The 57671-nt window shown below is 73.1% G+C and carries 50 protein-coding genes (2 of these 50 cut by a window edge); 22 read left to right on the top strand and 28 right to left on the bottom strand.

Annotation, left to right across the window (positions count from 1 at the left end; translation table 11 throughout):
- Together IF651_RS10060 and IF651_RS10065 are read left to right on the top strand one after the other, a co-directional pair.
- Positions 1-36, top strand: the end of a protein-coding gene (locus tag IF651_RS10060; RefSeq protein WP_194720103.1) for a mannonate dehydratase. The gene continues 1080 nt to the left of window position 1, outside the view; 36 of the gene's 1116 nt are visible here — the last part of the coding sequence; its start codon lies beyond the left edge, outside the window; it ends in the stop codon at positions 34-36.
- A 119-nt stretch (positions 37-155) separates the two neighbouring features.
- Positions 156-824, top strand: coding sequence for a ThuA domain-containing protein (locus IF651_RS10065; RefSeq protein ID WP_191828982.1), 669 nt, complete (start codon positions 156-158; stop codon positions 822-824).
- A gap of 9 nt (positions 825-833) precedes the next feature.
- On the opposite strand, the gene IF651_RS10070 is transcribed toward IF651_RS10065, so the two are convergent.
- Together IF651_RS10070 and IF651_RS18225 are read right to left on the bottom strand one after the other, a co-directional pair.
- Complete coding sequence (locus IF651_RS10070; RefSeq protein ID WP_191828983.1) at positions 834-1958, bottom strand: Gfo/Idh/MocA family protein; 1125 nt, start codon at positions 1956-1958, stop codon at positions 834-836.
- The gene (locus IF651_RS18225; RefSeq protein WP_191828984.1) at positions 1955-3940 is read right to left on the bottom strand and encodes a DUF6807 family protein; all 1986 of its coding nucleotides are present in this window, start codon (positions 3938-3940) and stop codon (positions 1955-1957) included. Before IF651_RS18225 ends, IF651_RS10070 begins: the two co-directional genes overlap by 4 nt.
- Before the next feature lie 222 nt (positions 3941-4162).
- Between IF651_RS18225 and IF651_RS10080 the strand changes: the two genes are divergently transcribed.
- The 5 genes from IF651_RS10080 (at position 4163) to IF651_RS10100 (ending at position 10477) form a co-directional block, all read left to right on the top strand.
- Positions 4163-5104, top strand: coding sequence for a carbohydrate ABC transporter permease (locus IF651_RS10080; protein ID WP_191828985.1), 942 nt, complete (start codon positions 4163-4165; stop codon positions 5102-5104).
- Positions 5097-6026 (top strand): carbohydrate ABC transporter permease, encoded by a 930-nt coding sequence (locus IF651_RS10085; protein ID WP_191828986.1) that lies wholly within the window; start codon positions 5097-5099, stop codon positions 6024-6026. The genes IF651_RS10080 and IF651_RS10085 overlap by 8 nt, the downstream gene beginning before the upstream one ends.
- A 76-nt stretch (positions 6027-6102) precedes the next feature.
- Positions 6103-7443, top strand: a complete 1341-nt coding sequence (locus tag IF651_RS10090; RefSeq protein WP_191828987.1) for an ABC transporter substrate-binding protein — start codon at positions 6103-6105, stop codon at positions 7441-7443.
- Positions 7444-7571: 128 nt separating this feature from the next.
- Positions 7572-8930 (top strand): Gfo/Idh/MocA family protein, encoded by a 1359-nt coding sequence (locus IF651_RS10095; protein ID WP_191828988.1) that lies wholly within the window; start codon positions 7572-7574, stop codon positions 8928-8930.
- Positions 8927-10477: a UxaA family hydrolase gene (locus IF651_RS10100; protein ID WP_191828989.1), complete on the top strand. Its 1551-nt coding sequence runs from the start codon at positions 8927-8929 to the stop codon at positions 10475-10477. The genes IF651_RS10095 and IF651_RS10100 overlap by 4 nt, the downstream gene beginning before the upstream one ends.
- A gap of 115 nt (positions 10478-10592) precedes the next feature.
- Here IF651_RS10100 and IF651_RS10105 read toward each other — a convergent pair whose 3' ends face one another.
- From IF651_RS10105 to IF651_RS10120, 4 genes are all read right to left on the bottom strand, one after another.
- Complete coding sequence (locus IF651_RS10105; protein WP_191828990.1) at positions 10593-11531, bottom strand: TIM barrel protein; 939 nt, start codon at positions 11529-11531, stop codon at positions 10593-10595.
- The gene (locus IF651_RS10110) at positions 11528-12724 is read right to left on the bottom strand and encodes a dihydrodipicolinate synthase family protein (RefSeq protein WP_338403900.1); all 1197 of its coding nucleotides are present in this window, start codon (positions 12722-12724) and stop codon (positions 11528-11530) included. The genes IF651_RS10105 and IF651_RS10110 overlap by 4 nt, the downstream gene beginning before the upstream one ends.
- Positions 12725-12828: 104 nt before the next feature.
- A complete protein-coding gene (locus tag IF651_RS10115) occupies positions 12829-13995 on the bottom strand; it encodes a Gfo/Idh/MocA family protein (RefSeq protein ID WP_191828991.1) in 1167 nt (388 codons plus the stop codon).
- A gap of 131 nt (positions 13996-14126) precedes the next feature.
- Entirely contained in the window at positions 14127-15149 is a 1023-nt protein-coding gene (locus tag IF651_RS10120; RefSeq protein ID WP_191828992.1) for a substrate-binding domain-containing protein, read from the bottom strand.
- Positions 15150-15310: 161 nt separating this feature from the next.
- Here IF651_RS10120 and IF651_RS10125 point away from each other — a divergent pair, with 161 nt between their 5' ends.
- Positions 15311-16336, top strand: a complete 1026-nt coding sequence (locus IF651_RS10125; RefSeq protein ID WP_191828993.1) for a beta-ketoacyl-ACP synthase III — start codon at positions 15311-15313, stop codon at positions 16334-16336.
- A gap of 299 nt (positions 16337-16635) precedes the next feature.
- On the opposite strand, the gene IF651_RS10130 is transcribed toward IF651_RS10125, so the two are convergent.
- The 3 genes from IF651_RS10130 to IF651_RS10140 all read right to left on the bottom strand — a co-directional run bounded on the left by IF651_RS10130 (position 16636) and on the right by IF651_RS10140 (position 23241).
- Positions 16636-19290 (bottom strand): discoidin domain-containing protein, encoded by a 2655-nt coding sequence (locus tag IF651_RS10130; RefSeq protein ID WP_191828994.1) that lies wholly within the window; start codon positions 19288-19290, stop codon positions 16636-16638.
- Between the two features lie 137 nt (positions 19291-19427).
- Positions 19428-20741 carry a DUF1996 domain-containing protein gene (locus IF651_RS10135; protein WP_338403893.1) on the bottom strand — a complete coding sequence of 438 codons (1314 nt, stop codon included), beginning with the start codon at positions 20739-20741 and terminating at the stop codon, positions 19428-19430.
- A 214-nt stretch (positions 20742-20955) separates the two neighbouring features.
- Positions 20956-23241 carry a discoidin domain-containing protein gene (locus tag IF651_RS10140; RefSeq protein ID WP_191828996.1) on the bottom strand — a complete coding sequence of 762 codons (2286 nt, stop codon included), beginning with the start codon at positions 23239-23241 and terminating at the stop codon, positions 20956-20958.
- A gap of 319 nt (positions 23242-23560) precedes the next feature.
- Between IF651_RS10140 and IF651_RS10145 the strand changes: the two genes are divergently transcribed.
- Positions 23561-24583, top strand: a complete 1023-nt coding sequence (locus IF651_RS10145; protein ID WP_338403894.1) for a LacI family DNA-binding transcriptional regulator — start codon at positions 23561-23563, stop codon at positions 24581-24583.
- Between the two features lie 28 nt (positions 24584-24611).
- Positions 24612-25661: an aldo/keto reductase gene (locus IF651_RS10150; RefSeq protein WP_191828998.1), complete on the top strand. Its 1050-nt coding sequence runs from the start codon at positions 24612-24614 to the stop codon at positions 25659-25661.
- On the opposite strand, the gene IF651_RS10155 is transcribed toward IF651_RS10150, so the two are convergent.
- The 8 genes from IF651_RS10155 to IF651_RS10190 form a co-directional block, all read right to left on the bottom strand.
- The gene (locus tag IF651_RS10155) at positions 25651-26235 is read right to left on the bottom strand and encodes a nucleoside deaminase (RefSeq protein ID WP_191828999.1); all 585 of its coding nucleotides are present in this window, start codon (positions 26233-26235) and stop codon (positions 25651-25653) included. The genes IF651_RS10150 and IF651_RS10155 overlap by 11 nt on opposite strands.
- Entirely contained in the window at positions 26232-27221 is a 990-nt protein-coding gene (locus IF651_RS10160) for an ornithine cyclodeaminase family protein (protein ID WP_191829000.1), read from the bottom strand. The genes IF651_RS10155 and IF651_RS10160 overlap by 4 nt, the downstream gene beginning before the upstream one ends.
- 41 nt (positions 27222-27262) lie before the next feature.
- A complete protein-coding gene (locus IF651_RS10165; protein ID WP_191829001.1) occupies positions 27263-28189 on the bottom strand; it encodes an ABC transporter permease in 927 nt (308 codons plus the stop codon).
- Positions 28186-29274, bottom strand: coding sequence for an ABC transporter permease (locus IF651_RS10170; protein ID WP_206715260.1), 1089 nt, complete (start codon positions 29272-29274; stop codon positions 28186-28188). Before IF651_RS10170 ends, IF651_RS10165 begins: the two co-directional genes overlap by 4 nt.
- Before the next feature lie 149 nt (positions 29275-29423).
- Complete coding sequence (locus tag IF651_RS10175) at positions 29424-31154, bottom strand: ABC transporter ATP-binding protein (RefSeq protein WP_191829003.1); 1731 nt, start codon at positions 31152-31154, stop codon at positions 29424-29426.
- Positions 31155-31198: 44 nt separating this feature from the next.
- Positions 31199-32272, bottom strand: a complete 1074-nt coding sequence (locus IF651_RS10180) for a BMP family protein (RefSeq protein WP_191829004.1) — start codon at positions 32270-32272, stop codon at positions 31199-31201.
- Positions 32273-32386: 114 nt separating this feature from the next.
- A complete protein-coding gene (locus IF651_RS10185) occupies positions 32387-33118 on the bottom strand; it encodes an FCD domain-containing protein (protein ID WP_206715262.1) in 732 nt (243 codons plus the stop codon).
- 64 nt (positions 33119-33182) lie between these two features.
- Entirely contained in the window at positions 33183-33971 is a 789-nt protein-coding gene (locus tag IF651_RS10190; protein WP_191829005.1) for an ABC transporter ATP-binding protein, read from the bottom strand.
- Between the two features lie 287 nt (positions 33972-34258).
- Between IF651_RS10190 and IF651_RS10195 the strand changes: the two genes are divergently transcribed.
- Positions 34259-36544, top strand: a complete 2286-nt coding sequence (locus IF651_RS10195; protein WP_338403895.1) for a SpoIIE family protein phosphatase — start codon at positions 34259-34261, stop codon at positions 36542-36544.
- 46 nt (positions 36545-36590) lie between these two features.
- On the opposite strand, the gene IF651_RS10200 is transcribed toward IF651_RS10195, so the two are convergent.
- From IF651_RS10200 to IF651_RS10210, 3 genes are all read right to left on the bottom strand, one after another.
- A complete protein-coding gene (locus tag IF651_RS10200) occupies positions 36591-37067 on the bottom strand; it encodes an ATP-binding protein (RefSeq protein WP_191829006.1) in 477 nt (158 codons plus the stop codon).
- Positions 37064-37369, bottom strand: a complete 306-nt coding sequence (locus IF651_RS10205) for an STAS domain-containing protein (protein WP_191829007.1) — start codon at positions 37367-37369, stop codon at positions 37064-37066. The genes IF651_RS10200 and IF651_RS10205 overlap by 4 nt, the downstream gene beginning before the upstream one ends.
- Positions 37370-37487: 118 nt before the next feature.
- Positions 37488-38732, bottom strand: a complete 1245-nt coding sequence (locus IF651_RS10210) for an ROK family protein (protein WP_191829008.1) — start codon at positions 38730-38732, stop codon at positions 37488-37490.
- 98 nt (positions 38733-38830) lie between these two features.
- On the opposite strand from IF651_RS10210, the gene xylA reads away from it, so the two are divergent.
- The 6 genes from xylA to IF651_RS10240 all read left to right on the top strand — a co-directional run bounded on the left by xylA (position 38831) and on the right by IF651_RS10240 (position 45249).
- Positions 38831-40021, top strand: coding sequence for a xylose isomerase (gene xylA / locus IF651_RS10215; protein ID WP_191829009.1), 1191 nt, complete (start codon positions 38831-38833; stop codon positions 40019-40021).
- Between the two features lie 10 nt (positions 40022-40031).
- Complete coding sequence (locus IF651_RS10220; RefSeq protein ID WP_191829010.1) at positions 40032-41546, top strand: xylulokinase; 1515 nt, start codon at positions 40032-40034, stop codon at positions 41544-41546.
- Between the two features lie 193 nt (positions 41547-41739).
- Positions 41740-42798 (top strand): ABC transporter permease, encoded by a 1059-nt coding sequence (locus IF651_RS10225; protein ID WP_191829011.1) that lies wholly within the window; start codon positions 41740-41742, stop codon positions 42796-42798.
- Positions 42798-43682, top strand: coding sequence for an ABC transporter ATP-binding protein (locus IF651_RS10230; protein WP_191829012.1), 885 nt, complete (start codon positions 42798-42800; stop codon positions 43680-43682). The genes IF651_RS10225 and IF651_RS10230 overlap by 1 nt, the downstream gene beginning before the upstream one ends.
- Entirely contained in the window at positions 43679-44584 is a 906-nt protein-coding gene (locus tag IF651_RS10235; RefSeq protein WP_191829013.1) for an ABC transporter ATP-binding protein, read from the top strand. The genes IF651_RS10230 and IF651_RS10235 overlap by 4 nt, the downstream gene beginning before the upstream one ends.
- Complete coding sequence (locus IF651_RS10240) at positions 44581-45249, top strand: TetR/AcrR family transcriptional regulator (protein WP_191829014.1); 669 nt, start codon at positions 44581-44583, stop codon at positions 45247-45249. Before IF651_RS10235 ends, IF651_RS10240 begins: the two co-directional genes overlap by 4 nt.
- Here IF651_RS10240 and IF651_RS10245 read toward each other — a convergent pair.
- The 3 genes from IF651_RS10245 to IF651_RS10255 form a co-directional block, all read right to left on the bottom strand.
- Positions 45173-45625, bottom strand: coding sequence for a tRNA (cytidine(34)-2'-O)-methyltransferase (locus IF651_RS10245; RefSeq protein ID WP_338403901.1), 453 nt, complete (start codon positions 45623-45625; stop codon positions 45173-45175). The two genes, IF651_RS10240 and IF651_RS10245, sit on opposite strands and share 77 nt — an antisense overlap.
- Positions 45626-45760: 135 nt before the next feature.
- Positions 45761-47068, bottom strand: coding sequence for a DUF6596 domain-containing protein (locus tag IF651_RS10250; protein ID WP_191829016.1), 1308 nt, complete (start codon positions 47066-47068; stop codon positions 45761-45763).
- A complete protein-coding gene (locus IF651_RS10255) occupies positions 47065-47484 on the bottom strand; it encodes a YciI family protein (RefSeq protein ID WP_191829017.1) in 420 nt (139 codons plus the stop codon). Before IF651_RS10255 ends, IF651_RS10250 begins: the two co-directional genes overlap by 4 nt.
- 197 nt (positions 47485-47681) lie before the next feature.
- On the opposite strand from IF651_RS10255, the gene IF651_RS10260 reads away from it, so the two are divergent.
- From IF651_RS10260 to IF651_RS10270, 3 genes are all read left to right on the top strand, one after another.
- Positions 47682-48056: an AtzH-like domain-containing protein gene (locus IF651_RS10260; RefSeq protein ID WP_191829018.1), complete on the top strand. Its 375-nt coding sequence runs from the start codon at positions 47682-47684 to the stop codon at positions 48054-48056.
- Positions 48057-48133: 77 nt separating this feature from the next.
- Positions 48134-49243, top strand: coding sequence for an alcohol dehydrogenase family protein (locus IF651_RS10265; RefSeq protein WP_191829019.1), 1110 nt, complete (start codon positions 48134-48136; stop codon positions 49241-49243).
- Positions 49233-50294, top strand: coding sequence for a proline racemase family protein (locus IF651_RS10270; RefSeq protein WP_191829020.1), 1062 nt, complete (start codon positions 49233-49235; stop codon positions 50292-50294). The genes IF651_RS10265 and IF651_RS10270 overlap by 11 nt, the downstream gene beginning before the upstream one ends.
- 57 nt (positions 50295-50351) lie before the next feature.
- Here IF651_RS10270 and IF651_RS10275 read toward each other — a convergent pair whose 3' ends face one another.
- Positions 50352-52280, bottom strand: coding sequence for a phosphoenolpyruvate carboxykinase (GTP) (locus IF651_RS10275; protein ID WP_191829021.1), 1929 nt, complete (start codon positions 52278-52280; stop codon positions 50352-50354).
- A 119-nt stretch (positions 52281-52399) separates the two neighbouring features.
- Between IF651_RS10275 and IF651_RS10280 the strand changes: the two genes are divergently transcribed.
- A complete protein-coding gene (locus tag IF651_RS10280; protein ID WP_191829022.1) occupies positions 52400-53854 on the top strand; it encodes an XRE family transcriptional regulator in 1455 nt (484 codons plus the stop codon).
- 93 nt (positions 53855-53947) lie between these two features.
- On the opposite strand, the gene IF651_RS10285 is transcribed toward IF651_RS10280, so the two are convergent.
- The gene (locus IF651_RS10285) at positions 53948-54178 is read right to left on the bottom strand and encodes a hypothetical protein (RefSeq protein WP_191829023.1); all 231 of its coding nucleotides are present in this window, start codon (positions 54176-54178) and stop codon (positions 53948-53950) included.
- Between the two features lie 228 nt (positions 54179-54406).
- Here IF651_RS10285 and IF651_RS10290 point away from each other — a divergent pair, with 228 nt between their 5' ends.
- A complete protein-coding gene (locus tag IF651_RS10290) occupies positions 54407-55372 on the top strand; it encodes a formylglycine-generating enzyme family protein (RefSeq protein ID WP_191829024.1) in 966 nt (321 codons plus the stop codon).
- A gap of 28 nt (positions 55373-55400) precedes the next feature.
- On the opposite strand, the gene IF651_RS10295 is transcribed toward IF651_RS10290, so the two are convergent.
- From IF651_RS10295 to glpK, 3 genes are all read right to left on the bottom strand, one after another.
- The gene (locus IF651_RS10295) at positions 55401-55910 is read right to left on the bottom strand and encodes a pyridoxamine 5'-phosphate oxidase family protein (RefSeq protein ID WP_191829025.1); all 510 of its coding nucleotides are present in this window, start codon (positions 55908-55910) and stop codon (positions 55401-55403) included.
- 109 nt (positions 55911-56019) lie between these two features.
- Positions 56020-56979: a zinc-binding dehydrogenase gene (locus IF651_RS10300; protein WP_191829026.1), complete on the bottom strand. Its 960-nt coding sequence runs from the start codon at positions 56977-56979 to the stop codon at positions 56020-56022.
- Between the two features lie 186 nt (positions 56980-57165).
- Positions 57166-57671 carry the final stretch of a glycerol kinase GlpK gene (gene glpK, locus IF651_RS10305; RefSeq protein WP_191829027.1) on the bottom strand. It continues 1012 nt past the right edge of the window, so the window shows 506 of its 1518 coding nt (coding positions 1013-1518); its start codon lies off the right edge, out of view; it ends in the stop codon at positions 57166-57168.

Genomic DNA, 57671 nt, shown 5'->3' on the forward strand with positions numbered 1-57671 from the left:
CTCGGGGCGTGGGACGCCTTCCGCTACGACGCGTGAGCCGCTCGCCGCGACGCACGCCGGTGGCTCCCAGCAGGTCCGCCGCGCCGTGCGCCGTCGTGCGCCGGTCGACGACGTCCGTGCGCCACGAGCCCTGATCGCGCTGCGACGATGGGAGCATGACCTCCGCATCCCGGGCACTCGTCCTCGCCGGTCGCGGCCGGTACGAGGACCCCTGGCACGACCACGCGGCGACGTCCCACGTCGTGGCCCTCCTGCTCGCCGAGGAGGCTCTGGACGTCCAGGTGCGCGGGACGGTCCCGGGCGCGTTCGCCGACCTGCGCGCGTTCGACCTCGTGGTCGTCAACGCCGGTCGCGGCCGGCCGGACCCGGCGTTCGACGGCGACGACGCCGCGTGGGCACCCGCGCACGCGGCAGTCCGCGCCTACGCCGCGGACGGCGGAGCGCTGCTCGGGCTGCACCAGGCGGCCAACACGTTCGCGGACGACCCGCACTGGCCGGATCTCCTCGGGGGCCGCTGGGTCCCGGGGACCTCGTGGCACCCGCCGCAGGACGTCGCGACGTTCACCGCCGCCGGCGACCACCCCGTGACGGACGGGCTCGGACCCGTCGTGGCCGACGACGAGCGGTACCTCGACCTCGTCGTCGACCCGGGTTCGCGCGTGCTGCTCACCGCGCACCACGACGGCTCCGACCACCCCGTCGCCTGGGTCAGCGGCGGAGCGCGCGCGGTCTACGACGGGTTGGGCCACGGTGTCGAGTCGTACGGCTCGGCGTCGCGCCGCGAGCTCCTGCGCCGCGAGGTCGACTGGTTGCTCGCTCGCTGACCGGGCGGGTCAGCGAGCCCAGGGCGCCTCGAGCTCGGTGAACGTCCGCGCCGTGCGCGCCGCCTCCTCGCACCAGCGCTCGACGTCGTCGACCACCGGTCGGCGGTCGTCGCCCTCACCGAGCCAGGTGACGGCGTCCTCGGCGACGGGGTGCGGGTCGGGGGCCGTGCGGACGGCCTCGAGGACGCGCATGAACGCGCCGGTCTCCCGCACGTCGCACGCGAGCGCGCGGCCGGGATCGGCCCGCGCGGCGAGCAGGTCCTCGAGCAGCCCGGTGCGACCGTAGGACTTCTCGACCTGCATGCGCGGCGTGCGCAGCGTGACGCGGTCGTGCTCGTACTCGAGCGTGATCTCGCCCTCGGTGCCGAGGGCGAGCACCCGGGCGGCCGTCCGCTCGGGCGCGCACAGCGAGAGCCCCACGCCGTAGGGGAGCCCGTCCCGGCCGACGATGCGGAGCGAGGACGTGTCGTCGGCCTCGATCGGGTTGGCGCGGTGCAGGTCCGTCACCACGTGCGCGACGTCCTGCGCGGTGCGCGCACCGCCGACACGCAGGGCCGTGGCGACCGCGTGGGCGAGCGGGTTCGTCACCACCCCGTCGACGACGTCGCGACCGTCCAGTCGCCGTCGCCCGGCCCATGCCGCGCGCTGCCAGTACCCGCGCGTGCGGACCCATGTCCCCACCGCGCCGATGCCGACGAGCTCGCCGATCTCGCCGGCCGCGACGAGCTCGATGACGGCGTCGACGGCGTGCGAGCCGAAGGTCTGGAATCCGACCTGGCAGAGGCGCCCGGTCCGCTGCGCGGTCTCGACGATCGCCGTGTGCTCGGCGAGGGAGGCAGCGGTCGGCTTCTCCAGCAGCACGTCGAGCCCCGCCTCCATCGCGGCCCGGGCGAGCGGGAGGTGCGTGGGGATCGGGGTCGAGATCACGACGATCTCCGGTCGCACGTCGGGGTCCTTGTCGGCGAGGAGGTCGCCGAGGGTCGGGAACCAGGGTGCCGGAGGATCGTCGGGGCGCCGCGGGTCGACCACCGCGCTGAGGCGGACCCGCCCGTCGGCGGCGAGCTCCGCGATCCGGCGCAGGTGCGAGCCGCCGTGGCCGTGGACGCCGAGCAGCGCGACGGGAGTCGCGCTCATCGGACCTGCTCCGCGAGCACGGCGGCCTCGTCGAGCTCGAGCGCGCGGTCGACGAGCACGGCAGCAGCGCCGGTCTCGAACGACGAGTCCGCCGGGATCGTCCGCGGCTCGTCCCACGCCAGCGCGGGACCCGCACCCGGGTACTCGGACGCCCGCAGGAACCACGGCAGCGGCTCGCCGTGCTGCACGAGCAGGAGGGTCGTGGCGTGCGTGGGGTGCTGCTGGACGAACGCGACCCACGGTGAGGAACCACCGTGCGCGAGGGCCTCGCCGGTTCCGGTCGCGCTGAGCACCTCGACGGAGCCGGTGGTGGGAAGACGCCAGAAGTACCCGCCGTAGCCGGCGCCGGGGCGTCCGTTCGTCGCGGGGGAGCCGATGATCAGCGCGCCCCGGTCGGCGCGCAGCGTGGAGCGCCAGTCGAGCACCCAGGTGCTGTCGTCGATCACCCGGGCGTCGAGCCGACGCTCCTCCTCGAGCTGGGGCACGCCGTGCTCGTCGTGCCAGCGCACCGCGTCGTACAGCAGGTGGGTCTGGACGGGGTCGACGAGCAGCGAGCGGCTGATCTGCCGCCCGTGGTTGGGCAGGAGCGTCGGGCCGACGTCCGTGACGAACGTCCGCCCGCCCCAGTAGGAGGTCCCGTTGACGTCGGCGACCGCCATCGACGCACCGTAGTGGTGGCGGTGGTCCACGGGACCGGAGTCCGTGAGCGGGACACCGGCGAGGGTGTGGACCGGGTGGAGGTGCGAGCGCGGCGAGTGGACGGGCGGCAGCCGGTCTCCCTGCTGGTACGCCGCGAGCCGCAGGTCGCCGCAGCGCAGGACGACGGAGTCGCCCTCGGGCGACCAGCGGACCGCGTGGGTGGTGGGCAGCACCCCGGCGGGTTCGGCGACGACGGTCACCGGTGCGCTGGGGCGCGGTGCGGTTCTCGCGCTCGCGACCTGACGCGGCACCGGACCGGTGCTCGCCCGCACCTCGAGGCGTGGTTCGAACCGGGTGGCTCGTGAGGGGTGCCCCGTGGACTCGATCAATGCGGACAGCTCCTTCCAGGCGTGGCGACCGAGCTCGGCCTGCGGCACGGCGACGGTGGTGAGTGAGGGGGTGGCGTAGCGGGCGAGGTCGATGTCGTCGAAGCCCGCGACCGAGATGTCCTTGGGCACGGCGACCCCGGCCTCGTTGAGCCCGGCGAGCAGACCGAACGCGACGAGGTCGTTGTAGGCGACGACAGCCGTCGGCCGGGCGGCGAGCACCTCGTCGACGGCACCGTGCCCGGCGGCGATGTCCGGTCCCGCGGGGAGGTCGACGAGCTCGATGTCGTGGTGGCGGTCGAGCACCCGCCGCAGTCCCGTGCGCCGCAGGGCGTCCGACGCGCTGCCGGGAGGCCCGGCGAGATAGGCGATCCGGCGATGGCCCAGGGAGTGGAGGTGCTCGGCGACCTGCTCGGCGGCGAAGGCGTAGTCCACGACGAGGCAGGGCACGTCCTCGGTCCCCGGGATCTCGCGGTTGACGAGGACGACGGGAGCGACGTTCGGGATCAGCGCGGCGAGCTCGGCGTCCGGCATGCGCGGTGAGACGAGCACCAGGGCGTCGCACCGCAGGCGTGCCTCGAGCGCGATCGCGGCCTCGTCGGTCGGGTCCTCGGCGGTGTCCGCGAGCAGCACGCGGTAGCCCGCAGGGGCGGCGGCGTTCGTCACGCCGTGCAGGACCTGCTGGAAGAGCGGGTTGCCGAGATCCGGGACGACGAGCGCGACCGTGTTCGTCCGACCGAGCGACAGGCTGCGCGCGGTCGTGGACGGACGGTACTTCAGCGCCTGTGCGGCCTCCCGGACGCGCTCGCTGATCGTCACGTCGACGGTGGACCGGCCGTTCATCACCCGCGACACCGTCGCGCGGGAGACGCCGGCCGCGACGGCGACGTCGGCGATCGTCACCGCGCGGTGCGCCGCGCCGCGCTGCACCGCGCGCCGCTGCCTCGCCTCGGGCATGTCGTCTCCTGGGGTCTCGTGCAGCGTGGTCGCCGGTGACCACACCGTTTCACAGTGGTGACCGTACACCATTGGAAACCGGTTCCCCGTGTGCTAGGTTCCCCACCTGGAACCGGTTTCCCGCCGATGGGAGCCGGCACGGTCGACGCAGATCCGGAGGTGTCCCAATGGTGGGAACGCATCGGCACCGGCGCCACGGCGCCGTACACGAGGAGGTGTGGCATGGCGATCGTCGATGAGTTCCGACGGGTGAAGGGAACCGGCAAGGCCGGGCGGAGTCGTTCCGCGGCGCACCGCTTCGACGGCCGGGCTGCGGTGGTCTTCCTCGCGCCGTGGTTCCTCGGGCTGGCCTTCATCACCGTCGGCCCCATGGTGGCGTCCGCGTACCTGTCCTTCACCGACTACAGCCTGCTGGAGCCGCCGCAGTGGATCGGTCTGGACAACTACACGCGGATGTTCGAGGACCCGAGGCTCCTCAACGCGCTGCAGGTGACCTTCACCTACGTCCTCGTCTCGGTGCCGCTCCAGCTCGGCGCGGCGCTCGGCCTCGCGCTCCTGCTGGACAAGGGCCTGCGGGGACTGGCCTTCTACCGGTCGGTCTTCTACCTGCCGTCGCTGCTGGGCGGGAGCGTCGCCGTCGCCCTGCTGTGGCGCCAGGTGTTCGGTGCCGAGGGGCTCGTCAACCAGTTCCTCGCGCTCTTCGGCATCCAGGGCCAGGGCTGGGTCTCGCACCCGGACTACGCGCTGGGCACCCTGATGATCCTCAACGTGTGGACGTTCGGCGCCCCCATGGTCATCTTCCTCGCCGGGCTCCGGCAGATCCCCCAGATGTACTACGAGGCCGCGTCGATCGACGGTGCCGGCAGGATCCGGAAGTTCACCGCGATCACGTTCCCGATGCTGACGCCGATCATCTTCTTCAACCTCATCCTGCAGCTGATCAACGCCTTCCAGACCTTCACGCAGGCAGCCGTCATCAGCGGGGGGACGGGCGGACCGGCCGACTCCACGATGGTCTACACGCTGTACCTCTACCAGAAGGGCTTCACGGCCCTCGACATGGGCTACGCGTCCGCCATGGCGTGGCTCCTGCTGGCGATCGTCGCCGGGATGACCGCCATCAACTTCCTCGCCTCCAAGTACTGGGTCTTCTACAATGACTGAGGTCACCGTGCGCCACGACGCACCCACCGACAAGCCCACCCTCACCGAGGTGGCCGACCAGTACCCGGAGCCGGCGACCACGCCGAGCCGCTGGCGCGCAAACCTCCGATCGGTGCTGAAGCACACCGGGCTGATCCTGTTCGGCCTGACGATGCTCTACCCGCTGCTGTGGATGCTAGTCAGCTCGTTCAAGCCGAACGACCTGATCTTCCGCGAGCCGGGACTCATCCCCAGCGACGTGACGCTGAGCAACTACACGGACGGCTGGACGGCGCTGCTCCACCCGTTCGACCACTACCTGCTCAACAGCATGATCATCGTCGCCGGCTCGCTGATCGGGAACCTGATCTCCTGCTCGATGGCGGCGTACGCCTTCGCGCGCCTGCAGTTCCGGGGCAGGAACCTCTGGTTCGCCATCATGCTCATGTCGATCATGCTGCCGATCCACGTGATCATCGTCCCGCAGTACATCCTGTTCTCCGAGCTGAGCTGGATCAACACGTTCCTGCCGCTCATCGTGCCGAAGCTGCTCGCCACGGACGCGTTCTTCATCTTCCTCATGGTGCAGTTCTTCCGCGGGATCCCGTCCGAGCTCGACGAGGCCGCGCGGATCGACGGGTGCGGTCACGGCCGGATCTACCTGCGGATCATGCTCCCGCTGTCCGTCCCCGCGCTGGCCACGACGGCGATCTTCACCTTCATCTGGACCTGGAACGACTTCTTCAGCCAGCTCGTGTTCCTCACCCGTCCGGACATGTACACCGTGCCGGTGGCGCTGCGCACCTTCATCGACTCCACGGGCGAGAGCTCGTGGGGACCGCTCTTCGCGATGTCGATCGTGTCGCTGCTCCCGCTGTTCCTGGTGTTCCTGTTCGGCCAGAAGTACCTCGTCAAGGGCATCGCCACGACGGGGATCAAGTAGTGCCGGCCACCTCACGGCCTCTCGCGATGCACGGTCAGCCAAGAACGACGACGTTCGACCCGAAGGAGAATGCACGATGAACAGCTCGACCCGACCGACCCGTACCTGGTGGCGCATCGGTGCGCTGCTCGCCGTCGGTACCCTCGCCCTGAGCGGCTGCAACGGCGACAACGGTGCTGCCCCCGGTGACGGCGACGACGACGACACCACCGCCTCCGAGGACTCCGGACCCGTGGAGATCCGCTTCTCCTGGTGGGGCTCGGACGATCGCCACGAGACGACCCAGCAGGTCATCGACCTGTTCGAGGACAAGAACCCGGACATCACCGTCGTCCCGGACTTCACCGACTGGGGCGGCTACTGGGACAAGCTCGCGACGACGGTCGCCGGCGGCGACACGCCGGACGTCATCACGCAGGAGGAGCGCTACCTCAGCGACTACGCGTCTCGCGGCGTGCTGGCCGACCTGGACGAGATCGGCGTCGAGACGGATGCCATCGACCCGAGCATCCTCGATTCCGGCACCACCGACGGTGGGCTGTACGGCGTCGCCACGGGCGTGAACGCGTACGCGATCGTGGCCGACCCGGCGATCTTCGAGCAGGCAGGCGTCGACATGCCGGACGACACCACGTGGACGTGGGAGGACTTCGTCGACATCGCGAACGAGATCTCTGCGAACACCCCCGACGGGGTCTACGGCATGCAGGAGTTCGGCGGCAACGAGGCCGGTTTCACCATCTACGCGCGCCAGCACGGCCAGTCGCTGTACGGCCAGGACGGTGGGGTCGGCTACGACGACGAGCTGCTCACCGAGTGGAACCAGCTCACGATGGACATGATCGAGGGCGGCGGCCAGCCGGACCCGGCGAAGAGCGTGGAGATCGCCGACGGCGGGCCGGAGCAGTCGTTGCTCGGCACCGGCGCCGGCGCGATGGGCTTCTGGTGGTCCAACCAGCTCCCGGCCATCTCGAGCGCGGCCGGCCACGAGCTCACCCTGCTCCGCGTCCCGGGCGAGTCGGAGTTCGACCGCACGGGCATGTACTTCAAGCCCGCGATGTACTACTCGGTCTCCAAGGAGTCGGCACACCCGGAGGCCGCCGCGAAGTTCGTCAACTTCCTCCTCAACGACCCGGAGGCCGGCGCGCTGATCCTGGCCGACCGTGGTCTGCCGGCGAACCTCGACGTCCGTGAGGCCATCTCGGGCGACCTCGAGCCGGCCGACCAGCTGTCCGCCGAGTTCCTCGGTGGTCTGCAGACCGAGATCGTCGACGGCCCGCCCGTCCCGCCGACCGGTGCCGCCGAGGTCCCGGAGATCACGACCCGCCTCAACACCGAGCTCATCTTCGGACAGATGAGCCCGGCCGACGTCGCGTCGCAGTTCACCACCGAGGTGAGCTCGGCGATCGGCGGCTGACCGACCACGGTGGCCCCACCGGGTCACCCCCTCGTACCCGTGGCGTCCGTGCGCACCCGCGCGGACGCCACGGTGGTCCCGGTCGGACGGACCGGGTCCGCAGGACGAACACGTCGAAGGAGCAGGACATGGCCCCCGCAGGTGTCGAGCGCACCCGATACGCCGTCGTCGGAACCGGCCACCGTGCCCAGATGTACGTCGAGGCGCTGTGCGGCCCGCACGCCGACGTCGGGCGCATCGTGGCGTGGTGCGAGCCGAACCCGCAGCGTGTCGCCTACTACGACGCGTTCGTCGCCGAACACGCTCCGGTGTGGTGGACGGACCAGGGCCGCACGATCGCCGTCGTCGAGCCGGCGGCGCTGGAACGGATGATCGCCGACCACGCCATCGACCGCGTGATCGTCACCGCGCCGGACGCCGAGCACGCCGACCTCGTGGTGCGTGCCCTGCGTGCCGGTGCGGACGTGGTGCTGGAGAAGCCGATGACGACCTCGGTCGACGGCGCCCGCGCGATCTCCGCCGCGGTGGCCGAGACCGGGCGTGAGCTCGTCCTGACGTTCAACTACCGCTACTCGCCGCGCAACAGCGCGCTGCGCGCGGTGATCACGTCGGGCGAGATCGGCGACGTCACCGCCGTCCACCTCGAGTGGGTGCTCGACACGGTGCACGGTGCCGACTACTTCCGTCGCTGGCACCGCGACCGGGATCGCTCCGGCGGGCTGCTGGTGCACAAGGCCAGCCACCACTTCGACCTCGCGAACTGGTGGGTCGACGACGAGCCCGCGACGGTCAGCGCGCAGGCGCGCCGTCGCTTCTACGGCGCCGAGCACGCACCCACCGGCAGCTCGCACGACCCGTTCCTCATCGACCTCGCCGACGACCCTCGGCTGGCCGCCCTCTACCAGGGGGCCGAGCGCCACGACGGATACCGGCGCGACCAGGACCCGTTCGCGCCGGGCGTGACGATCGACGACACGATGGCCGTGCTCGTGGGATACCGCGGTGGAGCCATGCTCTCTTACTCGCTGACCGCGTACGGTCCCTGGGAGGGGTACCGCGTCTCGGTGACCGGGACCCGCGGCCGTGCGGAGCTCGAGGTCGTCGAACGCGCGGCCATCGTGCTGGGCGAGGGCGCGCGCCCCGTCGTCGACCCCTCGGCGGTCGAGGACGCCACCCCGGACGCGGTCCGGCACCGCGGCGACCGTCTTGTCGTGCAGACGCACTGGGGTGCGGCCCGCGAGGTCGAGATCCCGGCGGGCGAGGGTGCGCACGGGGGCGGGGACGCCGTGATGCTGCGCGACCTGTTCCGGGGTCCCGGGACCGACCCGCTGGGTCGGGCCGCAGGCCTGGGCGACGGTGTCGCCGCCACGGCCGTCGGCCTCGCCGCGAACGTCTCGGCCCGGAGCGGGGAGACGGTGCGCGTCGCCGACCTCGTCCTCACGGCCCGGTCCGACGACGCGACCCGCCCGTTCGAGGGCGCCCGATGACCCCGGTGGCGGCGGGGTCGCTGCCCGCGCTCCTCCTGCTGGCCGCCGGCGACGGCGTCGGCGTCGCCACGCGCGACCTCGTCCCGGGCGAGGCCGTCGCGGCGGACGGCGTCGAGCCGGTCGGGGTGCGCGACGCCGTCCCGCGCGGACACAAGGTCGCCCTGCACGACGTGGCGGCGGGCGAACCCGTCCGCAAGTACGGGCAGGTCATCGGCCTCGCGACGACGGCCGTGCGCGCGGGCGACCACGTGCACGTGCACAACCTCGGGTTCGACCCGGGGCACCGCGACCACGAGCTCGCCACGGTGCACACCGAGCTGACTGCTCCGGCGGGGCCGCGCCCGACCTTCCGCGGGTACCGGCGCGCGAACGGCCGCGTCGGGACGCGCAACTACGTCGCCATCGTCACGTCGGTGAACTGCTCCGCGACCACCGCGCGGATGATCGCGGACCGGTTCCGCGGGTTCGCGACCGACGCCTGGCCCGACGTCGACGGGGTCGTCGCGCTCACGCACGGCAGCGGGTGCGGCCTCGTGCCCACGTCGCCCGGGGCGCAGACGCTCCTGCGCACCCTGCGCGGGTACGCGTCGCACCCGAACGTCGCGGGCGTCGTCGTGCTCGGCCTCGGCTGCGAGATGCTCGCCGTCGACCAGGTCGTCGGCGGTGCGGACATCTCGCCAGACACGGTCGTGCGGACCCTGACCATCCAGGAGACCGGCGGCATCCGGGCCACCGTGCGCGCCGGCGTCGCCGCCGTGCGCGAGATGCTCGACGAGATCGACGGACGCTGGTCGCGCGAGGACGCCGACGTGTCCGAGCTCGTCCTCGGCCTCAACTGCGGGGGCTCGGACGGCTACTCGGGCATCACGGCGAACCCCGCGCTGGGCGTGGCCTCGGACCGGCTCGTCGCGTACGGCGGCACCTCGGCGCTCGCGGAGACCCCCGAGGTCTTCGGGGCCGAGCACCTGCTGACGCGCCGCGCCGTGCGGCCCGAGGTCGCCCAGCGGCTCCTCGACCGGCTCGACTGGTGGCAGGAGTACGCGACCGCCGGGGGCGGCACGCTCGACAACAACCCGTCGCCGGGCAACAAGGACGGTGGCCTGACGACGATCCTGGAGAAGTCCCTCGGCGCCGTCGCGAAGGGCGGGCGGGCGGACCTCGCCGCGGTGCACGAGTACGCCGAGCCGATGACGACGCCCGGCTTCGTCTTCATGGACACTCCCGGGTACGACCCGGTGTCCGTCACCGGCCTCATCGCGGGCGGCGCGACCGTCGTGTGCTTCACCACCGGTCGCGGGTCGGTGTTCGGGTCCAAGCCCGCGCCGACGATCAAGCTCGGCACCAACAGCGAGCTCTACCGTCGGCAGGGGGACGACGTCGACATCGACTGCGGCCGCATCGCGGACGGGATCGCCACGGTCGACGAGGTGGGGGACGAGATCTTCGCGCGGATCCTCGCGGTCGCGTCGGGGGAGCCGACGACGAGCGAGGACCTCGACGTCGGCGGCGAGGAGTTCGTGCCGTGGCAGCTCGGCACGGTGACCTGAGCCTGTCGCGTACCGCACCACCACGAAGGGCACCGCGCGAGAGGAGGAGGATCTCCCGCGCGAGGCCCTTCGTGGTGCCGGGGTGACGGTCCGTCGTCGGCACCCCGGCCGCCGGTCAGCCGTCGTCCCGGGTGTCCAGGGACGGGAGGACCAGACGTGCGTACCCCTCGCCCACGCGGGCGACGGTCTCGTCGAACGGGGCGTCCCAGATCGACTGGTTGAAGATCTCGGTCTCGACGTCGCCCCTGTACCCGGCGTCGGCGACCCAGCGGGTGATCGTCGGGAAGTCGACGTACCCGTCACCGACGTGGCCACGGGAGAGCAGCGCGTCGTCCGCGAGCGGCAGGGACCAGTCGCACACCTGGTACCCCGCGAGGCGACCCTCGGCGCCGGCGCGGGCGATGCCCTCGCGCAGGGCCGGGTCCCACCAGACGTGGTAGGTGTCGACGACGACGCCGACCGTGCCCGGGTGGAAGGGCGCGGCGAGGTCGAGCGCCTGGCCGAGCGTCGAGATCACCGCGCGGTCCGCCGCGAAGATCGGGTGCAGCGCCTCGAGCACGATGCGCACCCCGTGGTCGGCGGCGAAGGGCACGAGGTCGGCGATGCGATCGGCGACGCGGCCACGAGCCGCGACGAGGTCCCGGTCACCCGGGCCGGCGTCGGTCCGTGGGCCGGCACCCGGCACCCCGCTGGCGGGCAGCCCTCCGACGACGAACACGAGCTCGTGGGTCCCGAGGGTCGCGGACTCCTCGATCGCGCGGCGGTTGTCGTCCAGCGCCGAGGCGATCCCCGCGTCGTCAGCGGCCGTGAGGAACCCGCCGCGGCACAGGGACGACACGCGCAGACCGGCGTCGGCGACGATCGAGGCGGCACGCTGCACGCCTGTCTCCTGGACCCGGTCGCGCCACAGCCCGACGGCGCCGAAGCCGGCCCGCGCCGCGGCGTCGACCGCCTCGGGCAGGGTCGCACGCTTGACGGTCGCCGTGTTGAGCGAGCAGCGTGCGAGGTCGGCGCCCTCGCCCGGCCGGTTCGGGAGCGTGGTGCGCGCGCTCACGCGTCGGCCCCGTTCGCCGCGAGGAACGAGGCGAGGCGTCGGCCGGCGGTCTCCGGGTCGAGCAGGACCCCGGACCGGTCGGCGAGCCGCACGAGGTCGACCAGGTGGGTGAGCGAGCGGCCCGACTGCAAGCCCCCGACCATCTGGAACCCGGGCTGGTGGCCGTTGAGCCACGAGAGGAACGCGATGCCCGTCTTGTAGGACGACGTCGGTGCCCCGAAGACGTGCCGCCCCAGCGTCTCGGTCGACGCGAGGATGGCGTGGGCGCGGTCCGGGCGGCCGGCGTCGAGCGCCTGCAGCGCCGTCGACGCCGCCGGGTAGATCGCCGCGAAGATGCCGAGCAGCGCGTCCGAGTGGACGATGCCGTCGCCCACCACGAGCTCCGGGTAGCTGAGGTCGTCGCCCGTGTAGAGGCGGACCGGACCCGGCGCACCCGGACCGCTGCCCGGGTCGAGCGCCGCCAGCCGCGCGCGGAGCGCCTTCTCGTGCCCGGCGTCGAGCAGCGAGACCTTCACGCCGTCGACCCTGCCCTGGTGCGTGCTGACCAGGTCGACGAAGACCTCCGTCGCGGCGGCGACGTCGTCGCCGGTGCCCCAGTAGCCGGCGAGCGCCGGGTCGAACATCGTCCCGAGCCAGTGGATGATCACGGGCCGGTCCGCGTCGGCGAGGACGGCGTCGTAGACGCGCGCGTAGTCCTCGGACGAGCGGGCGGCACGGGCGAGAGCGCGCGACGCCATCAACACGACCTGGGCGCCGGCGTCCTGGACGACGTGCACCTGCTCGCGATACGCGTCGACGACCGTGGCGAGCGCCGCGGGGTCGCCCGGCTCCCAGCCGGCGACGACGGCCGGGTCGAGCTGGTCGGTACCCGCGCCGCACGCGATCCGGCCGCCGACGGAGCGCGCCTCGGCGGCGGAGCGCCGCACGAGCTCCTGCGTGGCCGCCCAGTCGAGGCCGATGCCGCGCTGGGCGGTGTCCATCGCGTCGGCGACGCCCAGCCCGTTCGCCCAGATCCGGTGCCGGGAGGCGAGCGTGCTGTCCCAGTCGAGGCTCGCGGGCTCGCCGGGTGTGTTGTCCGCGCCGACGTGCGGCACCACGTGCGCCGCGGCGAACGCGACGCGCGAGGTGGGCGGTGTCGACGGCACGGTCCAGGGGCCGGGCACGAGCAGCTCGCGGATCTCGGTACCGGTCACGCGTCCGTCCGCACCGAAGCGCGGGAGCCGGACGACGACGCCCGACCCGTCACGGTCGCGCAGCTCGCGGGTACCCGGGAAGGCGATCGCGGTCGTCGCAGTGCTCACAGCGAGATCTCCGGGACGTCGAGACGGCGCCCCTCGGCCGAGGAGCGCAGGCCGAGCTCGGCGAGCTGGACGCCGCGCGCGGCGGAGAGCAGGTCGAAGCGGTGCGGGTGGCCGGCGTGGACGTCGCGCAGGAACTCCTCCCACTGCAGCTTGAACCCGTTGTCGAGGTCGGCGTTCGCGGGCACCTCGAGCCACTGGTCGCGGAACGGCTCGGTGACGGGCAGGTCCGGGTTCCACACGGGCTTCGGGGTGTGCGCACGCTGCTGCGCGACGCACTTGCGCAGGCCTGCGACCGCGGAGCCGTGGGTGCCGTCGACCTGGAACTCGACCAGCTCGTCGCGGTACACGCGCACGGCCCAGGAGGAGTTGATCTGCGCGACGACGGGGTCGCCCCCGGGTGTCTCGATGCCGAAGATCCCGTAGGCGGCGTCGTCGGCGGTCGCGTCGTACGCGTCGCCGCTCTCGTCCCAGCGGGTCGGGATGTGCGTGGCGGTCTGGGCCGAGACGGTCTTGACGGTGCCGAGGATGCCCTCGAGCACGTAGTTCCAGTGGCAGAACATGTCGGTGGTCATGCCGCCGCCGTCCTGGGCGCGGTAGTTCCAGCTCGGGCGCTGCGCGGCCTGGTGCTCGCCCTCGAACACCCAGTAGCCGAACTCGCCGCGCAGGGACAGGATGCGGCCGAAGAAGCCCTCGTCGACGAGGCGGCGCAGCTTGACCAGGCCGGGCAGGTAGAGCTTGTCGTGCACGACGCCGGCCGTGACCCCGGTCTCGTCCCGCAGGCGCGCGAGCTCGATCGCCTCGGCGAGGGTCTCGGCCGTGGGCTTCTCGGTGTAGACGTGCTTGCCCGCCTGCATCGCCTTGGTCAGCGTCTTGGCGCGCAGGGAGGTCATCGAGGCGTCGAAGACCACGTCGGTGCTCGGGTCGGCGATCGCTCCGTCGAGGTCGGTGGTCCAGTGCTCGACGTCGTGCCGCGCGGCGAGCTCGCGGACCTTGGACTCGTTGCGTCCCACGAGGACCGGCTCGACCTGCAGGCGCGTGCCGTCGGGGAGCTCGACGCCGCCCTGGTCACGGATCGGCAGGATCGAGCGGACGAGGTGCTGGCGATAGCCCATGCGGCCGGTGACGCCGTTCATGGCGATCCGCAGGGTTCGAGTGGTGGTCATGTCGGCTCCGTTGCGTCGGTCCGGTCGTGCGCCGGGCTGGCGGGCTCCGCGGTTCGCCGCGGAATGCGCTTTCCCACACTCTACCCGGGGTCGCGGCCAGCGTCTAGCAGGGCAGCGGGTCGCGCACCCGGTCATGGACGGGGCGGTGTCGAGGCACGGACGACGACCTCGCCGCGCACGACCACCTGCTGGGCTGGGTCGTCGGCGAGCGCGAGCCGCGCCGCGGCCGCACCGATCTCCTGGAGGGGGAGGCGGACCGTCGTCAGCCCCGGGACGACGTCGCGCAGCGTCGCGATGTCGTCGAACCCGGCCACCGCGACCTCTGCCGGGACGTCGAGGCCGCCGTCGCGCAGCGCGGCCATGGCGCCGACGGCCATGACGTCGTTGACGGCGACCACGGCCGTGCCCGGTCGCCCACGGAGCACCGGCAGGACGCCGGTCGCCGCACCGTACCCGCCGTCACGCGTGAAGTCGCCTGTGACGACCCGCTCGCCCGGCACCTCGACGCCGTGCGCGGCGAAGCCCTCCAGCAGGCCCTGCGTCCGCTCGTCGGCGGTCTGGTGGCCCACCGGGCCACGCAGCACGACGACGTCCCGGTACCCGAGCCCGCACAGCGCCGCGGCGAGGTCCCGGGCGCCGTCACGGTTGGCGATGCGCACGCACGGCAGGTCGCCGAGCGGCTGCCCGACCGTCGCGACCCTCCCCCCGCCGTCGACGTACCGTGTCAGCGCGGCCGTCAGGACGGCGTCCGACCGCCCTCCGTCCAGCCGGCCGCCCGCGAGGACGATCGCCCGCGCGCGCTGTCGGGAGAGCAGCTCGACGACCTCGACCTCGCGCACGGGATCGGTGCGGGTCGAGGCGAGGGTGACGACCAGGCCCTCCGCCTCGGCGGCCTCGCCCAGACCCGCGGCCACCGACGAGAAGTACGGGTCCGCGATGTCGTGGACCACGAGGCCGAGCGCGCTCGACCGGCCGCGCGCCATCGCCTGCGCGTTCGCGTCCGGCGTGTAACCGAGCCGTGCCGCGGCGTCCCGGACACGGTCGCGCAGCTCGGGACGGACCGTGCGGGTGGCACTTCCGTTGAACGCGCGCGAGGCCGTGGCGAGCGAGACCCCGGCCTCGCGAGCGACGTCGCTCAGGGTGGGGGAGGGCACGAGGCCAGGGTAGAGCCACCACGCCGCGCGCGGCAGGTGCCGCGCGCACGCGCTCGGGTGCGCGGCGGGGCGGGTGACAGGGCCCGGGTGAACACCGGACCGGACGAGAGCCGGCACGGTGCCGCTTGGACGATCCGGCCCGACGGTGAATGATCGGACCCATGCTCACACCAGCCACCGGCGCGCCCGGATCGCGCATCGTCGGCCTCGGTCACCACCAGCCCGAGCAGACGCTGACCAACGACGACATCGCGCAGCGCGTCGAGACCAACGACGAGTGGATCCGGTCCCGCACAGGGATCGTGACCCGGCACGTCGCCGACGACGGGACGACCGTCGCGGACATGGCGGTCGGTGCCGCACGGCACGCCCTCGACGACGCGGGCGTCGCACCGGCCGACGTCGACCTCGTGATCGTCGCCACGACGACCGCGCAGGACCGCTCGCCCAACACCGCGGGACGGGTCGCCTACCACCTGCGCACCGGCGTCATGCCCGGTCAGTCCACGCCGGAGGAGGCCTCCGAGCTCGACCTGCGCGGCGTCGTCGGCCCCGCGGTGATCGACGTCAACACCGCGTGCTCCGGGTTCGCCCACTCCGTGGCGCTCGCCGACCAGGCGATCCGGGCCGGGTCGGCCCGTACCGCCGTGGTGGTCGGCGCGGAGAAGCTCACCGCGTTCACCGACTGGACCGACCGCAGCACGTGCATCCTGACCGCCGACGGCGCCGGTGCCGTCGTGCTCCAGGCGAGCGACGAGCCCGGGGTCGGGCCCGTGAGCTGGGGCTCCGAGCCCGACCTGACACCAGCCGTCCTCATCGAGGCGCCCGGGGAGAAGTTCGCCCAGGACGGGCGTGCGGTGTTCAAGTGGGCCATCACGCGTGCTGCCGAGCGGGCTCGGATCGTCGTCGAACGCTCCGGGATCGCGCTCGAGGACGTCGAGGTGCTCGTCGCGCACCAGGCGAACCTGCGCATCATCGAGCCGCTCGCGAAGGCGCTGGGCCTGGAGGACCGCGTGGTCGTGACGGACATCGTCGAGTCCGGGAACACGTCGGCCGCGTCCATCCCACTCGGGCTGTCCAAGTGGTGGCACGCGGGCAGGATCCCGGCGGGTGCCCCGGCGCTGCTGTTCGGGTTCGGCGGCGGGTTCGCGTGGGCGGGGCAGGTCGTGGAGACGCCTGCTCGCTGATGGGTGCCGGGTGCGGGGTGCCGGCGGCCGGGCGGCTGCGTTCGGCCGCCGGCGGAGCGAGGGTGGGGCGGGTCTACCATCCGCCCGCTCGGTCCTCGCGGGCTCCCGCCAGGCCCGCCACGACCCGCCCCACCCTCGCTCCGCCGTCGGCCTTCGTCGTCGCGTGACGTCGCGTCGCTCCCCGTCGTCGCGTGGCGGCGCTTGCGACGAGATGCGGGTCGTGCCCGTCGACCGGTGTCGGTGACGGCGACGACCCGCATCTCGTGACTGTCGTGGCGGCTCGGTGGGTTACCAGGGGATCACGGGTAGCTCACCACCTTGGCGGGGACGGTCTCGGTGCCGCTGGCCTGCGGGCCGGTGCCGTTGATGACGTGGGCGTAGGTACCCGCGCCGCCGAGGGAGACGGTGAGGAGGGAGTGCATCCTCACGCCCGGCACGTCCGGGACCTCGAAGCCGTTGTCGACGGTGATCGAGGCGTCCGTGGTGAAGACGCAGTAGGAGCCCAGGCCCCATGCCTCGTGCTGGGTGACGTCGTCGGTGACCTTGTAGGCGGCGTAGCCGCGGATGCCGTCGTGGGTCCAGTCCTCGACGCTGGGCGGGTCGTAGGGGAGCTCGTTCTGGTAGAAGATCGTGCGTCCGTTCTCACCGTTCCACAGGGTGTTGTACTTCTGGTAGTGCTCGACGAAGAGTCCGTAGGCGTCGACGTCGTCCCCGTTCACCACGAGGCCGTAGTCGGCGGTGTTGACGTTCCAGCCGATCCCGGCGCCGTGGTCTCCGCGCCACGACCAGATGTGGTCGATGATCGTGTCGTCGGCGTTGATGACGATCGCGCTGCCGACCTTGCCGGCGACCGCGCCGCCGACGCGCACGAACACGTCCTGGATGGAGATCGGGTCGTCGGCGTGGTCTGCCGTCGAGCCCTCGGTGCCGACGGTGAGCATCGTCGGGGACTTCGTCTCGCCAGCGTCGAACAGGATGCTGGCGACCTTGACGCCGTCGACGTCGCCGACCCGCATGGCGGTCTGGCCGGCGTCGGGGACGATGGTCGCGTAGCCGAGGCCGAGCACGACGGTGTCCGGGTTGTTCACCTCGATGGTCTCGTCGAGGTGGTAGATGCCCGGGGTGAGCAGCAGGTGCAGCCCCTGGTCGAGCGCGGCGTTGATGCGGTCGGCGCTGTCGCCGGGCTGGGCGACGTAGAACTCGTCGAGCGGGATCGAGGAGCCCGGCGTGGACCCGTTCTTCCACGTGGCGCCGCGGGTGCCGTCGCGCAGCTCGGGGACGAAGACGGCGTAGTCGTCGCCGTCGAGGTAGAGGTAGGGCTTCTCGCGGATGACCCCGGTGGTCGCGAGCGTGGTCACGGCGGGCTCGGGGAACGAGGTCGCCGGGGCGTTCTCGGTGCCGGAGAACACCATGTTCCACAGGGTGCCGTCCCAGCCACCGGTCAGCGTCGAGTCGCGGGTGTACCACTGCTGCTGGGTGTAGCCGCGGACCTGGCCGTCGACGACGGAGTCGGCGATGTATCCGCCCGACGCCCAGCCGTAGCGCGAGGAGTGCAGCATCATGTTGCCCTTGACGTGGACCCGGCGCATGGGAGCGGCCTGGGAGACCGCCCAGCGCATGTCGCCGCCGGTCGGGGTGACCGCGAGGTTCTCGACGGAGCGCCAGAAGTTCTGCGTCGCGTTGCCCTCGAACCACTCCGCGTCGGCCCAGATCCCGCCGGTGATGTTGACGTCGTCCGGGTTCTGGCCGAGGCCGTTGACCGAGGTGTTGAACCCGACGTTCGCGTGCACGGGGTAGGTGCCGGGCTCGAACAGGAACTGGTCGCGTCGCTGGCCGAACTGGTTCGTCTCCTGCTCGGCGTACGCCTCGTCCAGCGAGGCCTGGATCTGGTCGACCGGGGTGTCCGGCCCGAACACGTGCACGTTCGGACCCAGGTCACCACCGCCGTCGATCTCCGCACCGGGGTCGGTGGGATCGGTCGGGTCCCCCGGGTCGGTCGAACCGTTCGTGAGCACCCTCAGCTCCCAGAGCGAGTAGCCGTACCCGGTGCCGCGCTGCGAACCGACGAGCCGGACGTAGCGGCCCGAGCCGTCGACGTCGAGCGCCTGCTTCCCGCCGGCCCCGTCCGTGACCGTGCGCACGGTGCTCCAGGTGTCGCCGTCGTCGGACGCCTCGATCGTGAAGCCCTTGCCGTACGCGCCCTCCCAGTCGAGCTCGACACCGCAGAGGTCCTGCACGGACCCGAGGTCCACCTGGATCCACTGGGCGTCGGAGAACTCGCTGCCCCAGCGGGTGTCGGCCTTGCCGTCCACGGCCAGGGCGGCGGAGTACGCCCCCTCGGCCGACGAGGCCGTGGCCGTCGCGCCGAGCGCGGCGTTCGCGTCGCAGTCCTCGTCGGGCTGACCGCCGTCGTCGTCACCGCCGTCACCGGGTTCGTCGTCGGGCTCGCCGTCGGCGCCGACGGTGCCGAACACCTCGAGCTCCCAGAGCGAGTAGCCGTAGCCCGTCCCGCGCTCCGTGCCCAGGACACGGACGTACCGACCCGTCCCGTCGACCTCGATCGACTGCTCGCCGCCGGCACCGTCGGTGACGGTGCTCAGCGTGCGCCAGGTGGTGCCGTCGTCGGACGCCTCGATCCGGAAGCCCTTGCCGTACGCGGCCTCCCACGTCAGCGTGACCGAGGAGAGGGTCGAGACCTGGCCGAGGTCGACCTGCAACCACTGGCCGTCGGAGAACTCGCTGCTCCACCGCGTGTCGAGGTCGCCGTCCACGGCGCGCGCGGCGGCGTAGTCGCCCTGCACGCTCGACGCGGTGGCGGCCTTCCCCCGGGAGAGGTTGACGGGCTCGTCGTCCCCCGGTGCTGCGATGGCCACCATCGGCGTCGCCACGCACGCCGCGGTGAGCGCGGCGGCGAGCGAGACCAGACGGCGTCTCGGAATCGTGCTGAGATCCATTGTCCTGCCTTCTTCGTGTCGGGACGGTCGTGGGGATCGCCGTCCGGCCGGTTCCGGGCACACGCGTGCCCGCGGTGCGGCGCCGGGGCCTGGTCGTCAGGCGGCCCGGCGCCGTACCGGTGGAGGGTCGTGCTGGGTCAGTCGACGAGCTCGTAGTTCTCGTCGAGGACGGTGCCGCGGTGGGGCTTGTAGAGGTCGTACCCGCGGGGGTTGCACTGCAGACCGCCGTTGATGCACTGCTCCACGAGCCGGTCGAGGACCTCGGGCTCCCAGGCGTTGACGAAGTCGTAGTGCCACGACTGGTCCGACCCGCTCGCCAGGTGCACGTCCGTGAGGTCGCCGCTGACCGGCCAGGCGATCTTGAACTCGAGCATCGGGACGGCGACGGGGTGCGACAGGGGGCACTGGCCGTCGACGGGGTAGGCCATGTGGGTCTGCATCATGCCGCTCTTGAGGTGGACCCCGTCCCAGCAGCTCGGCGCCTGGTAGCGGACGTTGAGCTGGGTGCCCGGGTCGCAGTAGTCGGGGATGGACCAGCTCTTGGAGATCTCGCCGCACTCGAAGCCCTCGACAGCGCCGGGGGCCGTGCGGAAGTCCTCCTCGGTGGCCATCATGTTGCCGGCGATGAGCTCGATGCCGGCCGGGAAGGGCTGGACCTTGGTGTAGTCGTCGATGCCCGACTTGTAGTAGATCGTCATCGGGATGTCCGGGGCGATGCGCTCGTCGCCCTTGTACAGGGTCGGGAACCAGTAGGCGGAGTGGTCCTGCGGGACCGTGCACGACGACTCGTCGCTCGCGAGCAGCGACTCGGACGTGGAGAAGGCATCGGTCGCGTCGTTGCCGACGAACGTGTGCATGTGCGACCTGCCCGGCTCGCCGGGGAAGACGATCGGGTCGTCGGGAGCGAAGTGCGAGAACGAGCAGTTCGCCTGGAACTCGTGGTGCGTGACCTCGTCGTCCCACTCGGGCGGGTCCACCGGGTCGGTGGCCTCGCCGTCGCCGAACACCTGGAGCTCGAATACCGAGTACCCGTACTGGGTCCCGCGCTGCGTGCCGACGAGCTGGACGTAGCGTCCGGAGGTGTCGACGTCGTACGACTGGTCGCTGCCGTTCCCGTCCGTCACGGTCGCGACCGTGCTCCACGTCTGGCCGTCGTCGGACACCTGGAGCGTGAACGCCTTGCCGTACGCAGCCTCCCAGTCGAGGTCGATGCGCTCCAGGTCGTGGGACTCGCCCAGGTCGACCCGGAGCCACTGGTCGTCGCCCGGCTGGCTCGCCCAGCGGGTGGAGCGGTCGCCGTCGACGGCGAACCGTGGGCCGAGGCCGCCCGACTCGGAGCTCGACGCGGCGGTGAGCGCGCCCTGCGAGAGCAGGGTTCCGGGCGCCGCGACCGCGACGGTCGCCGCGCCGAGCGACGAGGCGACCAGCGCTGCAGCAGCGGTGGCGGCCACGGTGCGCGCCCGTCGTCGGGCCCGAGGGGCGGGTGGGGCAGGGGTGCGAGGGGAGTCCCCGGGCTCCCGGGGGATGTCGGTGGTGCGGTGAGTCGTGCGCATGGCGTCCTCCGTCGACGTCGTCGTCAGGTGGTGCGCGTGCCCGGTCCTCGATGACCGGGCACGGGATCGGGCGGGGGTGGCGGGTGCTGGACCGCCACCCCCGCGCGCGTGCTCAGCTCTGGTAGATGCCGAGCTCGTAGAGCGAGTAGCCCCACTCGGTGCCGCGTTCCGTGAGGTTCAGACGCACGTAGCGGCCGGTGCCCGAGACGTCGACGTCGTCGACGCCCCCGTTGCCTCCCGTGACCGTCTCGACGGTGGTCCAGCTCGAGCCGTCGTTCGAGGTCTGCACCTCGTAGGACTTCCCGTACGCGGCCTCCCAGACGAGCTGGAGGTGGTCGAACGACTGCACCGAGCCGAGGTCGACCTGGTACCAGGCGGTCGCCCCCCACTCGCTGGCCCACCGCGTGCCCTGATCGCCGTCGATCGCCCGAGCGGGCGAGTAGTCGCCGTTCCAGGGGTCGAAGCTCGACGCCGTCGCGGTCTTGTCGAGGGCGATGTTCGTGCCGTCGACGTCGGGCGCCACGACGCGGAACGACCTGGTCTCGACGCCGACGTTGCCCTGGCCGTCCTCGGCCCAGACGTACACCTTCCAGACCCCGAGCCGCTCCGGCGCCGTCGCGGTGAACCGTCCTGGACCCGTCTGCGTCAGCTCGGTCCACTCGAGACCGCCCGCACCGTCGATGTACTTGCTGTTGAAGAACCCGACGTAGTTGATGGGGTCGCCGTCCGGGTCGCTCACGTCCAGCTCGACCGACAGGGTGCTCCCCGCGACGACGTCCGTGGCGCCGGGCACCCGCATGCTCGTGATGCGCGGCGGCGTGTTCAGGGCGCTCGTGTCGACACCCCAGGCCTTCGCGATCGAGTAGTAGCTCAGACGCTTGTTGTCGCCCGGGTTGACGTTGAACCACACGCCGCCGAAGTCCCCCTCGGTGCCGTAGTGGAAGAACGTCGCGCCGAGGGCCTTGCCCTCGTGGTCCATGAGGCACTTCCACGAGCGGACCAGCGCGTCACCCTTCTCGATGTCGCCGGGCTCGTCGGGGACTCCGTTGGCGTCGTCCTCGACCTCCCACTCACCGGCGGCGCCGCCCTCGGTCAGGACGTAGGGCTTGCCGTAGTCGCCGGCCTCCCAGTTCTCGGCGATGTTGCACACGTCGCCGTAGGCGTTGATCGACAGCAGATCGAGGTCGGGCGCGTTCTCGTCCAGGTACGGCCACGCGCCTGCCCAGGCGTCGGTGTTGGTCGTCGGGTGGTTCGGGTCGACCGCGTGGATCGCCACGCTCACCTCGTTGACGAACGACGCGTACGCGTCACGGATCTCCTCGAGCTCGGTACCCGAGTAGCAGTTCTGGAGGCCGAGGATCGACTCGTTGCCGATGTTCCACATGAGGACCGACGGGTGGTTCTTGTAGGTCTCGACCCAGCGGAGGATGTCGGCCTTGGTGTCGGACTTGTACTGCGCGTCGGTGCGGTAGTCGATGCACCCGCCGGAGCCGGGGCCACCACCGGGCAGGAGCCAGAACCCCATGATGACGCGGACGTCGTTCGCCGCCGCCGAGTCCAGGAGCTGCGCCGTGTCGGCGCCGGTTCCCCAGGTGCGCGTCGTGTTGGCGTTCATGCCGGTCAGCCCGGGCATGTAGTGGTCCGCCTCGGCGAACGACGGTCCCCACGTGAACCCGCGCACGGTGTACGGCTGGCCGTCGACCTCGAGGTTCCAGCTGCCGTTCCCCCCGACGACCTCGACGTGGCTCGCGCCGGAGTCCTTGACCGGCACGTTCGGATAGCCCGGGTCGACGTAGTCGGGGTCGACCGGGTCACCGGGGTCCGTCGGGTCCGGGTCCGGGTCCGGGTCGGTGGGGTCGGTGGGACCACCGGCCTCGCCGAAGACCTGGAACTCCCACAGCGAGTTGCCGTAGCCGCCGTTGCGCGCGGTGGACAGGACACGGACGTACCGGCCCTCGCCGTCGACGTCGAGCACGTCCGTGCCGCCGTCTCCCTCCGCCGTGGAGTACAGCGTCTCCCAGGACGAGGCGTCGTCGGAGACCTGGATCTCGTACGTGGTCGAGTAGGCGCCCTCCCACGCGAGCTCGACGCGGTCGATCGTCGCGTCCTGCTCCAGGTCGACCTGGAGCCACTGCGGGTCGCTGAAGGCGCTCGACCAGCGCGTGTCCATCTTGCCGTCGACGGCGGCGCTCGCGGGCGTGTAGTCGGAGTTCTCCACGGAGGATGCCGTGGCGGGGCGCCCCTGCGAGAGCAGGCCCGACTCTGCCTGGGCCGCCGTCGCCGGTACGACGAGCGCCGCGGCCGCGAGCACGCCTGCGGTCAGCGCGGCGGCTGCCGCCCGTGGTGTGGGTCTTGCGTGCCGGCGCGCCTTCGCGCTGCGGTGTGATCTGGTGCTCATCGTGATTCGTCTACCTCTCCGTCCGCCCCGCACCAGGTCCAGGTACGGGGCACGGTTCCTCTTCGAGCCGGGCGGCGCGACGCTCCGGTGCGTCGCGGTCAAGTGGGAGAGCGCTCTTACCCAAGCCCTGAGTTTTCACCCGCTCGGGGCGGGTGTCAAGAGGAGTGCTGACAGTCTAGTAACTAAAAAATGCCCTAAACCACTCTAAAAGGTTGCCGTCCCGGATCCTCCAAGCGATGGGGCGGCGCGAGAGCAGCATCTCGGGAAAACGCTCTTACCCTGCTATCGTCGTCGGGTGAGCGAGGATCTACGGCGATCTGTGCCGACGCTGGAGGACGTGGCCCGCGTCGCGGGCGTCTCCCGTGCCACCGTCTCCCGCGTCGTGAACGGCAAGCGCAAGGTCGCCCCCGCGGTCCAGGTGACCGTCCTGGAGGCGGTCGCAGCGACGGGGTACGTGCCCAACCGGGCCGCGCGCTCGTTGGTGACCCGGCGGACCGGGACGGTCGCCGTCATCGTCTCCGGTGCGGAGCCCGAGCCCGAGGACGACCTGTACCTCCCGGGGATCCTCGCCGACCCGTTCTTCGGCCGTGTGGTGGGCTCGTTCGTCCGCTCGCTGCGACCGCACGACGTGCACCCGGTGCTCATGGTGGCCGACAACGACGAGACGCGACGCCAGGTCGAGTCGTACCTCCGGTTCGGCAACGCCGACGGCGCCCTCCTCGTCACCACGGACGCCGACGACCCGCTGATCGAGCAGCTGATGGCTACCGGCCGGCCGACCGTCCTGTTCGCCCGACCCGCCCATCCGATCCCCGTGAGCTATGTGGACGTCGCCAACGCCGACGGCGGCCGGCTCGCAGCAGAGCGCCTGCTCGAGCGCGGGTGCCGCCATCCCGGCGTCGTCTCGGGTCCCCTCGGGGTCCCGGCCGCGCGGTCTCGGCTCGACGGCTACTGCGACGCCCTCGCCCGACGGGGGCACGCCTACGTCCCGCAGGTCGAGGGGAACTTCACGTTCGAGAGCGGGGAGGCCGCGATGGCCCGGCTGCTCGACCTCGCCCCGGACGTCGACGGCGTCTTCGTGGGCAACGACGTCATGGCGCAGGGCGCCATCCAGACCCTGCGCGCACGCGGGAGAGCGGTCCCGGACGACGTCGCGGTCATCGGTTTCGACGACAGCTCCGTGGGGACGTTGTCGCGCCCGACGCTGACCACGGTGCGCCAGCCGGTCGAGGAGATGGCCGCCGAGATGGCCCGGATGCTCCTCGAGCAGGTGGACGCGGGCGAGCCCGCCGTGACGTCGGCCATCTTCGAGCCGAGGCTGGTCGTCCGCGAGTCGGCGTAGCCGGCTCGCTGCACGGCACAATGGGCGCATGCCTCTCACTCCGCGCTATCTCGCCGCCGCCGACCGCTACGACTCGATGGCCTACCGCCGTACCGGTCGGAGCGGACTCGACCTGCCGGTGATCTCCCTCGGGCTCTGGCACAACTTCGGTGACACGACGCCGTTCGAGACGCAGCGCGACGTCCTGCGGCGCGCGTTCGACCTGGGTATCACCCACATCGACCTCGCGAACAACTACGGACCGCCCTACGGGTCGGCGGAGGAGAACTTCGGCCGCCACCTGGCGCAGGACCTGGGCGCCTACCGCGACGAGCTCGTCATCTCCTCCAAGGCGGGCTACGACATGTGGCCCGGCCCGTACGGCGACGGCGGGTCCCGCAAGTACCTCGTCTCGTCGCTCGACCAGTCGCTGCGCCGCACGGGCCTGGACTACGTCGACGTCTTCTACCACCACCGTCCGGACCCGAGCACCCCGCTCGAGGAGTCGATGCAGGCGCTGCACGACGTCGTCCGGGCGGGCAAGGCCCTCTACGTGGGCGTCTCCAACTACTCGCCGCAGCGCACCCGCGAGGCGGCGCGCATCCTGGCGGACCTCGGCACCCCGCTGCTGATCCACCAGCCGAGCTACTCGATGCTCAACCGGCACATCGAGGACCCGGCCCACGAGGACCGCTACGACGGCGTGCAGCAGGAGTCGTTGCTCGATGTCGTGGGCGAGCTGGGCATCGGCACGATCGTCTTCTCCCCGCTCCAGCAGGGCCTGCTCACGGACAAGTACCTGTCCGGCTCGGCCCCGGAGGGCTCGCGGGCCGCGCGGGCCGACTCACCGTTCCTGTCGGAGCAGAACCTCGACGAGGGCTACCTGGACCGAGCACGCGCCCTGAACGAGGTCGCCCTCGGACGGGGCCAGTCGCTCGCGCAGCTGGCGCTGTCGTGGGTCCTGCGCGACGAGCGCGTGACGTCGGCGCTCGTCGGCGCGAGCAGCGTGCGCCAGCTCGAGAACAGCGTCGCGGCACTCTCGGCGGCGACGTTCGCGGACGACGAGCTGGCCACGATCGAGTCCGTGCTCACGAGGTAGTGCCTCCCGGCTTCTCCCTCGGCGGAACGGGGTCCTCCCTCGCGGGGCGCGGCAGCGTCCCGCGGAAGGGGGTGAGTCCCTCCTCGCCCAGCGCGGGGCCGACGACGTCGATCGTGACGTCCGACGCCGCGACGACGTCGGCGCACCGCAGCGCGAACGACGGAGAGGCGGCCACGACGCGGCGGATGTCGGGGGCCGACGTGCCGAACACGATCCGTCCCACGCCGGCCCACACCAGCGCGGCGGCGCACATCGGGCACGGCTCGCCGCTCGCGAACATCGTCGCACCGACGGCTGCGGCGCGGTCCTCGCGCGCGACGGCGCGCACCGCGTCGAGCTCTGCGTGCGCGGTCGGGTCGCCGCTCCGGGCCACGGCGTTGCGCCCGGTCGCCAGGATGCGGCCGTCCGCGGCGACGAGCACCGCGCCGAACGGTCGGTTGCCCTCGGCGAGGGCTGCGTGCGCGAGCCGCAGCGCGGCGTCCAGGTGCGTCCGGTCCGTGACCGAGAGGGACGCGGTGCGCGCCGCGCGGACGGCGGGGTCGGTGGAGGTGCCGTCGGGCACCGTCGCGCTCATGCCGACAGCTCGACGGACAGCCCGCGACCGGACGCTCGCGCGGCGTCCACCAGGAGGCGTCCGATCGCGACGTCGAGGATGCCGAGCCCGACGGAGTCGAACAATGTGACCTCGTCGGGAGAGCGGCGACCGGGCTCGCGGCCCGCGACGACGGCGCCGAGCTCGAGCCGGCACGCGGTCTCGTCGATCGCGCCCTCCGCGATCGCGAGGACCGCGTCGCCGGACTCGTGCAGCGCCGTCGACACCGAGTCGACGACGACACGCGCCCGGGCCATCGCAGCGCCGTCGACCTCGCGGTGGTCCGGTCGGGGTGGAGCACCCACGACGTTCAGGTGCAGCCCGGGGTGCAACCATGCTCCGCGCACGACGGGCTCGCGGGCAGGCGTGAGGGTGCACACGACGTCGGCGGACCCGACGACGCACGCGGGGGAGTCCGCACGCGTCACCGTGAGGTCGGGGTGCCGGGCCGCGGTGCGCTCGGCGAAGGCCTCCACGGTCGCGTCCGACCGCGACCACACCAGGACGTGCTCGAGCGGACGCACCTCCGCGATCGCGCTCACGTGCTCGAGCGCGAGCCCGCCGGCGCCCACGAGCCCCAGGACGCGCGCGTCCGGGCGTGCCAGCCAGCGCGTCGCGACCGCGCTCGCCGCCGCGGTGCGCAGCCGCGTCGGGTGGCCACCGTCGAGGATCGCGACGGGCGCGCCGTCGTCGGCGTCCGCGAGGACCAGCACGGAGCGCTGCGCGGGCAGCCCGCGCTCGCGGTTGGCCGGGATGTCCGCGAGAAGCTTGGACCCTGCCAGCCCGGCGCGCGGCGAGACCGCGGTCATGGGCAGGAAGTGGGCCCGCTCGTCCATCGCGGCCACCGCGAGCGGCGCCTGCGCGGCCCTGCCGTCGGCGAGATCGGCGAACGCGTGCTCGACGACCTGGACCACCTGGGCGGGCGTCACGAGCCCGGTCAGGTCGGAGCGGGTGAGGACGAGCGGCACGGTACCTCCTGGGGTCGGGCGGTTCGGGGGAGTCCGGTGGGTCACGTCGCCCGCCCGAGCCGGACGAACGGCTTCGTCAGGCCGCTGGGTGGGCGACTGTGGCTGACCAGGCCCGCGACCGCGAGCAGCGCGAGCACGTACGGGAGCATGACGAGCAGCGCGAACGGCACGTCCACGCCCAGTGCGGGCAGGGTGAACTGCAGCGCCTGTGCGAGCCCGAACACGAGCGCCGCGACGGCCACCCCGACGGGACGCCAGCTGCCGGCGATGACCGCGACGACCGCGAGGTAGCCGACGCCCGCCGTCATGTTGTCGGTGAAGGTGTGGACCTCGGACAGCGCGAGCTGCGTACCGGCCAGTCCGGACAGCAGCCCGACGACCAGGACGGCGCCGAACCGGACCCGCAGGACCGCGATGCCTGACCGGTCCGCGCTCGCGGCGTCCTCCCCGGCGGCGTCCACGGCCAGGCCCCAGCCGGTGCGGCGCGACGTGAGCACCCCGAGGACCACGACGGTGGCGATCAGCGCGTACGCGAGACCGGTCTGGCGGAACAGCACGGGGCCGATCACGGGGATCTCCGACAGCACCGGGACCGCGACGCGGGCGAAGCCGGGGACCTCCGTGCCGCGCTCGAGGAGCAGCCGGGCGCCGAAGGTCGTGCCGGCGAGCGCGAGCGCGTTCGCGGCGATGCCCGTGACGATCTGGTCGGCACGCAGCGTCACGCTGAGGACTGCCTGCAGGACTCCGACGAGCAGGCCGGCGAGCGCCCCGCACGCGACGCCGACGAGCGCCGACCCGCTCGACGTCGCGCCGACCACCGCCGCGAACGCGCCCGTGAGCATCATGCCCTCGACGCTCATGGTCAGGACCCCGGCGCGCTCGCCGACGAGCTCGCCGCTCGCGGCTACGAGGACGGGGACGGCGAGCGCGATGCTCGCGACGAGCAGGTCCGTGAGGGTGAGCATCATGACGAGACCTCCGTCCGGGCCGTGGCGGTGCTGCCCAGGGCGGTGCGGGGCGCCGCACGCCGGCGGGTGCGTGAGCGGCGTACGGACCAGATCGCGGTGCCCGCGACGCCGATGATGATGAGGCTCTCGGTGATCTGTGTGATGGACGCGGGGACGCCTGCGGCGAGCTGGAGGTTGATCCCGCCCGAGACGAGGAACCCGAGCGCGGTGGCGATGCCCACGGCGGCGGTGAACGACCCGCGTGCGAGCAGGCCGACGACCAGCCCGGAGAAGCCGTACCCGGACGAGAGACCGTCGTCGAGCACGTGGGGGGCGGACGCGACGAGCACGCCCCCGGCCAGCCCTGCGCCGGCACCGGCGGTGGTCAGCGCACTGAAGCGCAGCCGGTCGACCGGGACGCCGAGGCGCAGGGCGGCCGGTCGGGACTGCCCGACGGCGGCGAGCCGGATCCCCGTCGCGGTGCGGCGCAGGACGAGCGACGCGACGGCCGCGGCGGCGAGCGCCAGCACGACCGCGACGGTCGCGGGAGAGTCCGGCACCCCCAGCAGCGGCAGGTGCGCGGCCTCGACGAGGGGAGCGGACTGCGGGAGGGTCTCCGAGCTGGTGACGGGTTGGCGCAGGAGTGCTTCCTCGTGGACGGCGAGGACGAGCACCGCAGCACCGACGAAGTTGAGCAGGAGCGTCGTGATCACCTCGCTCACGCCTCGCCGCACCGCGAGCCCCGCGGCGATCGAACCCCAGGCCGCACCGCAGAGCGCCGCGACGAGCAGGACGAGGGGGAGCGTCAGGACGGCCGGCACCGACGCGGGGAGCATCGTGCCGACCGCGGTGGCGCCGACGGCACCGAGGCAGATCTGACCCTCGCCGCCGACGTTCACGAGGCCGGCGCGGTGGGCGACGAGGAACCCTGTCGCGACGAGCAGCAGCACGGCCGCGACGTTGACCGACGACCCGATCGCGTACGGCGTGCCGACCATGCCCTCCCAGAGCGCGGCCGCGGCCTCGGCGGGCGTCGCTCCCGCGAGCACCGCGAGGACCGTGCTGATCGCGAGCGCGCCGAGCACGGCGGCGAGGGGTACGAGCACGGGGGCAAGGGAGCGCAGCCGGTCCCCGGTGGCACCTCGGGCGGGACGGGCGGCCGGCCCGGGCGGACGGGGCGGCGCCGACCGTGATCCGGGCCGGGCCGAGGGGCCGGGTCCCGTCGTCGCGGCGGTCGGAGAGGAGAGAGGGGCGGTCATGCTGCGGCTCCCGTCATCAGGTGGGCGACGCGCTCGCGCGCGTCGGGTGCGTCGGTCGGGACGGGTGCGCTGAGCGCGCCCCGGTAGGCGACGTGCACGTGGTCGCACAGGACGAGGAGCTCCGACAGCTCGCTCGACACGACGAGCACACCCACCCCGGCGTCGGCCGTGGCGCGCAGGTGGGCGACGACGTCGTCCACCGCGCCGAGGTCGAGGCCACGCGTCGGCTGGGCGGCGACCACGCACCGCAGGGGCTCGAGGCTCAGCTCCCGCGCGAGGACGGCCTTCTGCTGGTTGCCGCCCGACAGCGCGGACACGGGGGCGTCGAGGCTCGCAGCGCGCACGTCGAACCGGCGGGCGAGCTCGGCGGCCGCGGCACGCATCGCGCGGCGGTCCAGCAGGCCGAACCGCCGGAAGCGGTGGAGCCGGGCGAGCAGGAGGTTGGTGGTGACGCTGAGACCTGCGACGACCGCCTCGTGGTGGCGGTCCTCGGGGACCACGCCGAGCCCCAGCGCGGTCCGTCGCGCGGGCCGGGCCCTCGTGACGTCCTGGCCGTCCAGCCGGACGGTGCCCGCCGCGGGGCGTAGAGCGCCGGACAAGGCCGCCACGAGCTCGCTCTGCCCGTTGCCCTCGACCCCCGCGATGCCGACGATCTCGCCCGGCCGGACCTCGAGGTCGACGCCGTCGACGCGGCGGGCGCCGTCGGGTGTCTCGACGACGAGTCCGTGCACCGCGAGCACCGGCGGCGTCGTGTCGTCCGGGACAGCCGTCCTGCGAGCGACGTGTGCCGGCGCAGCTCCCGCCGCCCGGGTCCGGGTGACGCCGACGCTCGCCGCGAGCAGCGGGTCGAGGCTGGACACGTCGCGACCGACCATGAGCCCGACGAGGTCGCCGGCCTCCAGCAGCTCCTCGTCGCGCCAGGACGGCTCGGATCCCGTGGGTCCGGACGGCGCGGGCACGGACCTCCCGCCGCCGTGCTCGCGGGCGAGCGGTCCGGTGCCGACGACGCGACCTGCGCGCAGCACCGTCGCGCGGTCACCGACGCGCATCACCTCCGCGAGCTTGTGGGTGATGAGCACGACGGCGGTCCCGGCGGCAGCCACGCGCCGGCACGTCGCGAGCAGCCCGTCGATCTCGTCGGGCCCGAGGACGCCCGTCGGCTCGTCGAGCAGGAGGAGCCGAGGGCGGTCCAGGAGCGCCTTGACGATCTCGACCCGCTGCCGCGCGCCGACCGAGAGCGTCCCGACCCTGGCTCGCGGGTCGACGTGCAGACCGAGGGTCTCCTCGATCTCCGCCAGGCGCACGACGAGCCCCCGCCGGTCGGGGCGCAGGCGCGCCCGGCCCCGACCCAGCAGGAGGTTCTCCTCGACGGTGAGCGTCGGGACGAGCGAGAAGTGCTGGTGCACCATCGCGACGCCGTGGGCGAGCGCGTCCGACGGGGACGACGGCGCGAACGGCTCGCCCGCGAGGCAGACCTCGCCCGACGTGGGTGGGAGCGCACCGAAGACGATGTTGCACAGCGTCGACTTGCCCGCGCCGTTCTCGCCGAGGATGCAGTGCACCTCCCCGGGCGCGACCTCGAGGTCGACGGAGTCCAGCGCCGTGTGCGTCCCGAACACCCGGGTCACCGCGTGCAGCGCGAGCGCAGGCACCGTCGTGATGCTGGTTCGGGAACCCGGCAGCGCACCAGGTGCACCGGCGTCCGCCGGCGGGTGGGTCGTGGACATGCTGGCTCCGTTCGTCGGTCGTCCCACGGGCAGGTCGGCGGGCGTCAGTACGGCGTGACGTCGCCGCTCGCCACGGACTGCGTGATGTCGTCGAGCGCGGCCACCGTCTCGGGGTCGTCGGTGCACAGCACGAACTCGGTGCCGCCGAGCTCGGTCGTGAGGCCGAACGGCACCTGCGCCGCCTCCCAGGTCCCGTCGAGGACGGAGTGCACCGCGTGCTCGACCTCCGTGCCGATGTCGGTGCGGACGTACCCGACGTACGGGCCGTCGTCGGTGCACTCGCCCGGGATCGGACCGCCGATCATCGCCGCGTCGGCGTCCTTCGCGGCCTGCTCGATGCCCTGCTTGCCCAGGTTGACGATCTGCCCGACGACGTCGACGTCCACGCCGAAGTTCGCCGCGGCGGCCTGCTTCGCCTTGGACGGCTCGTTGAAGTCGCCGAGGAACTGCGGCGTGACGACCGCCGTGCCCGGGACCGCGGCCTCGGCGCCGTTGGCGAAGGCCTGGGACGCGTTGACGATCGCGGGGAGCTCCACGCCGCCGATGAACCCGACCTTCCCGGTCTCGGACGACAGGGCGGCGGCGGCGCCGGACAGGTACTCGGCCTCTGCCTGCTGCGGGTCGTAGTACGCGAGGTTGTCGAGCGGCTCGGCGTCGGCCGGGCCGCCGATCTCGACGAACGTGACGTCCGGGAACTGGGGTGCGACCTTGCGCAGGTCGGCGTCGGTCTGACCTCCCACGGAGATCACGAGGTCGGACGTGCTGGCGAACCGGACGAGCGTCTGCTCGTAGTCGGCGGCGGCGACCTCCTCGACGAAGGAGAGGTCGACCTCGTCGCCCAGCTCCTCCTCGAGACGCTGGTACCCGAGGTAGGCGGACTCCATGAAGCCGGTGTCCGAGGTGGATCCGGGCAGGAACACCCCGACCGCCAACGGCTCGTCCCCGCTCTCGGCGCCGCCGTCGCCGTCGCCGGCATCGGTGGACGTGCCGCACGCGGTGAGGGCGACGAGCCCGCCGACGACGGCCGCCGCGGTGAGCGTGCCGCGGCGAGCGCGGCGACGCGCTGGGGACGGCGGGCGAAGCAGGCTCGGGACGGGGGTGGGGCGGATGCTGCGCATGAGGTCCTCCTGGTCGAGTTAGTGGTATACCACTAAGCGACGAGTCTGCGGACCTTATGTTTCCGGCGCGTCAACCGGTCGTAAATCGTGCGTGACCGATGCGGCCGGGGCAGGTCAGTGCCGCCGCGGACCCCGGTTGCGCGTGCGCGTGACCTCGAACGGGTCGACCGGAGCGGACGCCCAGGTCGCGGCGAGCGCGAGGCTCGGCTCGCGGCCCGACGTCACGTGCTGCAGCGCCAGGTCGGCCGCGAGCCCGGCGTCGCACCGCTCGATCGCGGCCAGCATCGCCGCGTGCTCCTCGCACTGCTCGCGCGTGTCCCGCCGCTTGGTCAGGTGGAAGAGCCAGCGCACCCGTGCGTCGAGGGGGGCGAGCATCGACTGCAGCAGCGGGTTGCCGCAGGCCTGGACGACGACGGCGTGGAACCCCGCGTTGGCGGCCGCCGTCGCGGCGTCGTCCCGGGCGTCGAGCGCGATGCGCGTCGCGTCCACCGCCGCGGCCATCGCCGCGAGGTCGGCCGGGGAGCGGCGCAGTGCGGCGAGCCGGAACGCGAGCACCTCGACGCTCTCGCGCACCTCGAACAGGTGCTCGACGTCGTCGCGGGTGAACGGTGCGACGATCGCACCCTGCCGCGGGACGAGCACGACGAGCCCTTCGTTCTCGAGCCGGTGCAGCGCCTCGCGCAGCGGCACGCGCGAGACGCCGAGCTCCGTCGCGATGTCCCTCTCGACGAGCCGCTGACCCGGGTGGAGGTCGAGCCCGATGATGCGGGCCTTGAGCGCCTCGTACGCCGATTCCCGCCGGGACGGTGGGGTGTCGGGCAGGCTCGGGAGGGGCGTCGTGGTCACGTGCTGATCCTAAGGAAGGTCGGCGACGTCGGCCCGGCTCGTGCCGGCACCCGCACGGGACCCGTCAGCGGAAGCGCTGCGCCGCCAGCGGCGCGGCCTGCGCGAGCGCGCGCACCGACGGGTGGTCGGATCCTGCGGCGGAACCCGCGAGAACCTCGCGCAGCGGTCCGGACGACACGAACGTCCCGTCCGCGAGGACGTGCACGGTGGGGCACAGCCGCTCGACGAGCTCGAGGTCGTGGGAGACGAGGAGCACGGCGGTACCGAGCTCGCGGGTCGCGTCGTGCAGGCGTCGCACGACGTCGCCCCGCATCGCCGGGTCGACGGCGGTCAGCGGCTCGTCGAGCAGGAGGGCGCGCGGACGGGTGGCGAGGGCGACCGCGAGCGCGAGGCGCTGCTTCTCCCCGCCCGAGAGCGAGTGGACCGTCCGCGGGGCGTAGCGCGGCTCGAGCGCGACGTCGGCGAGGAGCCCCGCGACGGACCGCCCGCTCGCGCGTCCGGCCTTCCGCGCCTCGGTGAGAGCGGCCGAGAGCGTGCGGTCGACCGTCCAGCGCGGGTCGACACCGACGAGGCCGTCCTGCGCCACGCGCCGCACCTCGGCCCTGAACGTCTTCTTGTCGCGGCGAGAGAGCTTCGACACCGTGCGCCCGGCGTACGTCGCGTGACCGCGCGTGGGGCGGACGACGCCGACCAGGGCACGCACGATCGTGGACTTTCCCGCTCCGGACTCGCCCACCACGCCGACGGGGGCGGACCCTGCGACGAGGTCGAGGTCGATGTCGCGCACGACGTCGGCACCGCCGTACCCGGCCGAGAGGCCGGTGGCGCGCAGGACGGGGTCGGTCGGGCTCATGCATCACCTTCAGGTCGGGTCCGGGTACCGGTGGGCGCGGCCCCCGCACGTCCGACGAACGACGGTACTCCCCGGTTCCCGGGTCGCCGCACCGGGACGCCGCAGCGTGGGGACGTACCGTGCCGAACCGTATCGAAGCATCTCGTACGGGGTCGAACCGCAGCGCGGCCCTGTCCTGCTCGGGTCGCCGTTGCCGGTAATCTGGGCACGCGATTGGATCCTCGAGCCAAGGTGGTCCTGACGACGCGCGTGACCTCGCCGTGGACACGCACAGGACGAGGAGTGCCGTGACGGGAACCGTCGACGAGACGAACGAGCTGCTCCGACCCGGGGAACCGGTCGACCTCGACAACTGCGCGCGGGAACCGATCCATGTACCCGGTCTGGTGCAGCCCCGCGGCGTCCTGCTGGTCGTGCGGGAGTCGGACGGGCGGCTGCTCCAGGTGTCGGCGAACGTCGAGCAGCGTCTCGGCGCGACGCCGGATGCGGTGCTGGGACGTCCGCTCTCGGAGGTGCTCGGCGCCGACGCCGCCGCGCAGGTCCTCCGGCACGCGGCGTCCGCCACGGACCTCGCGTCCCGCAACCCGCTCACGCTGCGGCTCGACCGCTGGGACGGCGTCGGGCCCGACGTGGACGCCGTCCTCCACCGCCCGCCCCTCCTGGCCGGCGGGACGGGCGCCGAACCGGTCCTCGTCGTCGAGCTGGAGGCGGCGACGGGGACGCGCCCGCTGTCCTTCCCCTCCACCTATCTCGCGGCGCGCCAGGCGCTCAGCGACTTCGAGCGGGCGGCGACGCTCGGCGAGCTGTACGACGACGTCTCCCGCCACGTCCGCGACCTCACCGGGTTCGACCGCGTGATGATCTACCGGTTCGACGCCGCGTACAACGGCGAGGTGGTGGCCGAGGCCCGCCGGGGCGACCTGAACTCGTTCCTGGGGCTGCACTACCCGGCGTCGGACATCCCGCCGCAGGCGCGTGCGCTGTACGAGAAGAACTGGATCCGGCTGATCTCGGACGTCGACTACGAGCCGGCGCCGATCCTGCCCACGGCCCTGCCCACCACGGGGGAGCCGCTCGATCTCACGCACTCGACCCTGCGCAGCGTCTCCCCGATCCACCTCGAGTACCTGCGGAACATGGGCGTGCGCGCGTCGATGTCGATCTCGCTGCTGCGCGACGGCAGGCTCTGGGGGCTGATCGCGTGCCACCACTACGCGGGTCCGCACGAGCCGTCGTACGAGGTCCGCACGACGGCCGAGTTCCTGGGGTCGACGCTCTCGGTGCGCCTCGTCGCGCAGGCGGAGGAGGAGCGCGGCACCGAGGTGAGCCGCGCCGAGCGCGTGCTCGCCCACCTCGCCGCGGACAGCCGTGACGAGAGTGCTCCGCTGGGTGTCGCGATCACGCGGTCCGGCTGGCTGCGCCGGCTGGTGCGCGCCGACGGCGCGGTCGTCCTCGCGGAGGGCCGGCTCACCTCGGTGGGGACGGTCCCCGACGAGGACGCCTCGCGGGCCCTCGTGGCCTGGGTGCTCGCCCAGGAGGCCGAGCTGGTGTCGACGGACTCGCTGCCCGACGCGGCGCCCGACGTCGCAGCGGTCGCCCCGGGCGTGGCCGGGGTCCTGGGCATCGTGCTGCCCGAGGGGCAGGTCGTGCTCTGGGTGCGCGACGAGGTGCTGCGGCACGTCGACTGGGGCGGGGACCCGCAGAACAAGGAGATCGCCCGCACGGAGGACGGCAGCGTGCGGCTCAGCCCGCGCAGGTCGTTCGAGCGGTGGCGTGAGGTGGTGCGCGGGCACAGCCGCCCGTGGACGGAGGACCAGACGGACTTCGCGACGGCCTTGCGCGGGCACCTCGTGGAGTCGCTGTACGTGCGCGGGCGCCGCGACCTGCGTGCCGCGGAGGAGCTCCAGCGCAGCCTGCTGCCCACGCTGCTGCCGGACGTCTCGGGCTGGCGGCTCGAGTCGCGGTACGAGTCGGCGGGGGGCGGGCTCGTCGGCGGGGACTGGTACGACGCGCTCGTGCTGCCGTCAGGGCGCCTTGCGGTCGTCGTCGGCGACGTCACCGGGCACGGGCTGCAGGCGGCCGCGACGATGGGGCAGCTGAGCACCGCGCTGCGTGCGGCGCTCGTCGGTGCGGGCTCGGCGGTCGAGGCGGTGGCGCACCTCGCCCGGACCGCGGCCTGGACCCTGCCAGGCGAGGTCGCGACGGTCTCGCTGGCGCTGGTCGACCTCGAGAACGGGCTGGTGGAGTACGTGTCCGCCGGCCACCCGCCGCTGCTCGTGGTGGGCGCGGACGGGTCGTCGAGCTGGTCGCGGCCCGCGACCGCGCCGCCCGTCGGCGTGGGGATGCGCGCGCCGACGGCGCACACGCTGACGGTTCCCGCGGGCGGTGCGCTGGTCGTGTACACGGACGGTCTCGTCGAGCGCCGCGACGAGTCGGTGCGGGCCGGCCTGGACCGGCTGGCCGCGGTGTTCGGCGCCGGACCTGCCACCCCGGCGCAGGAGGTCCTCGACGCCGTGCGTGACCCCGACTCCACGGACGACGCGACGCTGCTGGTGCTGCACCGCGAAGGTTGAGGCCGACCGGTCGGTCCGCGTGGCCGCCCTCCCTGACGAGGGAGGGTCAGTTCGCGAGCGTCAGTGCGCTGCGCGCGCTGGCGCCGGTGCGATAGGCGGGGACGTCGAACCGGGCCCACACGTGCTTCTCGCCGACACCGCTCCGGAACCAGCCGACGTCGCGCGCGGCACGGCAGGCCAGGACGAGCCCGAACCCGCCGGCCCCCGGTGCCCGGCGGCCCGCGACGACCGGAGCCTGCTCGGGCGAGTGGTCGATGACGTCCACCGCGATCTCGCGGCCGTCGCTCAGGAGGCGCACGCGGATCGGGGGGTTGCCGTGCCGCAGCGCATTCGTCGCGAGCTCGCTCGCGACGAGCACGAGGCGCTCCGGCACCGAGTCGAGCCGGTGGTCCTGCGGCATCGGGTTCGCCGTCAGGGTGCGGTGCAGGTCGGCTCGCAGCTGCGTGAGCTGCGTCATGGCGCGCAGGTCCCAGGAGGCGATCTCGACGAACCGGTGCGGAACCTCGGCGTACGCGACGGTCATCCGACCTCCTCCAGCTCGAACAGCTCGACGACGCCGCTCAGCTCGAGCAGGTCGCGCACGCGGTCCGGGACGCCGACGAGCAGCGGGGACCCGGAGCCGGAGGATGCGGCGTGGTAGAGCAGCCGCAGGCCCCCCGAGTCCATGAAGGTCACGGCGGAGAGGTCGATCCGGATGGGTCGGTCGACGGTGCGCGCGTGGCGCAGCAGCTCGTCCTCGTGCCGCGCCTGGACGGAGGCGTCGATCTCGCCGTGCATGATCCAGAGGGCTCCTGCGTCCTCCACCTGCACACCGCTCTCGGTCACCGACGTCCTCCTCGCTCCGCCCGGTCCCTCCGGCCGCAGAGGCTCACGTTACGCACTTCGCGCCGTCCGCGCTCGGTGGTCCACACCGAGGACGGTGCGTGCACGGCCGCGACCTGGCTCACCCCTCGACCCAACGGGTCGGGTGCTCGACGACACCGCGCAGGACCTCGCGCGCCCCGCCGGTGAGCGCGGCGTGGTGGTCGACGGGGGCCGCGTCCACGTGCAGCGCGGCCCACGGCGCAGCCAGCACCCGCGAGCGGAGCTCGGCCTCCACCGGCGCGCGCAGGTAGGGGAGCAGCGGCGGGTAGATGCCCCCGAGCAGCACGGTGTCGATGTCGACGAGATTGACGTAGTCGGCCAGCGCGCTGCCGAGCGCGGTACCCGCTCTGCGCAGGCAGGTGAGCGCCGCCGTCTCCCCGGCCTCGAGCGCGGCGAGCAGGTCGGACGTCGCGTCGCCCGGGGCGAGGCCGGCTCCACGGAGCAGCGCGTCCTTGCCCGCGTACTGCTCGAGGCAGCCGGTCGCCCCGCACCGGCAGCGGGGACCGCTCGGGTCGACGACGACGTGCCCGATCTCTCCGGCCCATCCGTGCCGCCCGTGGAAGATGCGCCGGTCGACGACGATGGCGGAGCCGATCCCGACGTCACCGGAGACGTACAGGTACGTGTCGGGCACGTCGGCCCGCGGCCGGTCGTCGGAGTCGGGGCCACGGGCGGACTGTGCGAGTGCCGCGAGCTTGGCCTCGTTGGCGACCGTGACGGCGAGGGTCCGCGCGTCGCCACCGGTGTCGAGACCGAGCAGGGGGAGCGGGTCCAGGCGTGACCAGCCGAGGTTGGGTGCGACCTCGAGGCGGGCGCTACGGACGTCGACGAGGCCCGGCAGGGCGAGCGTCGCGCCGGCGACCGTCATGCCGTCCTCCTCCACGTGCGCGACCAGGGCCCGGGCGAGCCGTCCGAGGCGTCCGAGCACCACCGAGGGGTCGCAGTCGTGGAGGTCGTCGGGTTCGACGTGCTCGGCCACGACCGCCCCGGCCAGGTCGAGCACCCGGCACCCGAGGTAGTCGACGTTGACCTCGAGCCCGAGCCCGACGACCGTGCGAGCCGCCGGTACGAGGGGGACCGCGGGCCGACCGGCGCGCTGGGGCGCGAGCGGTGGCAGCTCGGCGATGATGCGCGCACCGAGCAGCTGCTCGACGAGGGTCGAGACGGTTGCGCGGGTGAGGCCGGTGGCCGACGCGACGTCGGCCCGTGAGCACGGACCGCCCGCCTCGAAGACGGCGCGGGCGACGAGGGCGAGATTGTGCTCGCGCAGCGTCGCCTGCCGGGCTGCGGGCGGACGTGGGCGGTTCGTGTCGGCGCGGTGCACGTCTTGACCCTACCGACTCGTGCGGATAAGTTCAGCCATACGACTTAAATGACGACGACGCGGTGGCCGCGTCGTCACCACTCGACGAGGAGACCATCGTGGCCGACGAGCGCGCGCGGAACGACAGCGGCATCAACTACTCCTTCGGTCTGTGGACCGTGGGCTGGACGGCGCAGGACCAGTTCGGCGGGCCGAGCCGTCCGGAGCTCGACCCCGCGGACTCGGTCCGCAGGCTCGCCGACCTCGGTGCGTGGGGCTTCACGTTCCACGACGACGACGTCGTGCCGTTCGGTTCCGACGACGCCGAGCGCACCCGCCGCCTCGACACGGTGCGCAAGGCGGCCGACGAGACCGGGCTCGTCATCGAGATGGTGACGACCAACCTGTTCAGCCACCCCGTCTTCAAGGACGGCGGCGTCACGTCGAACGACCGCGGCGTGCGTCGCTACGCGTTGCGCAAGGTGCTGCGCAACGTCGATCTCACCGCCGAGCTGGGCGCGAAGACGTTCGTCATGTGGGGCGGGCGCGAGGGCACCGAGTACGACGGCGCCAAGGACCTCAACTCGGCGCACGAGCGCTATGCCGAGGGCATCGACACGGTCGCGGGCTACATCAAGAGCCAGGGCTACGACCTGAAGATCGCGCTCGAGCCCAAGCCGAACGAGCCGCGCGGCGACATCTTCCTCCCGACCATCGGGCACGCGCTCGGCCTCATCGCGAAGCTCGACAACGGCGACATCGTCGGCCTCAACCCGGAGACCGGGCACGAGCAGATGGCGGGCCTGAACTACACGCACGGGATCGCCCAGGCGCTGTGGGCCGGCAAGCTGTTCCACATCGACCTCAACGGCCAGCGGTCCATCAAGTTCGACCAGGACCTCGTGTTCGGCCACGGCGACCTGCTCTCGGCGTTCTTCACGGTCGACCTGCTCGAGAACGGCTTCCCGAACGGCGGCCCGCGCTACACCGGCCCGCGCCACTTCGACTACAAGCCGTCGCGCACCGAGAACGAGATCGGCGTGTGGGACTCCGCGCGCGCCAACATGGCCACGTACGACCTGCTCGCGCGCAAGGCCGCCGCGTACCGCGCGGACAGCCGGGTCCAGGAGGCGTTCGCGCACTCCGGCGTCTTCGAGCTCGGCGAGCCGACCCTCGCCGCGGGCGAGACGGTCGCCGACATCCTGGCCGATCGCAGCGCGTACGAGGACTTCGACGTCGAGGCCGCTGCGAACCGCGACTTCGGCTTCGTGCGCCTCAACCAGCTCGCGCTCGAGCACCTCATCGGCTGACGTGGCGGGCATGAGCACGCTCGTCGCCGGCGTCGACACGTCCACGCAGTCCTGCAAGGTCGTCGTGCGGGACGCCGAGACCGGGGCGCTGCGGCGCTTCGGCTCGGCGTCCCACCCCGACGGCACCGAGGTCGACCCCGCCGCGTGGTGGGACGCCCTCGGTGCCGCGGTGGCGGCCGCGGGCGGGCTGGACGACGTCGCGGCGCTCGCCGTCGGTGGCCAGCAGCACGGGATGGTCGCGCTGGACGCGGACGGTGACGTCGTGCGTCCGGCGCTGCTGTGGAACGACACCCGGTCCGCCCAGGCGGCCCGGGACCTGGTCCGCGAGCTCGGCGACGGCGACGAGGCGGTGGGCGCGCAGGCGTGGGCCGACGCCATCGGCTCCGTCCCCGTCGCGTCGCTCACCGTCACCAAGCTGCGGTGGCTGCGCGACGCGGAGCCCGAGAACGCGGCGCGCGTGGCTGCCGTCGCGCTCCCGCACGACTGGCTGACCTGGCGCATCGCCGGGTACGGGCCCGCGGGCGACCCGACCGCGCCGCTCGGCCCGGACCTCGACGCGCTCGTCACCGACGCGTCCGACGCCTCGGGGACGGGCTACTGGGACGCGACGCGGGTCGCCTCGCCCGACGCCGCGGGATCCGGTCGCGAGGGTTACCGCCTCGACCTGCTCGAGCTCGCGCTCGGCCGGACGGACGTCGTGCTGCCGCGCGTCGTCGGGCCGTCGTCGGTCGCGGGCGTCGCGCACCCGGGCGTGGCCGGGGCGGACGTCGAGGGCGGCGCGCTGCTCGGCCCCGGCGCCGGGGACAACGCGGGTGCCGCGCTCGGGCTCGGCATGACGGCGGGCGACGTCGCGGTGTCGATCGGGACGTCGGGCGTGGTGTCCGCGGTGGTCCCGGAGCGCACGGCGGACGGGTCGGGCCTGATCAACGGGTTCTCCGACGCGACCGGCCGGTACCTCCTGCTCGCGGTCACGCTCAACGCGAGCCGGGTGCTCGACGCCGCCCGCGCCGTCCTCGGCGTGGACCACGCGGGCCTGTCCCGGCTCGCGCTACAGGCGCCGCCCGGGGCGGACGGCCTCGTCCTCGTGCCTTACCTCGAGGGTGAGCGCATGCCCAACCGGCCCGACGCGACCGGGACGCTGCACGGCGTCACGCTCAAGACCTCGACGCCGGCGCACCTCGCGCGCGCCTACGTCGAGGGCATGCTGTGCGGGCTCGCGGACGGGCTCGACGCGTTGCGCGCGCTGGGCGTGCGGGTCGAGCGCGTGCAGCTCGTCGGCGGCGGCGCGCAGTCCGAGGCGGTGCGGCAGTTCGCGCCGCAGGTCCTCGGTCTGCCGGTGACCGTCCCCGAGCCGGGCGAGTACGTGGCCGACGGCGCGGCCCGCCAGGCCGCCTGGGTCCTCGCGGCATCCCGTGCCGGGGGCGAGGCAGACCCGCCGGGGTGGGGGACGGCGTCGGGCACGGTCTCCGAGGCGGACGAGGTCCCGGCGATCCGCGCGCAGTACGCGGCGGTCCGCGACCGATAGGCCCCGGTCCGCCAGGTAGAGCCCAGGTCCGCGGGGTAGCACTCTGGTCGCCGAGGTAGAGCTCTGGTCCCCGACCAGGGCTCTACCTCGGCGACCAGAGCTCTCACTGGGGTGGTCAGGTTCGTGGGACAGGTCTACGGTGGAAATTCATTGCCCGATGAATTAGTGGACCGGGAGGCGCATCGTGCGCGCGATGATGATGAAGGAGTTCCGCGAGCTGCGGCGCGACAAGCGCACGCTCGCGATGCTCGTGGCCCTGCCCCTCCTGCTGCTGATCGTGTTCGGCTACGCCGCGAACTTCACCGTCGACGAGCTGAAGGTCGCCGTCGTCGGGTCGCAGGCCGACGCGGTGGTCGACATGCTCGAGGGCGCCGACGGCGAGGCCACCGGCGACCGCACGCTCGACGTCGTCTCCTCCGACCCGGGCGGGAGCGACGGCGACGCGCGCGACCAGCTCCGCGACGACCACGCCGACCTCGCGATCGTCACCGGCGACGCCCTGTCCGACGACGCGTCCGGCGCTGCCCCGATCGTCTACATCGACGGGTCCAACCTGTTCGCCGCGCAGTCCGCGAACGTGCTGATGGCGGGGCTGGGGGACCAGGTCACCTCGGAGATCCTCTACAACCCGGACCTCGAGACGTCGTGGGTGATGGTGCCCGCGCTCATCGGCCTGATCCTCACGTTCATCGGCACGATCATCACGAGCATCGGCCTGGTCCGCGAGCGCGAGGCGGGGACGCTCGAGCAGCTCGCGGTCATGCCGTTCTCGTCGTCCCAGGTGATCCTCGGCAAGATCACGCCCTACTTCCTCCTCGCGTGCTTCGACATGGCGGTCGTGACGCTGCTCGGCATGTGGATCTTCGGGGTGCCGTTCGTGGGGAGCGTCGTGGCGTTCGTGCTGGGCGCGGCGATCTTCCTGTTCGTCGTGCTCGGCTTGGGGGTGCTGATCTCGACGGTCTCGCAGACCACCGGCCAGGCCGTGCAGGTCGCGCTCATGACGCTGCTGCCGCAGGTGCTGCTGTCCGGCATGATCTTCCCGCTCGACGCGATGGCCGCGGGCGTGCGCTGGATCGGCTACGTCCTGCCGCTGACGTGGTTCACCAAGATCTCGCAGGGCGTCATGCTGCGCGACGCGTCGTGGGACTACCTGTGGCTCCCGCTCGTGATCCTGGCGGTGATGGCCGTGGTGATCTTCGGGGCGGCGACGCTGCGCCTCGGCCGGGAGATCTCACCGAAGGGCGCGCGCTGATGTGGGGCGCGCGGGACGTCACGGTCCGGTTCGACGGTGGCCACGGCGCCGCCCCCGCCCTGGACGCCGTGACCGTCAGCCTGCCGCGGGGCGAGGTCACGGCGCTCGTCGGCGGGGACGGGGCGGGCAAGACGACCCTGCTGCGCGCGCTCGTGCGGCGGGTGGCGCTCGCGGGCGGGTCGGTGGACGTGCCATCGGTCGAGCGGGTCGGCTTCCAGCCGGCGACGAGCGGCGTGTGGCGCACCCTGTCGGTCGCGGAGAACGTCGAGTTCGTCGGCGCGGCGTACTCGATGGGTCGCAAGTCCCTGACGGCCCGCGCGGACGAGCTGCTGGGGCGCGCGGGCCTGGACGGTGCGCGCGACCGCCTCGGCGGACAGCTGTCCGGCGGCATGCGCCAGAAGCTCGGGTTCTGCCTCGCCATGCTCCACGAGCCCGACCTGCTCCTGCTCGACGAGCCGAGCACCGGGGTCGACCCCGTGAGCCGCGTCGAGCTGTGGCGCCTGGTCGCCGAGGCCGCGGCGGCGGGGACCGCCATCGCGCTCGCGACCACCTACCTCGACGAGGCGGAGCGCGCCGCGACCGTCGTCGCCCTCGACGCCGGCCGCGTCCTCGCCGCGGCCGACCCGCCCGGCGTCGTCGCCGCCGTCCCCGGCCAGGTCACCGTGAGCGACCGGCGCCCCGACGGCGACGATCCCGGTCCAGCCGACGTCCCGCCCGGGTCCGACGACGGCCCGTCCCTCCCGCTCGCCGCACGCACCTGGCGCCGGGGGACGGCGTTCCACACGTGGACGCCGCCGGGCACGGACGCCCCGCCGGGAGAGAAGGTCGTGCCCGACCTCGAGGACGCGCTCGTGGTGCTCTCGCTCGCCGGGGCGTCGTCATGAGTGCGGGACGGCACGCCCGGGGGTTCGAGAGGTCGGAGCTCCTGGTGCAGGCCCGCGGGGTGACGCGGACGTACGGCGACGTGCGCGCCGTCGACGACATGTCGCTCGAGGTCGCGCCCGGCGAGATCGTGGGGCTGCTCGGCGCGAACGGCGCGGGCAAGACGACGCTGCTGCGCGTGCTGCTCGCCCTCGAGGCCGCGGACGCCGGCGAGGTCGAGGTGCTCGGGTCCGCGCCGGCCGCCGTCGACCGCCATGCGCTGGGCTACGTGCCGCAGGGTCTCGGCCTCTACACCGACCTGTCGACGGACCAGAACGTCGAGTTCGTCGCGCAGGCGTACGGCGTGGCCGAACCGCCGCCGCTGCCCGACGAGCTCGCCGCCGTGCGCACCGCGCTCGTCGCGGAGATCGGCCTCGGCCTGCAGCGGCGGCTCGCGTTCTACTGCGCGCTGATGCACGCGCCCCGGCTGCTCGTGCTCGACGAGCCGACCTCCGGCGTCGACCCCCTGGCCCGCGCCCGGCTGTGGGACACCATCCACGAGCAGGCGGAGGCCGGTGTCGGCGTACTCGTCACGACGCACTACCTGCAGGAGGCCGCGCAGTGCACGCGGCTGGAGATCATGTCGCACGGGCGCCGTGTCGCCCACGGCACGGTCGCGGACATCACGTCGGGCCGTGAGGCAGTCGTGGTGCGCGGCGACGACTGGGCGGCGGTGTTCGGGGCGCTGGCCGACGCCGGCCTGCCGGTCGTGCTCGACGGTCGCACCACCCGCGTGGCCGGCACGCCGGCCGCGGACGTCGAGGCCGCCCTGGCGGGCGCCGGGGTCGAGGCGAGGACCGACGTCGTGCCCGCGACGCTCGAGGAGACGATGGTCCTCGTCGAGCGCGCGGGGGCCGAGGCATGACCGGGGGGCGCGGGCGCCGCCCGGGCGCCGGGGACACCCGCAGCCTCATCCTCGCGGCCGCGCGCGACGCTTTCGCCGAGCACGGCTTCGAGGCCGCGACGCTGCGGGACATCGGGCAGCGGGCGGGCGTCGACCCGGCGATGATCCACCACTGGTTCGGGACCAAGGAGAAGCTGTTCCAGGCGGTGGTGAACGCACCCGTCGACCCGCAGGAAGTGCTCGCCGCGGGTCTGCCCGACGACCCGGAGCGGCTCGGTGAGCACCTCGTCCGCACGCTGCTCACGGTCTGGGACTCACCGCAGGGCAGCGCCGCTCTCGTGGTCGTGCGGTCCTCGATGCGCAGCTCGCGCGGGGCGGCGCTGCTGCGCGAGTTCGTGCTCGCCCGAGTCATCCGGACCGCGGTGGCGCCGCTCGGGCTCACCGAGGACGAGGCGCTGTGGCGCGGCAACCTCGTGGCGACCCAGCTGGCCGGGCTCGTCATGGTGCGCTACGTGCTCGCCGTCGAGCCGCTCGCGAGCACCGCGCCCGACGACGTCGTCGCGGTTCTCGCGCCGCAGGTCCAGCACTACCTCACGGGCGAGCTCGCGCTCACGGGCGGGCCCCCGCGAAGCCCGTCTGGCGCCACGCCTCGTACACCGCGACCGACGCCGCGTTCGTCAGGTTGAGGGACCGGCGTCCCGGCAGCATCGGGATGATCACCTGGTCGGTCAGGCGCGGGTGCGCGAGGACCTCGTCGGGCAGGCCCGTCGGCTCGGGGCCGAAGAGCAGCACGTCGTCGGGCCGGTACGTCACGTCGGTGTACGACGTCGTCCCCCGCGTCGTGAACGCGAGCACCCGCCCCGGCAGGGTGGCCAGCGCGGCCTCGAGGTCCGCGTGCACCTCCACCGCGGCGAGGTCGTGGTAGTCCAGGCCCGCCCGGCGCAGCCGCGGCTCGTCCATCTCGAACCCCAGCGGCTCGACGAGGTGCAGGCGCGCACCGGTGAGCGCGGCCAGGCGGATCGCGTTGCCCGTGTTCCCGGGGATGCGCGGTTCGAAGAACACGACGTGCGGGAGGGACGACGGCGGTCGCGCGGCCGGGTCTGCGACGTGCGGTCGCCAGTCGGTACCGGGGTCGGGGGGGAGGCTCACGTCGTCGATTCTCCCCCACGGTGCAGGGCGCACCGAGAGGGTCGAGGCTCACGCGCCGAGCTCGGCCGCCTTGCGCTCGAGCAGGGCGCGCTCGCGCACGGTCGGGCACAGCCGTACCGCGAGCGCGTACTCGGCCCGGGCCTCGTCGCGGCGCCCGAGGCGCCCGAGCAGCTCGGCGCGCACGCTCGGCACCAGGTGGAACCCGGGCAGCCGGTCGGTCGCGACGAGCTCGTCGACGATCCGGAGCCCCGCCCCCGGGCCGTGCGCCATCGCGACCGCCACGGCCCGGTTGAGCTCGACGACCGGCGACGGCGCGATCCGGCCGAGCGCCTCGTACAGGAGCACGATCCGGTCCCAGTCGGTCCCCTCGACCGAGGGCGCGACGGCGTGGCACTCCGCGATCGCCGCCTGCAGCCCGTACGGGCCCAGTCCCGTCCGGCCCGTCGTGCCCACCGTTGCGGCGCGCGCGAGCGCCGCGCGGCCGCGTCGGATCGCGGACCGGTCCCAGCGCCGACGGTCCTGGTCGGCGAGCAGGACAGGGTCGCCGTCGGTCGTGGTCCGGGCGGGGAAGCGGGCGGCGGTGAGCTCGAGGAGGGCGACGAGCGCGTGGGTCTCGTGCTCGTCCGGTACGAGCCCGGCGAGCACACGCGCGAGCCGTACCGCCTCGTGTGCCAGGTCGGGGCGCAGCCACTCGTCGCCCGACGTCGCGGTGGAACCCTCGGTGAAGATCACGTACAGCACGCCCAGCACGGAGCCGAGGCGCTCGCGGCGCTCGTCGGCCGGGGGCACCCCGAACGGCACGCTCGCCGCGGCAAGAGTCTTCTTCGCGCGCGTGATGCGGGCCTGGACCGTCGCCGTCGGTACGAGGAAGGCCCGCGCGACCTCGTCGCTCGACAGGCCCCCGACGACCCGCAGCGTGAGCGCGACGGACGCTTCGCGCGAGAGCACCGGGTGGCACGCGACGAACATGAGGGCGAGCACGTCCTCGTCCACGCGGTCGGGGTCCCACAGCACGTCGTCCCCGGCCCCGGGACCGGTGGTGCCCGACGGCGGCCCGCCGGACGTCGCGCCGCCCTCGCCCAGCTGGTGGGCGAGGGCGGCGTACCGCTCGTCGAGGGCCGAGCGGCGGCGGTACGTGTCGATCGCGCGACGTCGACCGACGGTGAGCAGCCACCCGGACGGGTTGCGCGGCACGCCGTCGCGCGGCCAGGAGACGAGCGCCTCGGCGAGCGCCTCCTGCGCGAGGTCCTCGGCGAGCGCGAAGTCCCCGGTGTACCGCGCGAGGGCGCCCACTATCCGCGCCGACTCGATGCGCCACACGGCCTCGACGGCCCGGCGGCCGTCGGGAACGGTCACACCTGGCCGGTCGCCTCGCGCCACGCGCGCTCCTTGCGGATCCACTCGTTGTCCTGCGGGAACTCGTCGATCGACGGGACCCGGCGGACCTCGACCTTCGTCCCGGGTCCGGAGTACGGCAGCCGCTTCGCCCACTCGACGGCCTCCTCCTGGGAGGCGACGTCGAGGATGTAGTAGCCGCCGAACAGCTCCTTGGTCTCCCCGTACGGGCCGTCCGTCACGACGGGCACGTCGGACGACAGGTCGACCACGACGCCCTGCGCCGCGTCGTCGAGCCCCTCTGCCGCGAGCAGCACGCCCGCGCGGATGAGCTCGTCGTTGAACCGGCCCATGGTCTCGAGCATCTCGTCGAACGAGATGCTCGCGAACGCGGCCTGGCCCTCGTCGGTGCTGCGCATGATGAGCATGTACTTCATCGTTGACTCCCGGTGTCGGTGGGCCGGTCGTTCCGACCCTCTCACCCACAGGTCGAACGGGAAAGGGCGGGATCGACACGGTCGGCGTCGTCGTGCCGACGGGCGAGTCCGAGCAGCCTCGGGCAGGGTTGCCCGAGGCCGGGAGGCCGCGGCGGCCAAGGGGTCTCGCCGAGGACTGCGAGCATGCTGGGGGACGGATGGATCGCGACGGGGCGATGCGCTGGGTGGAAGAGTACGAGCGGACGTGGCGGACGCAGGACGTCGCGGCGGTGGCCCGGCTCTTCACCGACGACGCCCGCTACCTGCGCTCGCCCTTTGCGGAGCCGCTCGTCGGTCTCGACGCGATCGGGCGGTTCTGGCTCGTGGACGACGGCGCGTCGTTCGCGATGCGTGCCGAGGTGGTCGCGGTCGACGGCGCGGATGCCGTCGTGCGCGTCGAGGTCGAGTACCTCGAGCCCGAGCAGCAGGAGTACCGCGACCTGTGGGTCCTGCGGTTCGCGCCGGACGGGCGCGTCGAGCACTTCGAGGAGTGGGCCTACTGGCCTGAGAAGCCGTACACGGTCGCCGGCTGATCGTCGGGCACCCGCCGGTGTGCCACCTCGCGCTGCTGAGGTGCCCGGTGCGGTGCTGCTGACACTAGGCTCGGGCGATGGAGGCGATCCCAGCACAGATGAAGGCGGTCCAGCTCGTCGGGCACGGCGGGCTCGACCAGCTCGTGTACCGCGACGACGTCCCGACACCTGAACCGGCGGCCGGCGAGGTCCTGGTCGACGTGTCGGCCTGCGGCATGAACAACACCGACGTATGGGTGCGCGAGGGGGCCTACGGCACCGAGACCGACCCCGCCTCGGTCTCCACCTGGCGGCGGGGGAGGTCCACGCTCACCTTCCCGCGCATCCAGGGCACCGACACGGTCGGGCGGATCGTCGCCGTCGGTGACGGCGTGCCCGCCGGCCGTGTGGGCGAGCGGGTCATGGTCGACTTCTCGATCTACAACCGTCCCGAGGGCGACGACTCCCTGGCGGACATCGACTACATCGGCCACGGCCGGGACGGCGGGTACGCCGAGTTCATGACGGTGCCGGCAGAGAACGCCTACGAGGTCACCGCCGACATCGCGGACGCCGAGCTGGCGACCTTCTGCTGCGCTTATCTCACCGCCGAGCAGATGCTCGACCGGGCGCGGCTGGCCGCCGGAGAGCGGGTCCTCGTCACCGGGGCCTCCGGCGGCGTGGGCTCGGCGATCGTCCAGCTCGCCCGGGTCCGGGGAGCGATCCCCTACGCCGTCACGTCCGCCGGCAAGGAGGACGCGATGCGCGAGATCGGGGCCGAGGACGTCGTCCTGCGCGACGCCCCCGACCTGGTGGCCGAGGTGGAGCGGGTCGTGGACGGGCCGGTGGACGTCGTCGCGGACCTGGTCGCGGGCCCGCTGTTCAACGACCTGCTGCGGATCCTGCGCCCGGAGGGTCGCTACACGACCGCCGGGGCCATCGGCGGGCCCGTCGTGGACCTGGACCTGCGCACCGTCTACCTCAAGCAGCTCGAGCTGCACGGGTCCTCCCAGGGCACCCGCACCGCGTTCCGGCGTCTGCTGCGCTACATCGAGGACGGCGACATCAAGCCGCTGCTCGACCGGACGTTCCGCCTGTCCGACTTCCACGACGCGCAACGCACGTTCATGGGAAAGACCTACATCGGCAAGCTGGTCGTGGTCCCCGACCGGCACTGGAACACCGTGGGAGCCCCCTATGCACCGTGAGCGCACGCTGCACCTCATCGACACCCAGTCCGGTGGCGACGTCAGCCGGATCGTCGTCGCCGGCGTCGAGCCGCTGCCCGGCGCGAGCGTGCTGGAGAAGGCGCGCTACCTGCAGCACGAGGGGGACGGGCTGCGGCGCCTGCTGCTGTCGGAGCCGTACGGGGACCCGGCCATGTCGGTCGACCTGATCGTCGAGCCGAGCCGGCCCGAGGCGCAGGCCGGCTACATCATCATGGAGGCGATGGGGTACCCGCTGTACTCCGGCTCCAACACGATCTGCACCGTGACGGCTCTCCTGATGAGCGGGATGATCCCGCTGGAGGACGGGCTGCAGGACGTGGTGCTCGAGTCGCCTGCCGGCCTGGCACGGATCAGCACCCGGAACGTCGACGGTCGGGTCGCGTCCGTCACGACGCAGGGCGAGCCCGCGTACGTCGCCGACCAGGGCCTCGCCGTCGACGTGCCGCACTACGGCCGGGTCGAGTTCGACCTCGTGTGGAGCGGTGCCTACTACGCGATGATCGACGCCACGAGGCACGGCTTCACGATCGACCGCGAGCAGCAGATCGCGCTCACCGCGTTCGGTGACGCCTTCGTCCGTGCGGCGCGTCCGGGGCTGCGGCAGGAGCATCCCGAGCTCGGCGAGGTCGGCCCGCTGCCGTTCGCGCACTTCATGGGTCCGGTGCGGCAGCTGGCCGACGGCCGCTGGGAGTCGCCGTCGGCCACCTACGTGCATCCCGGGGTGCTGTGCCGTAGCCCCACCGGGACCGGCACGTCGGCGCGACTGGCACTGATGGCCCGGCGCGGCGAGATCAGCGAGGGCGAGTCGCTGGAGACGATCTCGCCGCGCGGCAACCGCTTCGTCGGGACCGTGCTGAGCGAGGCGCGGGTGGGGGAGTACGCGGCGCTGCACTCGACCATCACGGGGGGTGCCCGGCTGCTCGCACACTCCCGCATCACGGTCGACCTCGACGACCCGCTGGTGGACGCCTCGGACCTGGAGCACGTGCTCTCGGACCAAGACCTCGCCACAGCACCCGCCGAGAAGTGAGCTGTCGCCCCTGGATCGGCCGGAACAGGGGCGGCAGCTCACTTCTCGGCGAACCGGTCAGGACGTGAGGCGGTCACGCAGGCGCGCCAGCTGCACCCACAGCTCGGCCGGGACGCGGCCTGCGAACGTGTCGAAGAACTCGGCCGTGAGGCCCGCCTCGGCGAGCCACGGCTCGACGGGGACGTCGAACAGGGCGTCGAGCGCGCCGTCGGGCAGGTCGAGCCCGTCGGTGTTCAGCGCACCGGGTGCCGGGAGCAGCCCGACCGGGCTCTTCACGGCACCGCAGTCGGTCCGCACCCCGCGCGACCGGTCCACCTGCGCGGCGATCCACGCGAGGACGCGCGAGTTCTCGCCGAACCCCGGCCACAGGAAGCCGCCGCCCGCGTCCTTGCGGAACCAGTTGACCTGGAAGATCTTGGGTCGCTTGTCCGCGTCGAGCGACGCGCCCACGCGCAACCAGTGCGCCCAGTGGTCGGCCATGTTGTAACCGCAGAACGGGAGCATGGCGAACGGGTCGCGGCGCAGCTCGCCGACCGCGCCCTCTGCCGCGGCCGTGCGCTCCGACGAGATCGTCGCGCCCATGAACACGCCGTGCTCCCAGCCGTAGGCCTGCGCGACGAGCGGGACGTTGCTCGCGCGCCGCCCGCCGAAGACGATCGCGTCGATCGGCACGCCGTCGGGGTCCTCCCACGAGTCGGCGATCGTGGGGCACTGCGCAGCCGCGACGGTGAACCGGGAGTTCGGGTGCGCGGCGGGACGGCCGGCGCCCGGCGTCCAGTCCTGGCCGGTCCAGTCGACGAGGTGGGCGGGAGGCTCGGGCGTCAGGCCCTCCCACCAGACGTCGCCGTCGTCGGTCAGCGCGACGTTCGTGAAGATCGTGTCCCGGTCGAACGTCTCGACGGCGGCGGGGTTCGTCTCGATCCCGGTCCCGGGGGCGACGCCGAAGAAGCCCGCCTCGGGATTGATGGCTCGCAGGCGCCCGTCCGGCCCCGTGCGCAGCCACGCGATGTCGTCGCCGATCGTCTCGACCGTCCAGCCGGGGATCGTCGGGCGCAGCATCGCCAGGTTGGTCTTGCCGCAGGCCGACGGGAACGCGGCGGCGAGGTGGTAGCGGCGGCCCTCGGGCGACGTCGCGCGGATGACGAGCATGTGCTCGGCGAGCCAGCCCTCGTCGCGTGCCATCGCCGACGCGATGCGCAGGGCGAAGCACTTCTTGCCGAGCAGCGCGTTGCCTCCGTAGCCCGAGCCGTACGACCAGATCTCCCGGGTCTCGGGGAAGTGCGCGATGTACTTCGTCGCGTTGCACGGCCAGGCGACGTCCTCGGTGACTGCGCCCATGTCGTCGATCAGCGGCGCGCCGACCGAGTGCACGGCCGGGACGAACGGTGCGCCGTCGTCGATCAGGTCCATGACGTCCCGGCCGACGCGCGTCATGATCCCCATGCTCACGACGACGTACGGCGAGTCGGTGACCTGGACGCCCACCTGCGAGATCGGCCCGCCGACGGGACCCATGGAGAAGGGGACGACGTACATGGTGCGTCCGCGCATGGACCCGTCGAAGACGCCGCGCAGCTCGGTGCGCATGACCTCGGGCTCGCGCCAGTTGTTCGTGGGGCCCGCGTCGACCTCCTCGCGCGAGCAGATGAACGTCCGCGACTCGACGCGCGCGACGTCGTCCGGGTCCGAGCGCGCGAGGTAGCTCCCGGGACGCAGCTCGGGGTCGAGCGGGAGGAGCGTGCCGGCGTCGACCATGAGGTCGACCAGGCGCTGCTTCTCGGTAGCGGACCCGTCGCACCAGACGATCGCGTCGGGCTCGGTGAGATCTGCGATCCCGCGCACCCAGACGCGGGCGTCACGGGGGCGGGGGTCGGCGGTCTGCGCGGGGGACCCGAACGCGGCGGCCGTGATCCCGGCCAGCTCGGACTCGACGTCGTCGAGCAGGGCGGCGTGGCGCGTGCGACGAGGGTTGGCGGTCGTGGTCATGGGGGGCTCCCTGCGAGTGGTGAGAAGCTCTTGCCGATGACTCCACTCTGGCTGGCCTGTTCGAGGCTTTCCATCCCTCAAGCCGTGAAGATTCGTCGATCTTGACGTAGCGTGAAGGGATGGCCGAGTCCGGGAGCGACCTCATCACGCTCGGGCGGCGCGTGCGGCACTTCCGCGCGGCGCGCGGCCTGACCCTCGACGCGCTCGGGGACGCGGTCGGGACGGCGCCGAGCCTGCTGTCCATGATCGAGAACGGGCGCCGCGAACCGCGGCTGTCCCTCCTGAACCAGATCGCCCAGGCCCTCGACGTCGCGGTCGCGGACCTCCTCACGGACGAGCCGCCGTCGCGACGGGCGGCGCTGGAGATCGAGCTCGACCGTGCGCAGCGCGGGCCGCTGTTCGCGTCCCTGGGCCTGCCGTCGGTGAAGGCGAGCCAGAAGCTCCCGCAGCCGGTGCTGGAGAACCTCGTCGGCCTGCACGCCGAGCTGCAGCGCCGTGCGACCGAGGCCATCGCCACGCCCGAGGAGGCGCGCCGGGCGAACACCGAGCTGCGGCTCGAGCGCCAGGCGCGCAACAACTACTACCCGGAGATCGAGGCGCTCGCGGAGGACATGACCCGGCGCGCGGGCTACACCGTCGGCGCGCTGACCCACCGGACGGTGGCCCGCATGGCGGAGCAGCTCGGTTTCACCATCTGGCACGTCGACGACCTGCCCCACTCCACCCGCACCGTCACCGACCTGCGCAACGGCCGCATCTACCTCCCGCCCGCGTCGATTCCCGGCGGGCACGGCCTGCGCTCGCTCGCGCTGCAGGCCCTCGCGCACCGCGTGCTCGGGCACGAGCGGCCGCGGTCGTACGCCGAGTTCCTGCGCCAGCGCGTCGAGATCACGTACTTCGCGGCGTGCTGCCTCATCCCGCAGTCGGCCGCGGTCGACTTCCTCGAGCGGCGCAAGCGCGAGAAGGACCTGGCCGTCGAGGACTTCCGCGACGCGTTCGGCGTCACGCACGAGGCCGCGGCGCAGCGCTTCACCAACCTCGCCACCGAGCACCTCGGCATCCCCCTGCACTTCCTGCGCGTGGGCGACGACGGCGCGCTGTTCCGCGGGTACGCCAACGACGGTCTCCCGCTGCCCGCCGACGTCACCGGCGCGATCGAGGGGCAGATGGTGTGCCGCCGGTGGGCGGTGCGCGAGGCGTTCACGCGCCGCGACCGCGCCCAGGAGTCCTACCAGTACACCGACACCCCGGCCGGGACGTTCTGGTGCTCCACCCAGACGGGCACGACGGCGTCCGGCCAGTTCTCCCTGGCCGTCGGGGTCCCGTTCGCCTCGGCCAAGTGGTTCCGCGGCCGTGACACGACCGTCCGACGCCAGTCGCAGTGCCCGGACGAGTCGTGCTGCAAGCGCCCCGCCGCGGACGCCGCCGCGCAGTGGGAGGACGGCTCCTGGCCCAGCGCCCGCATGCACCAGCACGTCCTCACCGCGCTCCCCAGCGGAGCCTTCCCGGGCGTCGACGCGACGGAGGTCTACGCCTTCCTCGACAAGCACGCGCCGTCGTCGGACGGGTCCTGATGTGGACCGGCACGACGAAGCCTGACCTGCCGGACCCGGCGTGGCGCCCCGATGTGCGGACTGATCGGCACGTAGTCCAGGTCGGCAGGAGGCTCAGCCGTGGAGCGGGCAGCCGCGGGCCGAGACGCGCGCCGTCAGGCGCTGGACGACGTCGCCCAGGCGCAGGCCGTCGTGCTCGAGCTCGTTCGTCACCCACGCCTCGGTGTTCCCGACGTGCGCGGCCGTCTCGAGCGACAGGTCCGCGTCGACGAACATGTCGTCGTCGTAGAGATCTCCCCAGTCCTTGCGCGTCGCGAGCGCCTCGGCGGCGCGGACCGGGCGCACGCGCGGTGTGCGACTGCGCGTAGCCGGACTCGTGCAGCACAGCGTGGAGCGGGTTCGTACGGAACGACGTCGCGGCTGCGACACCGGCGAGGAACGTGTCGGTCAGCTCGTCCGGAACCCCGCGGTCGAACGCCTCGGCGACGAGCCGGTGGATCCGCCCCGGGCCCGGCGTCATCCCCAGGTGCTCGTCGTCGGGACGGCACCGGCGGGGACGGAGATGATGGCGGGATGACGAACGCACGTCCCACCGACCTGGTCCCGATCGCGGGCGGTCGGTTCCGCATGGGTTCCGAGAGCTTCTACCCGGAGGAGGGGCCGGTCGTCGACGTCGACGTCGCTCCCTTCGAGATCGCCCGGACACCGGTGACGAACCGCGAGTTCGCCGCGTTCGTCGCGGAGACCGGCTATGTCACGACCGCGGAGCTCGCGCCCGATCCCGCGGACTTCCCCGGCGCCGACCCGCGGTTGCTCGTGCCGGGCTCGCTCGTGTTCACCCCGACCGACGGGCCGGTCGACCTGGGGGACTGGCGGCAGTGGTGGCATTGGGAGACGGGCGCGTGCTGGCGGCACCCGGCCGGCCCGGGCTCGTCGGCGGACGGGCTGGACGACCACCCCGTCGTCCAGGTGTCGTTCCTGGACGCGAGCGCCTACGCGGGGTGGGCGGGCCTGCGTCTGCCGACGGAGGCCGAGTGGGAGCTGGCGGCCCGCGGCGGGCTCGTCGGCGCGACGTACACGTGGGGCGAGGAACCCCAGGACGGGAGGCGTGCGAACACGTGGCAGGGGAGGTTCCCGTACCGCAACACCGGCGCGGGCCGGGGCGGGTGGCGCGGGACGTCGCCGGTCGGCTCGTTCCCCTCGAACGGCCACGGGCTGGCCGACATGACGGGCAACGTCTGGGAGTGGACGGTCGACGCGTGGACCGACGGGCACCGCCGCTCCGACCTTCCCGCGCTGACCGCGGAGACGGGGGTACCGCCGGCGTGCACGTGCGGCTGCGGGCCCGACGGCGGTGGCGCGGGCGCTCGGGCCGACGGCACCCCGGGGGCGTCGGTCGCGCCGCCGGAACGCCTCGTGCTCAAGGGCGGGTCGCACCTGTGCGCACCGGAGTACTGCCTGCGCTACCGCCCCGCAGCAAGGTCACCCCAGACCCCCGACTCGGCGACGACGCACATCGGCTTCCGCTGCGCCCGTTGAGGGCGCACGAGCCGCTGGGCGCACACGCTCAGAGCCGGACGGTCTCGTTCTCCCCGCCCTCGTACGGCTTCCCGGCAACCTTGGTCGCGACGAGCCGGAACAGCGTCGCGACCCGGCCACCGGGGGAGTCCCAGTACTCGGCGGACTCGGCGTGCAGGCGGATGAGGACGACGTCGGGCGTGTCCGGCCCGTCGGGGAACCACGCGTCGGCGACGGCGTTCCACAGCTCGCGGATCTTGTCCGGGTCGTGGACCAGGCTCGCTCGCCCGGAGAGCGACACCCACGAGCTCTTGCCCGAGAACGCGGCGTTCGCGGCGGAGTCCTGCGCGATCTCCGCGACCTTGTGCGAGTCTCCCGCAGCGAAGAACCACAGGTCTCCGTCGAAGTCGACCGCCTGGACGCCCATAGGCCTGCTGACCAGACCGCCGTCCGTCGCGACGGTCGTCAGCATGGCGATCTGCTCGTCCTCGATGAGCTCGCGGACCTTCGCGACCTCGTCGGCGTCCGCGTGCGGCAGGTCCTGGTGCGTGTCGGTCATGACGCCTCCTGTCGTGCTCGGCCGCGCGTCTCGCGGCCCTGGTCGACGCTAGGCAGCCCGCGCTCCGCTCGCTCGCCGAGCAGCGGTGCCGGCCCGGGCCTGCACGCGGTCAGCCCTCGCGCACCATGACGACGGCCTTGCCACGCGCTCTCCCCGTGCCGTGCCAGGTGAGCGCGGCAGGCACGTCCGCGAAGGTGAACGTGCGGTCGATGTGGATCGCGATCTCGCCGCGCGAGCACAGGTCGGCGACCGGGCCGAAGTGATCCGGGTCCTCGTGCACGAAGAGGACGCCGAGCCGCGCACCGGTCACCGCGCCCAGGACCGGCCCGACCGTGAGCATGCGCAGCATCGTCCGCAGGGTCCCCCCGACCATCAGGCACCGACCGCCACGGGCGAGCGCGCGCCGGTACGCGAACACGGAGCGCCGAGCGACCAGGTCGACGACGAGGTCGTACGGCCCGGTCCGCGTGAAGTCGGTGCGGCGGTAGTCGATCACCTCGTGCGCGCCCAGCTGCTCGACGAAGTCGAGCTTCCCGGCGTCGTCCACGCCCGTGACGTGCATGCCCCTCGCTACCGCGAGCTGGATCATGAAGCTGCCCGAGCCGCCACCGGCACCGTTGACCAGCAGCCGTCCGCCGGGCCGGCCCGAGGCGAGCGCCTGCAGGGCGATGGCGCCCGGTTGGGGGATGATCGAGGCCTCGGCGAAGCTCAGGTCAGGTGGCTTGCGCACCAACGACTTCTCCGGCATGGCCACGTACTCCGCGAACCCGCCCCGGCGCGGCATGCTGTCGCCGAAGACCTCGTCACCGGGACGGAGCCGCGTGATCCCCTCGCCGACCGCGACGACCCGACCGGCGACGTCGGACCCCAGTATCCGGGTGCGCGGAGCGCGGAGCCCGTCGAGGCGGGTGTAGCCGGGACTTCCCCGCAGCGCCTCCCAGTCCGACAGGTTCACCGACGTCGCGACGACCTCCACGAGTACCTCGCCGCGTGCCGGGGCAGGCGTCGGCACGTCTCGGAGCCGCAGCTCGTCGACCGACCCGTACCGCTCGTACACCCACGCGCGCACACGACCTACGGTAGGGAGCGCGCCCTCCCGGCGCGAGAGGGCGCGGCGGAGGGGCGGGGGGCTCGACGCCGGTCGTGGCGGGTCTGGCGGGAGCCTGCGAGGTACGAGCAGGCGGGTGGAAGACCGGCGTCGAGCACCCCGACCCTCGGGCCACGCAGGTGCACCACGGGAGAGTGGGGGGACGGGCTACTGCTCCACGTCGTCGTCCACCCAGTCCAGCGTCTTCGTGACGGCCTTCTTCCAGTTGCGGTACAGCCGCTCGCGCTCGTCGGAGTCCATCGACGGGGTCCAGCGCTTGTCCTCCGCCCAGTTCGCGATGACGTCCTCCTCGCCGTTCCAGAACCCGACGGCGATGCCCGCGGCGTAGGCGGCACCGAGCGCCGTCGTCTCCGCGACCTTGGGGCGCACGACGTCGACGCCGAGCTGGTCGGCCTGGAACTGCATGAGCAGCTCGTTGGCGACCATGCCGCCGTCGACGCGCAGCTCGGTGAGGTCGACGCCGGAGTCCGCGTTCATCGCGTCGAGCACCTCGCGCGTCTGGTAGGCGGTCGACTCGAGCGCGGCGCGCGCGATGTGGTTGCGGTTCACGAACCGCGTGAGACCGACGAGCGCGCCCCGGGCGTCCGCACGCCAGTACGGCGCGAAGAGCCCGGAGAACGCCGGCACGAAGTACGCGCCCCCGTTGTCCTCGA

Origin of the sequence: Cellulosimicrobium arenosum (assembly GCF_014837295.1) — a bacterium.
GTDB classification, from domain to species: Bacteria; Actinomycetota; Actinomycetes; order Actinomycetales; family Cellulomonadaceae; genus Cellulosimicrobium; species Cellulosimicrobium arenosum.

Bases quoted from the DNA above. Each gene is read 5' to 3' on its own strand.
- IF651_RS10065 (WP_191828982.1), top strand. From the start codon at position 156: ATGACCTCCGCATCCCGGGCACTCGTCCTCGCCGGTCGCGGCCGGTAC.
- IF651_RS10070 (WP_191828983.1), bottom strand. From the start codon at position 1,958: ATGAGCGCGACTCCCGTCGCGCTGCTCGGCGTCCACGGCCACGGCGGC.
- IF651_RS18225 (WP_191828984.1), bottom strand. From the start codon at position 3,940: ATGCCCGAGGCGAGGCAGCGGCGCGCGGTGCAGCGCGGCGCGGCGCAC.
- IF651_RS10080 (WP_191828985.1), top strand. From the start codon at position 4,163: ATGGCGATCGTCGATGAGTTCCGACGGGTGAAGGGAACCGGCAAGGCC.
- IF651_RS10085 (WP_191828986.1), top strand. From the start codon at position 5,097: ATGACTGAGGTCACCGTGCGCCACGACGCACCCACCGACAAGCCCACC.
- IF651_RS10090 (WP_191828987.1), top strand. From the start codon at position 6,103: ATGAACAGCTCGACCCGACCGACCCGTACCTGGTGGCGCATCGGTGCG.
- IF651_RS10095 (WP_191828988.1), top strand. From the start codon at position 7,572: ATGGCCCCCGCAGGTGTCGAGCGCACCCGATACGCCGTCGTCGGAACC.
- IF651_RS10100 (WP_191828989.1), top strand. From the start codon at position 8,927: ATGACCCCGGTGGCGGCGGGGTCGCTGCCCGCGCTCCTCCTGCTGGCC.
- IF651_RS10115 (WP_191828991.1), bottom strand. From the start codon at position 13,995: ATGACCACCACTCGAACCCTGCGGATCGCCATGAACGGCGTCACCGGC.
- IF651_RS10125 (WP_191828993.1), top strand. From the start codon at position 15,311: ATGCTCACACCAGCCACCGGCGCGCCCGGATCGCGCATCGTCGGCCTC.
- IF651_RS10130 (WP_191828994.1), bottom strand. From the start codon at position 19,290: ATGGATCTCAGCACGATTCCGAGACGCCGTCTGGTCTCGCTCGCCGCC.
- IF651_RS10140 (WP_191828996.1), bottom strand. From the start codon at position 23,241: ATGAGCACCAGATCACACCGCAGCGCGAAGGCGCGCCGGCACGCAAGA.
- IF651_RS10150 (WP_191828998.1), top strand. From the start codon at position 24,612: ATGCCTCTCACTCCGCGCTATCTCGCCGCCGCCGACCGCTACGACTCG.
- IF651_RS10155 (WP_191828999.1), bottom strand. From the start codon at position 26,235: ATGAGCGCGACGGTGCCCGACGGCACCTCCACCGACCCCGCCGTCCGC.
- IF651_RS10165 (WP_191829001.1), bottom strand. From the start codon at position 28,189: ATGATGCTCACCCTCACGGACCTGCTCGTCGCGAGCATCGCGCTCGCC.
- IF651_RS10175 (WP_191829003.1), bottom strand. From the start codon at position 31,154: ATGTCCACGACCCACCCGCCGGCGGACGCCGGTGCACCTGGTGCGCTG.
- IF651_RS10180 (WP_191829004.1), bottom strand. From the start codon at position 32,272: ATGCGCAGCATCCGCCCCACCCCCGTCCCGAGCCTGCTTCGCCCGCCG.
- IF651_RS10190 (WP_191829005.1), bottom strand. From the start codon at position 33,971: ATGAGCCCGACCGACCCCGTCCTGCGCGCCACCGGCCTCTCGGCCGGG.
- IF651_RS10200 (WP_191829006.1), bottom strand. From the start codon at position 37,067: ATGACCGTCGCGTACGCCGAGGTTCCGCACCGGTTCGTCGAGATCGCC.
- IF651_RS10220 (WP_191829010.1), top strand. From the start codon at position 40,032: ATGAGCACGCTCGTCGCCGGCGTCGACACGTCCACGCAGTCCTGCAAG.
- IF651_RS10225 (WP_191829011.1), top strand. From the start codon at position 41,740: ATGATGATGAAGGAGTTCCGCGAGCTGCGGCGCGACAAGCGCACGCTC.
- IF651_RS10230 (WP_191829012.1), top strand. From the start codon at position 42,798: ATGTGGGGCGCGCGGGACGTCACGGTCCGGTTCGACGGTGGCCACGGC.
- IF651_RS10235 (WP_191829013.1), top strand. From the start codon at position 43,679: ATGAGTGCGGGACGGCACGCCCGGGGGTTCGAGAGGTCGGAGCTCCTG.
- IF651_RS10240 (WP_191829014.1), top strand. From the start codon at position 44,581: ATGACCGGGGGGCGCGGGCGCCGCCCGGGCGCCGGGGACACCCGCAGC.
- IF651_RS10255 (WP_191829017.1), bottom strand. From the start codon at position 47,484: ATGAAGTACATGCTCATCATGCGCAGCACCGACGAGGGCCAGGCCGCG.
- IF651_RS10260 (WP_191829018.1), top strand. From the start codon at position 47,682: ATGGATCGCGACGGGGCGATGCGCTGGGTGGAAGAGTACGAGCGGACG.
- IF651_RS10265 (WP_191829019.1), top strand. From the start codon at position 48,134: ATGGAGGCGATCCCAGCACAGATGAAGGCGGTCCAGCTCGTCGGGCAC.
- IF651_RS10270 (WP_191829020.1), top strand. From the start codon at position 49,233: ATGCACCGTGAGCGCACGCTGCACCTCATCGACACCCAGTCCGGTGGC.
- IF651_RS10275 (WP_191829021.1), bottom strand. From the start codon at position 52,280: ATGACCACGACCGCCAACCCTCGTCGCACGCGCCACGCCGCCCTGCTC.
- IF651_RS10280 (WP_191829022.1), top strand. From the start codon at position 52,400: ATGGCCGAGTCCGGGAGCGACCTCATCACGCTCGGGCGGCGCGTGCGG.
- IF651_RS10290 (WP_191829024.1), top strand. From the start codon at position 54,407: ATGACGAACGCACGTCCCACCGACCTGGTCCCGATCGCGGGCGGTCGG.
- IF651_RS10295 (WP_191829025.1), bottom strand. From the start codon at position 55,910: ATGACCGACACGCACCAGGACCTGCCGCACGCGGACGCCGACGAGGTC.